Annotated in this window: 45 protein-coding genes, 2 pseudogenes and 1 riboswitch (2 of these 48 cut by a window edge); of the genes and pseudogenes, 14 read left to right on the forward strand and 33 right to left on the reverse strand. The window is 46.4% G+C overall.

The window, feature by feature from the left end:
* From purH to RGU72_RS13225, 6 genes and pseudogenes are all read left to right on the forward strand, one after another.
* Positions 1–854: the 3' portion of a bifunctional phosphoribosylaminoimidazolecarboxamide formyltransferase/IMP cyclohydrolase gene (purH, locus tag RGU72_RS13200; protein ID WP_322120169.1), read on the forward strand. The gene continues 712 nt to the left of window position 1, outside the view; 854 of the gene's 1,566 nt are visible here — the last part of the coding sequence; its start codon lies beyond the left edge, outside the window; the stop codon is at positions 852–854.
* A gap of 87 nt (positions 855–941) precedes the next feature.
* Positions 942–1,453: pseudogene (ruvC, locus tag RGU72_RS13205) on the forward strand (crossover junction endodeoxyribonuclease RuvC).
* Positions 1,454–1,555: 102 nt separating this feature from the next.
* Positions 1,556–2,137 (forward strand): Holliday junction branch migration protein RuvA, encoded by a 582-nt coding sequence (ruvA, locus tag RGU72_RS13210; protein WP_322120170.1) that lies wholly within the window; start codon positions 1,556–1,558, stop codon positions 2,135–2,137.
* Between the two features lie 6 nt (positions 2,138–2,143).
* A complete protein-coding gene (gene ruvB, locus RGU72_RS13215; RefSeq protein ID WP_322120171.1) occupies positions 2,144–3,217 on the forward strand; it encodes a Holliday junction branch migration DNA helicase RuvB in 1,074 nt (357 codons plus the stop codon).
* 602 nt (positions 3,218–3,819) lie between these two features.
* Positions 3,820–4,650, forward strand: coding sequence for a 2-keto-4-pentenoate hydratase (locus RGU72_RS13220; protein ID WP_322120172.1), 831 nt, complete (start codon positions 3,820–3,822; stop codon positions 4,648–4,650).
* Positions 4,651–4,657: 7 nt separating this feature from the next.
* Positions 4,658–5,332 (forward strand): glutathione S-transferase, encoded by a 675-nt coding sequence (locus RGU72_RS13225; protein ID WP_322120173.1) that lies wholly within the window; start codon positions 4,658–4,660, stop codon positions 5,330–5,332.
* A 117-nt stretch (positions 5,333–5,449) separates the two neighbouring features.
* Here RGU72_RS13225 and RGU72_RS13230 read toward each other — a convergent pair whose 3' ends face one another.
* Both RGU72_RS13230 and RGU72_RS13235 read right to left on the reverse strand, forming a co-directional pair.
* Complete coding sequence (locus RGU72_RS13230) at positions 5,450–6,493, reverse strand: porin (protein WP_322120174.1); 1,044 nt, start codon at positions 6,491–6,493, stop codon at positions 5,450–5,452.
* Between the two features lie 357 nt (positions 6,494–6,850).
* Positions 6,851–7,909, reverse strand: coding sequence for a porin (locus tag RGU72_RS13235; RefSeq protein ID WP_322120175.1), 1,059 nt, complete (start codon positions 7,907–7,909; stop codon positions 6,851–6,853).
* A gap of 330 nt (positions 7,910–8,239) precedes the next feature.
* Between RGU72_RS13235 and coq7 the strand changes: the two genes are divergently transcribed.
* Positions 8,240–8,866, forward strand: a complete 627-nt coding sequence (coq7, locus tag RGU72_RS13240) for a 2-polyprenyl-3-methyl-6-methoxy-1,4-benzoquinone monooxygenase (protein ID WP_322120176.1) — start codon at positions 8,240–8,242, stop codon at positions 8,864–8,866.
* An 83-nt stretch (positions 8,867–8,949) separates the two neighbouring features.
* Here coq7 and RGU72_RS13245 read toward each other — a convergent pair whose 3' ends face one another.
* The 8 genes from RGU72_RS13245 to RGU72_RS13280 form a co-directional block, all read right to left on the reverse strand.
* Positions 8,950–10,239: a putative Na+/H+ antiporter gene (locus RGU72_RS13245; protein WP_322120177.1), complete on the reverse strand. Its 1,290-nt coding sequence runs from the start codon at positions 10,237–10,239 to the stop codon at positions 8,950–8,952.
* A gap of 54 nt (positions 10,240–10,293) precedes the next feature.
* Positions 10,294–12,582: a UvrD-helicase domain-containing protein gene (locus RGU72_RS13250; RefSeq protein ID WP_322120178.1), complete on the reverse strand. Its 2,289-nt coding sequence runs from the start codon at positions 12,580–12,582 to the stop codon at positions 10,294–10,296.
* A 337-nt stretch (positions 12,583–12,919) separates the two neighbouring features.
* Positions 12,920–13,546 (reverse strand): thiamine phosphate synthase, encoded by a 627-nt coding sequence (thiE, locus tag RGU72_RS13255; RefSeq protein WP_322120179.1) that lies wholly within the window; start codon positions 13,544–13,546, stop codon positions 12,920–12,922.
* Positions 13,547–13,562: 16 nt separating this feature from the next.
* Positions 13,563–14,414, reverse strand: coding sequence for a hydroxymethylpyrimidine/phosphomethylpyrimidine kinase (locus RGU72_RS13260; protein ID WP_322120180.1), 852 nt, complete (start codon positions 14,412–14,414; stop codon positions 13,563–13,565).
* A 16-nt stretch (positions 14,415–14,430) separates the two neighbouring features.
* Complete coding sequence (locus tag RGU72_RS13265; RefSeq protein ID WP_322120181.1) at positions 14,431–15,222, reverse strand: thiazole synthase; 792 nt, start codon at positions 15,220–15,222, stop codon at positions 14,431–14,433.
* A gap of 85 nt (positions 15,223–15,307) precedes the next feature.
* Positions 15,308–15,511: a sulfur carrier protein ThiS gene (gene thiS / locus RGU72_RS13270; protein WP_322120182.1), complete on the reverse strand. Its 204-nt coding sequence runs from the start codon at positions 15,509–15,511 to the stop codon at positions 15,308–15,310.
* A gap of 9 nt (positions 15,512–15,520) precedes the next feature.
* Positions 15,521–17,434, reverse strand: a complete 1,914-nt coding sequence (gene thiC, locus RGU72_RS13275) for a phosphomethylpyrimidine synthase ThiC (RefSeq protein WP_322120183.1) — start codon at positions 17,432–17,434, stop codon at positions 15,521–15,523.
* Positions 17,435–17,524: 90 nt separating this feature from the next.
* A riboswitch (TPP riboswitch) is annotated at positions 17,525–17,628 on the reverse strand.
* Positions 17,629–17,773: 145 nt separating this feature from the next.
* Positions 17,774–19,969 carry a GGDEF domain-containing protein gene (locus tag RGU72_RS13280; protein WP_322120184.1) on the reverse strand — a complete coding sequence of 732 codons (2,196 nt, stop codon included), beginning with the start codon at positions 19,967–19,969 and terminating at the stop codon, positions 17,774–17,776.
* A 496-nt stretch (positions 19,970–20,465) separates the two neighbouring features.
* Between RGU72_RS13280 and RGU72_RS13285 the strand changes: the two genes are divergently transcribed.
* Positions 20,466–23,291, forward strand: coding sequence for a valine--tRNA ligase (locus RGU72_RS13285; RefSeq protein WP_322120185.1), 2,826 nt, complete (start codon positions 20,466–20,468; stop codon positions 23,289–23,291).
* Between the two features lie 208 nt (positions 23,292–23,499).
* A complete protein-coding gene (locus tag RGU72_RS13290) occupies positions 23,500–23,955 on the forward strand; it encodes a DUF2147 domain-containing protein (RefSeq protein WP_322120186.1) in 456 nt (151 codons plus the stop codon).
* Between the two features lie 17 nt (positions 23,956–23,972).
* Here RGU72_RS13290 and RGU72_RS13295 read toward each other — a convergent pair whose 3' ends face one another.
* The 3 genes from RGU72_RS13295 to pyrC form a co-directional block, all read right to left on the reverse strand.
* Positions 23,973–24,509 carry a hypothetical protein gene (locus RGU72_RS13295; RefSeq protein ID WP_322120187.1) on the reverse strand — a complete coding sequence of 179 codons (537 nt, stop codon included), beginning with the start codon at positions 24,507–24,509 and terminating at the stop codon, positions 23,973–23,975.
* A gap of 439 nt (positions 24,510–24,948) precedes the next feature.
* Entirely contained in the window at positions 24,949–25,767 is an 819-nt protein-coding gene (locus RGU72_RS13300) for a DUF3025 domain-containing protein (protein WP_322120188.1), read from the reverse strand.
* Between the two features lie 33 nt (positions 25,768–25,800).
* Entirely contained in the window at positions 25,801–26,916 is a 1,116-nt protein-coding gene (gene pyrC / locus RGU72_RS13305; protein WP_322120189.1) for a dihydroorotase, read from the reverse strand.
* A gap of 205 nt (positions 26,917–27,121) precedes the next feature.
* On the opposite strand from pyrC, the gene RGU72_RS13310 reads away from it, so the two are divergent.
* Positions 27,122–27,304, forward strand: coding sequence for a hypothetical protein (locus tag RGU72_RS13310; protein WP_322120190.1), 183 nt, complete (start codon positions 27,122–27,124; stop codon positions 27,302–27,304).
* Between the two features lie 47 nt (positions 27,305–27,351).
* Here the strand turns inward: RGU72_RS13310 and RGU72_RS13315 are convergent, their stop codons facing one another.
* The 9 genes and pseudogenes from RGU72_RS13315 to RGU72_RS13355 form a co-directional block, all read right to left on the reverse strand.
* The gene (locus tag RGU72_RS13315; RefSeq protein WP_322120191.1) at positions 27,352–28,077 is read right to left on the reverse strand and encodes an amino acid ABC transporter ATP-binding protein; all 726 of its coding nucleotides are present in this window, start codon (positions 28,075–28,077) and stop codon (positions 27,352–27,354) included.
* Between the two features lie 61 nt (positions 28,078–28,138).
* Positions 28,139–28,831, reverse strand: a complete 693-nt coding sequence (locus tag RGU72_RS13320) for an amino acid ABC transporter permease (protein WP_322120192.1) — start codon at positions 28,829–28,831, stop codon at positions 28,139–28,141.
* Positions 28,832–28,833: 2 nt separating this feature from the next.
* A complete protein-coding gene (locus RGU72_RS13325; RefSeq protein ID WP_322120193.1) occupies positions 28,834–29,586 on the reverse strand; it encodes an amino acid ABC transporter permease in 753 nt (250 codons plus the stop codon).
* A 208-nt stretch (positions 29,587–29,794) separates the two neighbouring features.
* Positions 29,795–30,750, reverse strand: a pseudogene (locus RGU72_RS13330) (transporter substrate-binding domain-containing protein).
* Positions 30,751–30,978: 228 nt separating this feature from the next.
* Positions 30,979–31,875, reverse strand: a complete 897-nt coding sequence (locus RGU72_RS13335; RefSeq protein ID WP_322120194.1) for an amino acid ABC transporter substrate-binding protein — start codon at positions 31,873–31,875, stop codon at positions 30,979–30,981.
* 357 nt (positions 31,876–32,232) lie between these two features.
* Positions 32,233–33,519 (reverse strand): Glu/Leu/Phe/Val dehydrogenase, encoded by a 1,287-nt coding sequence (locus tag RGU72_RS13340; protein WP_322120195.1) that lies wholly within the window; start codon positions 33,517–33,519, stop codon positions 32,233–32,235.
* Between the two features lie 381 nt (positions 33,520–33,900).
* The gene (locus RGU72_RS13345; protein ID WP_322120196.1) at positions 33,901–34,872 is read right to left on the reverse strand and encodes a LysR family transcriptional regulator; all 972 of its coding nucleotides are present in this window, start codon (positions 34,870–34,872) and stop codon (positions 33,901–33,903) included.
* 132 nt (positions 34,873–35,004) lie between these two features.
* Positions 35,005–36,135 carry a branched-chain amino acid ABC transporter substrate-binding protein gene (locus tag RGU72_RS13350; protein ID WP_322120197.1) on the reverse strand — a complete coding sequence of 377 codons (1,131 nt, stop codon included), beginning with the start codon at positions 36,133–36,135 and terminating at the stop codon, positions 35,005–35,007.
* Positions 36,136–36,710: 575 nt separating this feature from the next.
* The gene (locus RGU72_RS13355; RefSeq protein ID WP_322120198.1) at positions 36,711–38,645 is read right to left on the reverse strand and encodes an ABC transporter ATP-binding protein/permease; all 1,935 of its coding nucleotides are present in this window, start codon (positions 38,643–38,645) and stop codon (positions 36,711–36,713) included.
* 57 nt (positions 38,646–38,702) lie between these two features.
* Between RGU72_RS13355 and RGU72_RS13360 the strand changes: the two genes are divergently transcribed.
* Both RGU72_RS13360 and RGU72_RS13365 read left to right on the forward strand, forming a co-directional pair.
* Positions 38,703–39,134, forward strand: a complete 432-nt coding sequence (locus RGU72_RS13360) for an acyl-CoA thioesterase (protein WP_322120199.1) — start codon at positions 38,703–38,705, stop codon at positions 39,132–39,134.
* Between the two features lie 36 nt (positions 39,135–39,170).
* Positions 39,171–40,781: an alkaline phosphatase D family protein gene (locus tag RGU72_RS13365; RefSeq protein ID WP_322120200.1), complete on the forward strand. Its 1,611-nt coding sequence runs from the start codon at positions 39,171–39,173 to the stop codon at positions 40,779–40,781.
* 302 nt (positions 40,782–41,083) lie between these two features.
* Here the strand turns inward: RGU72_RS13365 and RGU72_RS13370 are convergent, their stop codons facing one another.
* The 8 genes from RGU72_RS13370 to RGU72_RS13405 form a co-directional block, all read right to left on the reverse strand.
* Complete coding sequence (locus tag RGU72_RS13370; RefSeq protein ID WP_322120201.1) at positions 41,084–42,253, reverse strand: deoxyguanosinetriphosphate triphosphohydrolase; 1,170 nt, start codon at positions 42,251–42,253, stop codon at positions 41,084–41,086.
* A gap of 6 nt (positions 42,254–42,259) precedes the next feature.
* Positions 42,260–43,867 carry a bifunctional shikimate kinase/3-dehydroquinate synthase AroKB gene (gene aroKB / locus RGU72_RS13375; protein WP_322121638.1) on the reverse strand — a complete coding sequence of 536 codons (1,608 nt, stop codon included), beginning with the start codon at positions 43,865–43,867 and terminating at the stop codon, positions 42,260–42,262.
* 70 nt (positions 43,868–43,937) lie between these two features.
* Positions 43,938–47,591: a hypothetical protein gene (locus RGU72_RS13380; RefSeq protein WP_322120202.1), complete on the reverse strand. Its 3,654-nt coding sequence runs from the start codon at positions 47,589–47,591 to the stop codon at positions 43,938–43,940.
* A 72-nt stretch (positions 47,592–47,663) separates the two neighbouring features.
* Positions 47,664–49,775: a type IV pilus secretin PilQ family protein gene (locus RGU72_RS13385; protein WP_322121639.1), complete on the reverse strand. Its 2,112-nt coding sequence runs from the start codon at positions 49,773–49,775 to the stop codon at positions 47,664–47,666.
* Between the two features lie 41 nt (positions 49,776–49,816).
* Positions 49,817–50,356 (reverse strand): pilus assembly protein PilP, encoded by a 540-nt coding sequence (locus RGU72_RS13390; protein ID WP_322120203.1) that lies wholly within the window; start codon positions 50,354–50,356, stop codon positions 49,817–49,819.
* Entirely contained in the window at positions 50,353–51,000 is a 648-nt protein-coding gene (locus RGU72_RS13395; RefSeq protein ID WP_322120204.1) for a type 4a pilus biogenesis protein PilO, read from the reverse strand. Before RGU72_RS13395 ends, RGU72_RS13390 begins: the two co-directional genes overlap by 4 nt.
* A gap of 18 nt (positions 51,001–51,018) precedes the next feature.
* A complete protein-coding gene (locus RGU72_RS13400; RefSeq protein WP_322120205.1) occupies positions 51,019–51,642 on the reverse strand; it encodes a PilN domain-containing protein in 624 nt (207 codons plus the stop codon).
* On the reverse strand, positions 51,642–52,703 hold the full coding sequence (locus tag RGU72_RS13405; protein WP_322120206.1) for a pilus assembly protein PilM: 1,062 nt from the start codon (positions 52,701–52,703) through the stop codon (positions 51,642–51,644). The genes RGU72_RS13400 and RGU72_RS13405 overlap by 1 nt, the downstream gene beginning before the upstream one ends.
* Before the next feature lie 345 nt (positions 52,704–53,048).
* On the opposite strand from RGU72_RS13405, the gene RGU72_RS13410 reads away from it, so the two are divergent.
* Positions 53,049–55,373, forward strand: coding sequence for a penicillin-binding protein 1A (locus RGU72_RS13410; protein ID WP_322120207.1), 2,325 nt, complete (start codon positions 53,049–53,051; stop codon positions 55,371–55,373).
* 29 nt (positions 55,374–55,402) lie between these two features.
* On the opposite strand, the gene cyaY is transcribed toward RGU72_RS13410, so the two are convergent.
* The gene (cyaY, locus tag RGU72_RS13415; protein WP_322120208.1) at positions 55,403–55,717 is read right to left on the reverse strand and encodes an iron donor protein CyaY; all 315 of its coding nucleotides are present in this window, start codon (positions 55,715–55,717) and stop codon (positions 55,403–55,405) included.
* A gap of 142 nt (positions 55,718–55,859) precedes the next feature.
* Between cyaY and lptM the strand changes: the two genes are divergently transcribed.
* The gene (gene lptM, locus RGU72_RS13420; RefSeq protein ID WP_322120209.1) at positions 55,860–56,027 is read left to right on the forward strand and encodes an LPS translocon maturation chaperone LptM; all 168 of its coding nucleotides are present in this window, start codon (positions 55,860–55,862) and stop codon (positions 56,025–56,027) included.
* A gap of 165 nt (positions 56,028–56,192) precedes the next feature.
* Here the strand turns inward: lptM and RGU72_RS13425 are convergent, their stop codons facing one another.
* Entirely contained in the window at positions 56,193–56,831 is a 639-nt protein-coding gene (locus tag RGU72_RS13425; protein WP_322120210.1) for a protein-methionine-sulfoxide reductase heme-binding subunit MsrQ, read from the reverse strand.
* Positions 56,832–56,840: 9 nt separating this feature from the next.
* Positions 56,841–57,671 carry the 3' portion of a protein-methionine-sulfoxide reductase catalytic subunit MsrP gene (gene msrP / locus RGU72_RS13430; protein WP_322120211.1) on the reverse strand. 150 nt of this gene lie beyond the right edge of the window, so 831 of the gene's 981 nt are visible here — the last part of the coding sequence; its start codon lies off the right edge, out of view; the stop codon is at positions 56,841–56,843.

Here is a 57,671-nt window from a genome sequence, read left to right on the forward strand (position 1 = left end):
GCCTGGATGGGTCACTGGCGAATTACACGCAATTGCAAGGTAAAGAACTGTCGTACAACAACATCGCTGATGCCGATGCTGCTTGGGAATGCGTCAAATCCTTCGCGGAATCCGCTTGCGTGATCGTCAAACATGCAAACCCGTGCGGCGTTGCCTTAGGTGCGACTCCATTTGAAGCCTATAGCAAAGCTCTGCAAACGGACCCGACTTCCGCGTTCGGCGGCATTATCGCCTTCAACCGTGAACTTGACGGCAAAGCTGCTGAGATCGTTGCAAAACAATTTGTTGAAGTGCTGATCGCACCGTCATTTACTGCCGAAGCCAAACAAATTTTTGCAGCAAAACAAAATGTGCGTTTGCTAGAAATTTCTTTGGGCAAGGGCATCAATACCTACGACCTTAAACGTGTTGGCGGCGGCCTGCTGGTACAGGCACCAGATTCTAAAAATGTAGGCGCTGAAGAATTACGGGTAGTCTCAAAACTGCAACCAACGCCACAACAAATGGCAGATATGATGTTTGCATGGCGCGTTGCCAAATTTGTGAAATCAAATGCGATCGTCTTCTGTGGCAATGGCATGACACTCGGCGTTGGTGCTGGCCAGATGAGCCGTATTGATTCTGCCCGCATAGCATCGATCAAAGCACAAAATGCTGGCTTGACGCTGACCGGTTCAGCAGTAGCATCCGACGCATTTTTCCCGTTCCGCGATGGCCTTGATGTAGTGGTCGATGCGGGTGCCACCTGCGTGATTCATCCAGGCGGCTCTATGCGTGATCAGGAGGTCATTGATGCGGCGGACGAACGCGGTGTTGTCATGATTTACACTGGCATACGTCATTTCCGTCATTAATACTGCATTCATGCATCCCTTCAAAAATCATCCCATGTGCGACGTCATCACTACGTATTCATGTGATCGATTTTTGGAGGTGCCTCGATGAAAATTCTCGGCATAGACCCTGGCCTGCGCACTACCGGCTTTGGCGTCATCGATAAACAAGGTAGCAAGTTAACCTACATCGCTTCCGGTACGATTAAAACGGCAGACGAATCCTTGCCAGAACGCCTCAAAACCATTATCAGCCCGATTGCGCAGCGGTAGAAAAAGTCTTCGTCAATGTCAATCCCCAGTCAACGCTGTTGCTAGGACAAGCCCGCGGAGCGGCGATCTGCGCTTTAGTGAGTGCTGACCTCACCGTTGCGGAATATACGGCGCTGCAAGTCAAGCAAGGCGTGGTCGGCCACGGCAAAGCAAAAAAAGAACAAGTACAAGATATGGTGCAACGGCTGTTAAGCTTGTCTGGCATGCCTAGCACTGATGCGGCGGATGCATTGGGTGTTGCGATTTGTCATGCGCACAGCGGCGATACTTTAGCCATGCTGGGCAAGCTCGCACCTGCGTTAGCAAAAAAAGGCTTGCGAGTACGTGCCGGGCGCCTGATAGGATAGGTTATCATTACTGTTTATTTATACAGTAATGCGCGTTGTGATTATGCGCTGCAATTCTGTGCTGCAATTTTCCTCCAAGTTAAGCTAGCTAAAAGGGCTGCCATGATAGGTCGTATCGCAGGTATTCTGCTCGAAAAAAATCCCCCTCAGTTATTGGTTGACTGCCAAGGCGTCGGTTATGACGTTGACGTCCCGATGAGTACATTTTATAACTTGCCTGCGCTAGGCGAGAAAGTCGTCTTGCTGACACACCTTGCCATTCGTGAAGATGCGCATGTTTTGTTTGGCTTTGGCAGCGCAGAAGAACGCAGCACGTTTCGCCAGTTAATCAAAATCAGTGGTGTTGGCGCACGCACGGCGCTGTCCATTTTGTCTGGCATGTCAGTCAGCGATCTGGCGCAAGCGATTACTTTACAAGAGGCAAGTCGGCTAACTCGCGTCCCGGGCATAGGCAAAAAAACTGCCGAGCGTTTATTACTGGAACTCAAAGGTAAATTGGGCGCAGATATTGGTGCCAGTGCTGGCGGCATTGCCATGCACGACCATCAGTCTGACATACTCAATGCCTTGTTAGCGCTGGGTTACTCCGACAAAGAAGCCTTGCTGGCGCTGAAGACTTTGCCGGCTGGCACTGGCGTTTCTGACGGTATCAAGCTGGCCCTGAAATCTCTGTCGAAAAGCTAATCCATCATGAGCATCCAAACCGATAACTTCAGTAGCACGAACAATCTGAGCGACACCCGCATTATCGCGGCGACACCTGCATCACCGAATGAAGAAGCGATCGAGCGAGCGCTTCGTCCCAAACAATTGGATGAGTATGTCGGGCAAGAAAAAATCCGCGGTCAGTTAGAGATTTTTATCACCGCTGCCAGACAGCGCAAAGAAGCACTCGATCATACTTTGCTGTTCGGTCCACCAGGCTTAGGCAAAACCACACTGGCACACATTATTGCGCGTGAAATGGGTGTCAATTTGCGTCAAACCTCGGGGCCGGTATTGGAGCGCGCAGGAGATTTAGCCGCTCTATTAACCAATCTGGAAGCGAATGACGTCTTGTTTATCGACGAGATTCATCGTTTGTCGCCTGTGGTGGAAGAAATTTTATACCCGGCGCTGGAAGACTATCAGATCGACATCATGATCGGTGAAGGCCCCGCAGCACGCTCGGTTAAACTGGATCTGCAGCCATTCACCTTAGTTGGTGCAACTACCCGTGCGGGCATGCTGACCAACCCCTTGCGCGACCGTTTTGGCATCGTGGCACGCCTAGAATTTTATACTGCAGAAGAATTAACCCGCATCGTGACACGCTCGGCATCTTTGCTTAACGCCCCTATCAATCCCGATGGCGCGTATGAAATCGCTAAACGTGCGCGTGGCACACCGCGTATCGCCAATCGTCTGCTGCGCAGAGTCAGAGATTATGCCGAGGTAAAAGGCAATGGCGACATCACTAAAAATATCGCCGACGCGGCTCTCAAAATGCTGGACGTTGATAGCGTCGGATTTGATGTAATGGACAGAAAATTACTGGAAGCCATTTTATTTAAATTTGGCGGCGGTCCTGTCGGTCTGGACAATGTAGCGGCAGCGATCGGCGAAGAGCGCGATACGATCGAAGACGTGTTAGAACCTTATCTAATACAACAAGGCTATTTGCAGCGCACCCCTCGCGGACGCATCGCAACGCCTTCAGCCTATGAGCACTTTGGGGTTGCAGTACCTAGAACCAATCCTAATGGTGAGCTTTGGGGAAGTTAGATACGACTAAGACTTTAGCTAGCTCAGCCGAGCAAAAGCTTGATAGTTGGCGTGTCGCAAAAAAGTTATTCCAGTCAATGAAGTGTTTTGACTCCCTTAAAAATAATGAGCTGGACTCGTCATGCCAGAGCATACAAATCAAGCAAATTCGCGCCTAAATTAATATACTCCCCATAATTTTCATAAAAATAAGCCTAATGAGCAGGATATACATGGACGATTAAATATACACCCAGTGAGTATATATTTATTGATCGAACTCATTACTAACGTGAAGCCTGATGACAAGGATAAATTTAACTACAAATTCTTACCCCTTAAGCATCTAATCTGCATACTCAGGGCAATGTAGACATTAAACCAAATTGTCGTGATAAAACTAATTGAGTGATTTGGAGCAAGCCCTGAGGTAGCTTTTTTAGCTTCGGTAATTTTTTGCAAAAAATATGCCCCCCTTTATATTGCCCTCTGGTAAAAGTGGTACGCACTGAACCGCAGTAAGCTCGGCATAACTCAGTTTTTTTGCCTCACATGTAGCTTGCAGCTTGCGAATTCAGTGCTCCTCGCCCACAATAAGGACTCCCTAAAAACTTGGCGCTATCATGCTGATGTCCTCCCAAGCCGATCGCTATGCTCAACAATTTCTGGATGCGCGTGCTCACGCCAGAACTCTCGCTCCTATCTCATCAAACTCCGCAATAAGTATTGCAGACGCCTACGATATTGCTAAGAGCTTAGATAATATTCGTACTGCTGAAGGCGAAGTTCCGGTTGGCAGAAAACTGGCGTTCACTAACAGAACATTGTGGTCAAAGTACGGACAAAAAGAATCCATTCATGCGCCAATCTGGACAACTCTGTTTGACAGCACAGTACGGTATCTTGATGACGTCCACACATCGCAAGACCTCAAAGGTGCGCTGCAACCGCGGGTAGAACCAGAAGTGGTTTTTAAGCTGGGCCGCACGCCTGCTGCCGATGCGACGATGGATGAACTGGCAGATTGCCTGGAATGGATGGCGCATGGTTTAGAAATCGTCGTCAGCCCCTACCCTGATTGGAAATTCGAAGCCGCTGACGCCATCGCTGCCTTCGGCTTGCACGGTACTTTGTTGGTCGGTGAGCCGCGTATGCTGTCGAGCGCGACGCGTCACCATTTAGGCCCGGTACTGGCCAATGCGAGCGTCTCTCTGTCTTGTGATGGCTCTTTGCGTAGCGCAGGCTTCGGTAGCAATGTTCTGGATAGTCCGCTTCATGCGATCTGGCACTTGCACCAATTACTCAAAACACAAGCTCAATTTTCGCCCCTCACCGCCGGAGAAATTATAACGACTGGCAGCTGGACTGATGCGTATCCGGTATTGCCAGGAGAAACCTGGTTTACTGCGTTCTCTGGAGTGCCGCTACCTGGCTTATCAGTCTCTTTTGTTTAAAATAAATATGATCATAGTTCATCACTTAAATAATTCCCGGTCACAACGCATTCTCTGGTTATTAGAAGAACTGGGTGTGGAGTACCAGATCATGCGATATGAGCGTGATCCCCGGACGATGTTAGCACCCGCATCCTTATTGGCGGTACATCCGCTGGGTAAATCACCCGTGATTACCGACGATGATTTGACGATTGCAGAATCCGGCGCGATTGTTGAATACTTGATCAATCGCTATTCCAACGGACGACTGATCCCTATTCGCGACTCCAAAGATTATTTGCGCTATATTTACTGGTTACATTTCGCTGAAGGCTCAGCCATGTCACCTCTCTTAATGAAATTGGTGTTTGATAGGATAGAGCAAAGTCCGATGCCATTTTTTGTGAAGCCGATTGCCCGTGGCATAGCCCAAAAAGTAAAAACTAGTTTCATACAACCACAAATCACACGCCATCTGAATTATCTGGAAACAGAGATCTCTGGCACTGGCTGGTTTGCCGGTAGTGAGTTTAGTGCTGCAGATATACAAATGAGCTTCGTATTAGAAGCATCAGCTGCACGCGGAGGCTTAAATAGTATAAGTCACCCCAAATTAATGGATTGGCTACAGCGCATACATGCAATGCCATCATATGTTCGCGCCTTAGAAAAAGGCGGCGCTTACAAATTGCTGGGCTAAGCACCTTCAGTACTTTACGCGACTTAAAAACCTCTACGAAGATTTGTTCAAAATCAAAAAAAGCACCCAAAGGTGCTTTTTTTGTGACTGACTAGGCAGACCTAAGTCTGCAAAGTATTAGAAACGATGACGAATACCAACGTTGATCAAACTATCTGTCTGACCATTTGCAGCTGCCATACCACCAGCATTTGAATTTGTGTCATTAGTTGTACGAGCATAGTTTGTATACAGGTTAGTACGCTTGGACAAAGAGTAAGTACCGCCAATTGCAAACTGTTGACCTTTACCAGCAGTAGCTGCCAAATTATTGGTAACACTAGCGTAAGTGGCGATCAGGTTAGCAGCGCCAAATGGCACGGTCGTCCCAATCATCCACTCTTTAGTATCGACTGGACCAACATAACCAGCGTCAGTTGTAGTTTTACCATATGCAGCGTGCAATTTTGCTACGCTAAAATCGTAAATACCACCAAGGAAAGTAATTTTCTTGGCTTTGCCAGTTGCATCATTATTTGTGTTGTAAGCGATCGCTGCTTGTATCGGACCGTCAGCGTATATGCCGGACAGACCGATGTTACGCAAAGCGGATGTGTCGCCAGCAACTTCACCGAACGAGTAAGCCAAAGAACCTGTGAAACCGCTCAAGTTATTTGTTGTGTAGTTAACTGTATTGTTTGTACGGAATGGTGTACCGAATAAGCCTAAAGTACCTGCTGTAGAAGTACCTTGACCAGCTTGTGCGCCGCCACCTGTGCTATTAAAACCGGCATCCCATGGATCGATAGTATCTGTAGCGATGAAGATAGGTGTGTATTGACGCCCCATATTCACAGAACCGAACTCACCTGACAAACCAACCCAAGCTTGACGACCAAAAGTTAAGCCGCCTTGTGAAGATGCACCGGTATCAGCATTAACGCCCATTTCTAATTGGAAGTTTGCTTTTAAACCGCCGCCCAAATCTTCACTACCTTTAAAGCCAAGACGGGAACCAGATTGGATACCACTGTCCAGAGCTGTGATGCTACCAGCAGCACCTCCACGATTTTCGTGTTGCAAAGCCATGTCCAGTACACCATAAATTGTGACATTAGATTGAGCTTGTGCTGAACCTGCAACTGCTGCCAAAACGGCCAGAGCTAATAATGATTTTTTCATTGATATTTCTCCAAGGGTTTTAATATTAATCAAACTACATCAAGCCAACTTTATATTATTAAATTAATCATTTAAATAATGCAAACTAGCTAATACTTCAAAAATTTTGTTGCGGCTAAAAAGAAGTTAACGTATTTGACCAAAATTAAAGGCGGACAGCAAAGCCAAATCAGCTTTTATAAGGGTGTAAAACAACAAACGTCGTTAATAAACAACGGAAAATTGCAATATTATTAACAATATTGATGAATTAATGCTCTATGGCAATTCCTAACAAACTAAAAGGAGCCTTATTTAAATAAAGCTCCTTAACAAGGTTTATTCATCAAAAACTACATGATGTTTGTTGCTAATTTATTAAAATAAGTGAGTAATACCAACGGAAAAGCCATTTTGTGTTCCATTATTAATAGTGCCCAATACTGCTGTCGCTCCTACAAACGCATTAGTTAACTTCTTATTATCAACTTCAACATAGAAATTTGTGCGCTTAGACAATGCATAAGTTGCGGCAACTACCAAATTTTTTCGAGAACCATCTACCTTAGTAGCAGCTGAAGTCGCTACGGTGTAATCAGTAACATAGTAAGCACCAGTCAACTCAATTTGAGGAGTGATAGTGTAGTTAATACCGCCCCAAAACGATTTTTGGTAGGAATCAATGTTCAAGACAGATTCTTGTGTTTCTTTTACATAACCACCAGAAACCCGAACTACGCCTTCTTTGTAGGCACCACCAACTGTGTAGTATTTATTACGTAAACCACCAACGTCGGTGGACATAAAAGTACCACCGAAATTCACTGGGCCAGTAGTGTAAGTAGCCGCAACTGATTTAACTGTATTACGACCTATATCACCAGCAACTTCACCTAAAGCGTATTCAGCACTAACTTTTACGCCACTGAAGATAGCTGTGTACTGAATATCATTATTAAAACGAGTAGCACCACCACCACTAAACGTGGCTGGGAAGAACAAAGCTACACCAGCAACAGGAGATGTAATTGCAGGGAATTTATAGCTAAATGGCTCATAAGTACCAATAGTTTTGAAAGCTAAAGAATACTGACGACCCAGATCGATGTTACCAAAGTCACCCGTTACGCCGACAAAAGCAGAACGATTAAACATCGTACCGCTGTCCAAAGTACCAGTTGCAGTGTTAAAGCCAGACTCCAGTACAAAGTGAGCGTTCATGCCGCCACCCAGATCTTCAACGCCCTTAAAACCGAGACGATTAGAGTTGTACGTACCGTTGGATCCCATGGTGACTTTGCTATTGCCAGCAGCATCAACGTTGGTGACGTCACGAATACCTGCATCAATAGAACCATAAATCGTTACGGATGATTGTGCTGAGGCAGTAGCTGCAAATGCGCTGAGAACTGCAAATGCGATGAGCGTTTTTTTCATTTAATGTGTCTCCAAAATTTATAGTTTTATAAAGTGTACTGATCTCTATCAGTTAAATTTTAGGTTGCCTTAGTCTTGCTTTGACTTTGACACCTTTCGTCTCAGAATCTGTACATATTGAAACAAATTAAGTCAAATTGGGCAAAGAGAATTTGCGAACGATCGTATTTAAGCAAATTTAATGTGGCGTCTTCACAACAACGAAGTTTTTTTTCCATATCAAAGAATCAACTTTTAGCATGAATGCAGGCATGTATGCACACAGCGCAATATACGGTGGCGGTTTACAATACGCATTAACAAACACATTGAATAAAAAGGGTTGAGCATATGTTTGATATAGACAAATTCGTCATTGGTTTTGATCGCGCTCTGCGTGTAGTTAGTGGTCAGGCACATGCTTCACGCGCGCAACCTGGCCACTATTTAAAGGAAACAGTATTAAGCGAACAAGACCGCAAGCACAGCGCAGGACTAATGCGCGTGAATCATGTAGGTGAGGTATGCGCGCAGGCTTTATATGATGCGCAAGGACGGGTTACACAGTCTAAAGATATCAAACAGGCATTCACTCATTCTGGCAAAGAGGAGGAAGATCATCTGGCCTGGACTGCGCAGAGACTGGCTGACTTAAACTCACACACCAGTTTTCTAAATCCGGTCTGGTACGCCGGTGCCTATGTCTGCGGTACGATTGCTGCGCATTGTGGCGATGCAATTAGCTTGGGGTTTGTGGTGGAGACAGAGAAGCAGGTCGAAGCGCATTTGGCAAGTCATCTGGACAAGCTTCCATCCGATGATAAAAAATCAAAAGCCATCGTGGAACAAATGCGCCTGGATGAAATTGCCCATGGCGCGGCGGCCGACGCGCTTGGGGCTTCTGCGCTGCCGCTACCCTTCCAGTTCTTAATGAAGGGTATGTCTAAGGTAATGACAACGACTGCTTACTATCTATGACGATTCGTGACTACTTGTGATGTTTAAATATCGGCGACGTTACTCATAAAATGAATAAAACGTTGCCTTAAAATTCTAAAAAATCACAACATCAAAAAACAACCCGCCGCAACCGCGGTTGGTATCAGAGCAGAGATAATCAGACCTAGTGGGCTAATTGCCTGCTCATCGAAACACTCCTTCAAAATCGCAAACCCGGCTGGATTAGGTGCGTTGGCAATCACCGTCAGACCACCACCCGTCACGGCACCGGCGACCAACGCATATTTTGCGCCATCAGATAAACCAGATACCAAAGACCCCAAATAAGTCAGTGCGGCATTATCGGTAATGGCCGTTAATCCCAAAGAACCAAAAAATAAAACGGTGGAATCCATACCCGCCAGTATCGGTTGCAACCACCATTGTTGCTTTCCGCCTAGTACCACCAAACCAGCCAAAAAGAATGCCACTAGCAAACCTTCCCGCAGCATCAGCTTGTCCTGATAGCGTTGATAAGCTTCGGTAAAGCCTAAGAAAAACAAAAACAATCCCATAAAGACCGCAGGATAATGCGCAAACACGACGGTCGCGCCTAAAAATAAATAGTGAACCAGTACAACAGCGAATGGCACAGGAGCCTCCGTACTTTGGACAATTGCATCGGCAGTTCGCGCTCCGATTACAGCGAGCTTAATCTCCATCAACTGCTTGCGAAAGGCCACCGTTACGATCAGCGCATTAATCAATACAGCAATCGCTGCTTTCCAACCAAATACGCTGGACATAAAACTGATATCCCAACCCCATTTTTCTGCCACCATTAATACTGGCGGTGCAGCGAAAGGAGTCAACACACCGCCGATAGAAATATTCACAAACAAAACACCCAGCGTCGCGTACTTTAATTTTTGAGAAATATCTTTCGTATAAAAACGCTCACGCAACATTAAGGCAGCCAAAGTCATAGCCGCAGGCTCAGTGATCAGAGAGCCCAGCAAAGGCACCAGACTCAAGCACAAAAAATAAGCGCTAACGGCGGGATTCACCGGCAGTATCGCCGCGATACGGCTGACTAAGTTCTGCACCGATTGCAAAATGGGTTTTGTCCCTGCAATGGTCAGTATCACGAAGACAAATAGCGGCTCAGTAAAATTTTGGCTTTCTAAATAACTGATGGCTGCTTTCTGATGATTCAGTACAGCAATACAGCCAACCAATACTAACGCCCAAAAACCAAAGACAACTTCTACTTCACCCAGCAAATGCCATAAACCCGCATGATTTTTACTAGTATGTGCCAGATGTAAAAAATGCTTGGTAGAGAATGTATGTAACACCGCCAATCCAAAAATCGCCGCACCTGCATAGTTAATTAATTGCGTGTTATCCATATTAAATTAAGCTTCTTTTTAAATGTAATCGGGTTGATAGAGCACAGTCGTTTTTTACACTTTATCCAATTTCGCAATACTCAAGTCCAGCAACTTCATGCCTTGCCGTCCAAAATTAATATGCGCCCTAGCATTACTGCCGCCACCTTCAATATTCACAATCACGCCCTCGCCAAACTTGGCATGCATCACTGTCTCGCCGATGCGCCAGCCGGGCTTGCTGCTGGTTTTATTAAAATTCTGTGCAATATGATTTGCCCCTGCTGATGGTTCTTCATCCCAAGCTGATTTTTTATTACCGAACCAGCTTGGCTGGATTTTTGGCGACAGCCATTTAATCGATTCTTCTGGCATCTCATCAAAAAATCGTGAGCGCATGTTGTAGCGCGTCTGTCCATGCAGCATGCGGGTCTGCGAGAAGCTAACATACAGGCGCTTGCGTGCCCGCGTGATCGCGACATACATCAGACGCCGTTCTTCTTCAACGCCAGAATCTTCCTTCGCGCTATTCTCATGCGGGAACAAACCCTCTTCTAAACCAGTGATGAAGACTGCATCAAATTCTAAACCTTTAGCAGAATGCACCGTCATCAGTTGCAAGGCATCTTGTCCGACCTGCGCCTGATTGTCGCCCGCCTCCAAAGACGCATGCGATAAAAATGCTGACAACGGCGACATCACTGTGGGTAAGGCGGCATCTGCATCAATAATCTCTACCCCATCGGCAATCGTAACCAGGCCGACCGCCGCTTGTGACGCAGGCCCTAACAAAGCCGGGGCATCCGAACGAAAACCCTCTTCGGAAATAAACAGTGTCGCCGCATTGACTAACTGCTCCAAGTTTTCGATACGGTCAGCGCCTTCTTTCTCGTTCTGATAATGCGTCATCAGACTACTCAAATCGAGGACAATTTTGACCATTTCTGGCAAAGACAAACGCTGGGTTTCAAACCGTGCACTCTCAATGAGTTTGACAAAATTACCCAGAGAAGTACCCGCTTTACCAGCGACATAAGGTACTGCCGCGTATAAAGAAATACCATATTGTTTGGCTGAATCTTGCAGCTGCTCTAAGGAGCGTGCGCCAATCCCGCGCGCCGGGAAATTGACTACACGCAAAAAGGCAGAATCATTGTGCGGATTATCCATCAGCTGCAAATACGCAATCGCATGCTTAATCTCGGCACGCTCAAAATAGCGCTGACCGCCATACACTTTGTAGGGCAAATTCGCTGTGAACAAAGCATGCTCTATCACCCGCGATTGCGCGTTGGAGCGATACAGGATCGCGATTTCGCTACGCAACGAACCTTCTCGTATCAGGTTCTTGGCTTCCTCAATAATCCACTGCGCTTCCTGAATATCGCTACTGGCTTCATAGATGCGCACAGGTTCGCCATGACCTGCGTCGGTACGCAAATTTTTACCAAGGCGCTTGCTGTTATTGGCGATCAGGGTATTTGCTGTATCCAGAATATGACCATGCGAGCGATAATTCTGCTCCAGCTTAATAATATTTTCGACTTTAAATTCTTGCTCAAACGAGGACATATTGCCGACGTTGGCACCGCGGAAGGCATAAATACTTTGATCATCGTCGCCGACCGCAAACACCGCGCCGCTGTGTTGATTGCCTTGCCCCGATATCAGCTTTAGCCATTTATATTGCAGGTCATTGGTATCCTGAAACTCGTCAACCAAGATATGTTTAAAGCGAGCTTGATAATGCTCACGCAGAGGCTGATTGCGGCTAAGCAGCTCATAAGTACGCAATAATAATTCTGCAAAATCGACGACGCCCTCACGCTGACATTGCGCATCATAGAGCTCATATAACGCCACCATTTTGCGGTTGAAATCATCATAAGCATCCACCGCTGCTGCCCGCAAACCCTGATCTTTTGCGCTATTGATAAAGTACATCAAGGTGCGCGGCGGGAACTTCTCATCGTCAACGTTGTTCGCTTTCAGCAAACGCTTGATAAACGAGAGCTGGTCCGATGAATCCAGAATCTGAAACGTCTGCGGCAAACTGGCATCACGATGATGCGCGCGCAGCAAGCGATTGCATAAGCCGTGGAAAGTACCTATCCACAAGCCGCGCGTATTGATCGGCAACATCGCCGACAAGCGCAACAACATTTCTTTGGAGGCTTTATTGGTGAACGTGACTGCCAGAATCCCTTGCGGTGATACTTGTCCGGTTTGGATTAACCAGGCAATCCGGGTGGTGAGGACGCGGGTTTTACCAGAGCCTGCGCCCGCTAAAATCAGAGCAGATTGCGAAGGTAAAGTGACAGCAGCGAGCTGTTCTGGATTCAGATTATGGAGAAGATTTTGCATCCCATGATTATACGGGAGTAACACGCTGGAGAACTTCTAAAAACCCTCCCTGCTAAAGAGCATTAAATGCCTCCAGCACGTTCCATTGTTGCGTACCATAGCCGTGCCAGCGTATTGCTATGTCGACGTATTGTTGCGTCCAAGTAATCAATCCTGCTTAGCGCTGTATCTCGATTAAATGGCTTTTGAAGCTCGCCCTGATAATCACCTAAAAGAACACCGACATATTAATCAAGATCGACAAATTATATATACTCCCCATTATTTTTATGAAAATAAGCTTATTGTCCAATTATTATATGGGCACTTTGAAAATACCCACCAGGAGTATATTTATTCAAAATAGAGCGGCGAATGCCTTTGCAGAGGCTTTGGGATCATCGGCCAGGTAAATGCTGCTGATCGCGGCGACCATGTTGGCCCCCGCCTGTACCAGCGGTCTGGCATTGTCCACCGTCATTCCTCCGATCACGACGTTGGGCAAAGTAATCTGAGTGTTAGCTTCGGAGATGATGCTCGAGGGCGTAGTCACCGGATATTGTTTCACTCGCGACGGATAAAAGCCGCCAAACGCCACGTAGCTTGCGCCTGCTTGTTGTGCCGCATGTGCCCGTTGTATATCGTCATAACAAGACGCACCCACGATTTTATCCGAGCCAACCTGCGCGCGTGCCTCTGCCACGCTGGCATCTGTGCCGCCAACATGAATCCCGTCAGCATCCAACGCAAGGCACAACTCAATATGATCGTTAATGATGAAGGGAATGGCATACCGCTGACATAGACTTTGCAGCGCGCACGCTTGCTGCATACGTAACTTAATATCCGCAAATTTGTGCCGGTATTGCAGCAACCTGGCCCCACCTTGTATGGCTTGCTCGCTGACGGCAAGCAGCCGGTCAGTATCATCCCAATCGGGCGTTACCAGATATAAACCTGCGAACTGACTCGGAAGAATTGGCATTTTTTTCTTTCTGTTTTTAGATGCGACAAGGAATCAATTGCCCCGGTGCGATCGCGTAAGCTTGTGCCAAACTGTCTTGCGTGTAGCGCTGCGCGTTCTCTAAAGCTTCGCCCATCGATGCGCCTGCTGCAAGTTGCCCTGCAATCGCGGACGCCAATGTGCAACCACTTCCGTGATAACTGGCAGGCAATCGATCCCATTGCCATTGCTGATGATGCCCGTTAGCAAACCAATGGTTATTAACTAGCCGCCCCGAACCATGACCGCCTTTGATGAATACATCGCGGCAGGCAAATTGCAACAACTGGCGCGCTTGCTGAACTATGTCACCACTTGTCGGGCACAAACGCTGTACTTCTGGCATGTTCGGCGTGATCAGAGTTGCGACTTCTAAGAGCGGTTGGATGACCTGGTCCGGCGCATCGTCTAGCAATAAAACGTCGCCATGGCCGCTAGATAGTACAGGATCTAATATCACTGGGATGTCCGGCGTACCAGGCTGACTTTGCACAATTTCGGCCACTAGCTCTGCAATACATTCTGCGTTGGCACGGTGCCCGACTACACCAATTTTGATCGCAGCAATCTTGCATTTTTGTAGCAAAACGCGAACTTGATGACGAATGATATCGGGCTCTATTACATGCACCGCAAATACACGATCGTTGTCTTGCACTGTTAACGCCGTAATAATCGTCAGAGCATGGGCACCCTGCGCTGCAATCGCTTCGCTATCAGCCTGTATTCCTGCACCGCCACTTGGGTCGTGTCCGGCAAATACCAGTACGCAGGGTCGCTGTCTTGTTTTAAAACTCGCAGCCGCATTTATAGGTTGATTTGTAGGTTGATTTGTAGGTTGATCCAACATTGATCTCGTCATCCGCTCACGCAACCCGACCGGCCATCGGCGAGGATGCTGATGCCACAAATTTTTTAGGAATGCGTCCCGCCAAAAACGCTTCACGTCCCGCCTCTACTGCCAAGCCCATCGCACGCGCCATCCGAACCGGGTCATGCGCACCGGCAATCGCCGTATTCATCAAAACACCATCACAACCCAACTCCATGGCAATAGCCGCATCTGAGGCGGTACCAACGCCAGCATCAACCAATACCGGCACAGTGGCTTGCTGAATAATCAGCGACAAATTCCAGGGATTGAGTATCCCCATACCCGATCCAATTAACGATGCTAAGGGCATGATGGCGACGCAACCGATGTCTTCTAACATCTTTGCCTGAATCGGATCATCGCTGCAATACACCATCACATCAAAGCCGCCTTTGACCAAGATTTGGGCCGCTTTCAAGGTTTCTGGCATATTAGGAAAAAGGGTCTTTTCATCTCCCAACACCTCCAGTTTGCACAGCTTATGACCGCCCAATAATTCACGCCCTAATTGCAAGGTATACACCGCATCTTCCGCGCTGTAACAACCGGCAGAATTTGGCAAGATTGTGTATTTATTTGGCGGTACAACGTCCAACAAGCTAGGCGCATTAGGATCTTGTCCGATATTCACGCGACGGATCGCCACCGTAATGATTTCAGCGCCGCTGGCTTCTGTCGCCAATCGCGTTTGCTCTAAATCTTTGTACTTGCCACTACCAACCAGCAAACGTGAGCGGTAAGTTTTACCAGCAACGATCAGACTGGGATTGTGTTCTTGTTGCATAAAAATTCCTCTCCATGAATTTCATATAATTTTTTTGGAGTGCCCGTACGCACTAACCCAAACGAAAAAAAATGAAGTGTCCATATCACCCGCCGCCGATGGCACGCACCACATCAACTTGGTCTTGCGCTTGCAAGTAGTAACTCGACCAATGCGAACGAGCGACAATCTGGCGATTCACGGCAACCGCAATCGCCTGCCCGGACAGGTTCAGCGTCTCGATCAATCCAGCCAGCGTTTGCGCCCGATCGAATTGATAGGGTTCGCCATTCAATACGATAGGAGTCATAGCCAGGACTTATTGTTTTCTGTAGATTTCTGCACCAGATTTGACGAACTCAATCGCTTTTACTTCCATCCCCTGCTTCAATGCAGCGATCTCGGTAATGCCTTGTTTGGCCGCGTAATCCCGGACTTCTTGCGTGATCTTCATCGAGCAAAAATGGGGGCCGCACATCGAACAGAAATGCGCAACTTTGGCAGAATCTTTAGGCAGAGTTTCATCATGAAATTCCCGCGCCTTGTCCGGATCGAGTCCGATATTGAATTGATCATCCCAACGAAATTCAAAGCGAGCTTTAGACAAAGCATTGTCGCGGATTTGCGCACCCGGATGTCCCTTCGCCAGATCGGCTGCATGAGCGGCAATTTTGTAAGTAATGATGCCGTCTTTGACGTCGACTTTATTCGGCAAACCCAAGTGTTCTTTTGGCGTGACATAGCACAACATCGCCGTACCATACCAGCCAATTTGTGCGGCACCGATACCAGAAGTGATGTGGTCGTAACCCGGTGCAATGTCGGTCGTGAGTGGTCCCAGCGTATAAAAAGGCGCTTCGTGACATTGCTCTAACTGCAAATCCATATTCTCTTTGATGAGATGCATAGGCACATGACCAGGGCCTTCGATCATGACTTGCACATCATGCTTCCAAGCGATAGTGGTCAGCTCACCCAGAGTTTTTAACTCGCCTAATTGCGCTTCATCATTGGCATCATAAATCGAGCCAGGACGCAGGCCGTCACCCAAACTGAATGACACGTCATAGGCTTTCATGATCTCGCAGATGTCTTCAAAATGCTCATACAAGAAGCTCTCTTTATGATGCGCCAGACACCATTTCGCCATAATCGATCCGCCGCGAGAAACGATACCGGTCATCCGTTTTGCCGTCATCGGTACGTATTGCAAACGCACTCCAGCATGAATAGTAAAGTAATCCACGCCCTGCTCCGCCTGCTCGATCAATGTGTCGCGAAAAATCTCCCAAGTCAGATCTTCTGCTTTGCCGTTGACCTTCTCCAATGCCTGATAAATCGGGACAGTACCAATAGGTACGGGCGAATTACGGATGATCCATTCTCGTGTCTCATGGATGTGTTTTCCAGTAGACAAATCCATCACGTTGTCGCCGCCCCAGCGAATTGCCAATGTCATTTTTTCGACTTCTTCACCAATACTGGAAGTCACTGCAGAGTTGCCGATATTGGCATTAATTTTGACTAAAAAATTACGCCCGATAATCATCGGCTCAACCTCTGGATGATTGATGTTGGCGGGGATAATGGCGCGACCACGGGCAATTTCGGAACGTACAAATTCTGGTGTAATCAGATCCGGAATTGACGCACCGAAAGATTGTCCCGGATGCTGGCGACCCATGACCTCAGCCAGTTTGTTACCCATAGGGCCAGAGGCTTTTAGATTGACGAGATATTCCTGACGTTGTAGATTCTCACGGATGGCAATGTACTCCATCTCGGGCGTGATGATGCCCTGTCTTGCGTAGTGCATCTGAGTGACATTTTTTCCGGCTAAAGCACGGCGTGGTTTACGCTTCAGATTAAAACGTAGCTCAGCCAGCTTAGGATCGTTGAGTCTTTCGATCCCATAATCGGAGGATGGGCCGGACAACTCTTCTGTGTCATTGCGCTCTGCAATCCATGCACCACGTACCGAGGCAAGGCCGGATCGAATGTCGATTTTGACCTCTGGGTCAGAGTAAGGTCCTGAGGTGTCATAGACATAAATTGGTGGATTTTTTTCGGAACCAAACATCGCTGGCGTATCGGACTGACTGATCTGGCGCATAGGCACACGAATATCAGGACGGCTACCTTGAATGTAAATTTTGCGGGAATTTGGTAGCGGCTGGATTGCCGCTTGATCGACTACTGCGGTAGCGGATAGAAATTGTGGCTTGGCGTTCATTTTTGCTCCCATTAACGTGCACATTGTTGGTGGCAGCGTGGGAGGCTTGAGGTGCGCACGGTGAAGATGATGAGGGTTTGAGTAGCCCCGTGCGGCACTAATTTGCTTCCCTTCGCTGGCATTATCCAGATCAGGTTCAAGGGTATTTCTCACCCGTCAGCGTGTTCTTGCTGGCAGGACCCCTAGCATTTCTCTTATTCAGTTTCGTGTGTTCAGTTACTTTTATTCTGGTACTAGTTGCGATGCTTGTTTAATACATTGTTGTATCTTGTAGCTTCGAAATCATCTCAAAAACTAGCCGCATTATAACGACTTTCTGTTAACAGATCGTTTGATTTTTTAATTCGTATTGATTTCTTTGCGCTTTACCGGCCCGATGACTTCGATTAATTCCACCATATTAGCGCTGATCGCCGCGGACAAGTCGTGATCCAGAATCGGCATTGCTTGTTCGTGCGGCACCAGCAAACGTGCCAGTCCATATGCGCGGTTGCGCCCGTGCGCTTTGCCCAGATATAAAGCCATATCCGCCATTTGCATGGCTTTTTCCCAACTACAAATTTCTTCGGGAATATCTGAAAAAGGTAAGGAAATAAATCCCGCTGTGACAGTAACCAAGATCGCATTTTCACCGACCTGAACCGAATTTTCGCCAATAGCAGACAACACGCGCTCGACTAATTTTTTCAATTGAGCAGGGTTGGATTTAGGCGAATAAATCAAAAACTCTTCACCGCCCCAACGCAACACCATATCTGAATCTCGTACTGTTTTTCTCAAACGATGGGCGACTTCCATTAATATACTGTCACCAACCGCGTGACCCCAGGTGTCATTAATTTGCTTGAAATGGTCGATATCTAATAACAGCAAGCAATCTGGATTGTCGCTATCATTTTCACGTCGTTCCCTGTCACTACTGATCTCCCGATTTTTCATGATCTCTAAAAAAGATCGCCGGTTATAGAGTCCGGTTAAAGGATCGCGCACGGCATGGAACTCTAATTGCAAATTCGCTTCGACTAATTTTGCATTCGTTTTTCTGACGCGGCGGTACAACAAGAAAATAAATATTCCAGCCATAACTGTCAACATGGCACCGAGCAAGGTGATGACTTGTTGCAGCCGACGATTTTTTATATCGGCGTCCTTTAACTGGTTATCACGACCTAATAACTCGATCTGCTTTTGTCGCTTGTCCGCGTTGAACGTCTCTTGTAAAGTGGCGACGGCTTTGGCGCTCTCAGCTTTGAATAGATCATCGCTCAGTGTCTCCTTCTTGTGCATGGTTGCGACGGCTTCTTTGTACATGCCCGCGTGCTCATACATGAGACCAAGCTCACCTAAAATACCCTCGACGTTCGTTTTAGAATCGATGCTTTCAAAGTAGGCGATCACGCTATTTATTTTTTCTGCACCCTGAGTAATCTTACCTTGCCCGCCGAGCGCAAATCCCCAGTTGACATTGGCTAGTTGCTTTAAATATTCATCGTGAATCGCATCCGCTTTTTCATAGGCGATCTTGGTAGTACGCTCAGCCTCAACAAAATTATGCATGATCAGATATTGATCAGCGATATTACCAAGTGCGCTAATTTCCAACGCCGGGATGCCCGCCTCACGCGCGATGTTGAGTGTTTTTTGAAAAGAAATCAGCGCATCTTTGTTGCGGTCTAACTGCGCATAGGCAACGCCCTGCACCATAGTCAGTGAGGCTAAACTTTTCAGATCCGTGGTTGCCGAGAAAATCGCTAGCGCTTCATCGATCGTCGTGAGCGCCTTCTCTGGATTTTTCATAGTCGTGTATAGCCGGCTGATTAAATCAAGCTGATACAACTTGGCATGCGCTTGCCGGCGTGGTTGTAGATCGGTGAGTTTGAGCGCGTCTAAGTAATAAGAAAGCGCCAATTCAAATCGGCCAGTCGATGCGTAGACCGCACCAAAAGCGCTGCTGATGCGCATTTTCAGTTCTGGGTCAGGCGACGCCTTAATCGCATCTTGCACCTCAGTAAGATTGGCAATACTTTGTTCAGGATGGCCATCGTCAATCTCGTCAAACGCCTGGTTAACTTTGGCAAAATTGATCGAGCGCTGATCACCTTCTTTGACAGCTAACGCCATTAGAGTCGCATTCACCTTTTTTGCAGAACTCGCCTTGCCAGCATCGTATAACAATCCTGTCATCAACTTGAGCGCTTTTAATTTGACTTGATAACTGGCATCGGCCGAGAGTTTTTCTTGAAAGCTTTGCAACTGCTTTAATGCATTGGCATTGTCGGTATCACCAAGAATCTGAATCTGATCAATCTGCGCCAAATCTGCAGCCTCATCAGCGCGTGCGGGCGACGCTGTCAGGCCAAGAGCCAATAACAGAACAACGGCGCGGGAACAACGCAGTATCAGTTTATTGTCAAACATACGCTCATACAGAAATACTTCTTCGTTATAAGGAACTTCTAAAAATGAGGATATAGCTTTGCTTGCGGACGGCAACTGGCTCTGACGAACCAATGTGATTTTTAAAACCAATGACATGCTAGCATTTTAATTGACGCTTTCTTCGGCATTCTGAGCGAATACCCATGCTGCGATGCAAGCAGACCACAAAGCATGATTGCGGACGGATCTGACTACGGCCGCAGGCTTGATCCAGTTAAGATATTAATATACTCAGGAGATGTATATTTAGACTGTCCATATAAAATATGGACAAATCGCTATTTTTTATAAAAATAATGGGGAGTATATGGAAATTAAGCTAAATTAAGCTGATATCAATATAAAAAATCTCGCTACGCTGGTACTGCTATGGCATTCCATCAGTGCATCCCGCACTTTATTAATCCTGATCTAAAGCTAACTGGTAGCCAGCGATTGTCTGCTTCAATCCAAGCGCATTTAGCGGGCAAAAAAAGAATATTCAAAATCGGGCCGATTTTATGCAGCATATCTTATGCAGCATATTTTAGATTTGATACGGCTGTCCCTTATAATCAAGGATTGAGCAAACCAACCAAACCTAGATCACATCATGGAATTAGCCAAGTCATTTGAGCCCGCCGATATCGAAGCATTTTGGCGCACAGAGTGGGAAAAGCGCGGATATTTCGCCGCCAGTACCGACGCCAGCAAACCGTCTTTCAGCATCCAGCTACCGCCGCCCAACGTCACCGGCACATTGCATATGGGGCATGCTTTCAACCAAACGATCATGGACGGTCTGACCCGCTATTATCGTATGCGTGGTCACAACACCGCCTGGATACCGGGCACGGACCACGCCGGCATTGCGACCCAAATCGTGGTAGAACGCCAGCTCGATGCACAAAAAATTTCACGTCATGATTTAGGTCGTGAAAAATTTTTAGAAAAAGTCTGGGAGTGGAAAGAAAAATCCGGCTCTACCATCACCGGCCAGATGCGCCGCATGGGTGCGTCAGCAGACTGGCAACGCGAATACTTCACGATGGACGCACCGCGCTCCAAAGTCGTCACTGAAGTATTTGTCAAACTGGTAGAACAGGGTTTGATCTATCGTGGTAAGCGTCTGGTCAACTGGGATCCAGTGTTGGGTACTGCTGTGTCTGATCTGGAAGTGGTATCGGAAGAAGAAGACGGCTTTATGTGGCATATCCGCTATCCGTTCGCGGATGGCAGTGGTCATTTGACGGTTGCAACGACGCGTCCAGAAACTTTGCTGGGCGACGTTGCAGTCGCGGTTGACCCTACCGATGAGCGATATATCCATTTGGTCGGCAAGATGTTAAAACTGCCGCTGACGGATAGAGAAATTCCCGTTATCGCCGACGACTATGTTGATAAAGAGTTTGGCACAGGCTGCGTCAAGATCACGCCTGCGCATGACTTTAACGATTACGCAGTCGGTCAGCGTCATAAGCTGGAATTGATCAGCGTCCTTACACTGGACGCAAAAATTAATGAGAACGGATCAGCGCCTTATCAAGGCATGGATCGATTTGTCGCGCGCAAACAAATCGTCGCCGACCTCGACGCGCAAGGCTTATTAGAATCCGTTAAGCCGCACAAACTGATGGTGCCGCGTGGCGATCGTACCAATGTCGTGATCGAGCCTATGCTAACCGACCAGTGGTTTATGGCGATGAGCAAAGCCGCACCAGAAGGCACGCATTTCCCAGGCAAATCCATCGCCGAAGTCGCGCTAGAAAAAGTCGCGAATGGCGAAATCAAATTTGTACCGGAAAACTGGAGCACGACTTACAACCAATGGCTGAACAACATCCAGGACTGGTGTATCTCACGCCAACTATGGTGGGGTCATCAAATCCCTGCGTGGTACGGTGACAATGGCGAAATCTTCGTGGCACGTAATGACGAAGAAGCCAAAGCCAAAGCAGATGCGGCTGGTTACAGCGGCGCGTTAAAGCGTGATGACGACGTATTGGACACCTGGTTCTCTTCAGCGCTGGTGCCGTTTTCTACCATGGGCTGGCCGGAAGAAACTAAAGACATAGAAATGTTCTTGCCATCCTCGGTGCTGGTGACTGGCTTTGACATTATCTTTTTCTGGGTCGCACGCATGGTCATGATGACGGCGCACTTTACTGGAAAGGTACCATTCCACACGGTCTATGTACATGGTCTGGTGCGAGATTCTAGCGGTCAGAAGATGTCCAAATCCAAGGGCAATACGCTCGATCCGATTGATCTGATCGATGGCATCAGCGTGGATGATCTGGTCGCTAAACGCACGATTGGCTTGATGAATCCTAAGCAGGCAACCGCGATTGAAAAAGCCACGCGCAAAGAATTTGCCGATGGTGTTCCGGCGTATGGCACAGACGCCCTGCGCTTTACGATGGCGAGCTATGCATCACTTGGTCGCAATATTAATTTCGACCTCGGTCGCTGCGAAGGCTATCGTAATTTTTGCAATAAATTGTGGAACGCAACCCGCTTTGTGCTGATGAATACCGAAGGTCATGATTGCGGTTTTGCCGCCACGGTGACGGACGCAGATCTGGATTATTCGCCAGCGGATAAATGGATCATCTCCACTTTGCAACACGCCGAGGCCGAAATAGAAAAAGGCTTTACGGACTATCGCTTCGACAATATTGCCTCGGCCATTTATAAGTTTGTATGGGACGAATATTGCGACTGGTATCTGGAAGTCGCCAAGGTGCAAGTACAGCAAGGCACACCGGCACAGCAACGTGCAACCCGTCGCACTTTATTGCGCGTGCTGGAAGTGATACTGCGGCTGGCGCATCCGGTGATCCCGTTTGTGACAGAAGCCTTATGGCAAACCGTCGCGCCACTGGCGGGCAAGACCTTAGATCCAGCTGGAGATTCCATCATGCGCCAGCCTTATCCTTTGGTGAACACCGCCAACATCGATACCGTTGCCGAAGAATGGATGACCGCGCTGAAGTTATTGACCGATGCCTGTCGCAATCTACGTGGTGAAATGCAATTATCTCCGGCGCTACGCGTGCCGCTGTTGTTGCAAGCAAACGATGCGAAAGAGAAAGCACGTCTGGAATCGTTCGCACCGTATCTGCAGGCGCTGGCAAAGTTGTCCGAGGTACTGGTGGTAGATGCATTGCCGGATTCTCCAGCGCCAACATCGGTCGTCGGCACCTCTAAACTGATGCTTAAAGTAGAAATCGATGTGGCAGCAGAGCGCGAACGCTTAAGCAAAGAAATCGCCAAACTCGATGCAGAAATCAGCAAGGCGCAAGCCAAGCTGGGTAACGAAAGTTTTGTCGCACGTGCCCCAGCACAAGTGGTTGAGCAAGAGAAAGAAAGAATGGCCAACTTCTCAGCCACACTAGATAAATTGCGCGAGCAGTTTGCCAAGTTGCCGGCAGCCTAAACACTAGGCGATTGTGGTGTTTTCTCTTTATTAAAGTAGATGCTCTAAAAATTAAGTACGTGGCGAAATCAACGCCACGTACAATTTCTGTCAGCAATCTAATAACAAGTTTAGGGCTAAAGCAAAATTATCCCGACTAGGCGCTGTAACGCAACTAAGGCAGTTTTGAGTCAGTCCTAACGCTAAAAACTTTAATAACGGAGACACCATGCAAACAAAAAAATTCCTCACCCTGTCCTTGTCTATCTTGATAGCCTCCATTAGTTCATTCGCGCTTGCACAAGAATCGACGCCAGTGGGTCTGTGGAAAAGTATTGATGATCAATCAGGGAAACCCAAAGCACTGATACGCATCGTCGAGAGTGGCGGCGAACTGCAAGGCAAAATAGAAAAACTTTTTCTGGAACCCGGTGCCGACGCCAATCCAAAATGCGACAAGTGTGAGGGCGTCAATAAAGATCAAGCTGTGATCGGCATGACGATTTTGTCGGGTCTGAAAAAAGACGGCGATGACTACACCGGCGGCCGTATCTTAGACCCCGCCAACGGTAAGTTGTACCGCAGCAAATTAACCGTGACAGATAACAACAAGAAACTCAATGTGCGCGGCTATATCGGCACACCTTGGTTTGGACGTTCACAGGTTTGGTTGCGGGAACAATAATTATGTAGCACTGCAACTCACTGGTCACCGCGACCTGTGAGTTGCTTTAATGTTAGCCAGATACGACGCCAGAACCTGGCTTCTAAGGCCATCAAACGCGCTACCCATAATGGTATATCAGCTTTAGCCGCAACTTCAGTCGCAACATCTTCAGCCGATAAATTAGATTTAAAGATGGTACGCCACAACATCAGTATCAGCTTGATCTCCAACACCGTCAGCACCGCCATCCCCAAATAACGCATCCAGCTTAAGCTATTCAATAAGTAATGATGCGCGTGCGGAATAATGTAACCACAAAGCCAGATCGCGCTGCAACTTAAAGCACAAGCGCGAATAATCGCAGCTTTGCCTTTGGAACGATAACAGACAAAATATAGCAAAGGCATAATCAAGGCCAGATCACCCAAAACAGCAGCCTCCATCAAGCGAGGCCGATCTACACCCTGAGTCCTCACCACTATCCAATCACCGCAAATCATCACGATTGCGGCAATAAAAAACCAATGTTGCTTTAATTTCCGCAAGAAAATTTCTTGATTGATGACATTCATATTCGCTCCTATAGAGAGAAACTCAGAAAAAGATTTTAGCAAAATACCTATTCAAGAATTGTAAACATCTGCTTAAACAAGCGCCACTGAGTTAGTTTTGGTTTTGGTTTTGGTTTTGGTTTTGGTTTTGGTTTTGGTTTTGGTTTTAAGTCAGCTTTTGATCTGAATTCCGCTTTGGCGCTGCCGTTTGTGCAAGGCAGAAAATGGAAAAAGAAGTGTCCTTGTCTGAGCCAACCGAGTTGTGGACACTTCCCATTTTTTGCCTTGCACAAACGGGAACCCAAAGGGTAGCGACGGTGCGGTCGCCTTTTTTTGGTTAGCTTTTTTGGCGAAGCAAAAAAGCTAACTAGCCACCGGTCTACCACCGGCCAGTAATCCAAAACCAACGACACGGTTTGCACGCAAAGCAATGTGCATCACTGATTGATGACCGAGTTCTTTATATTTCTGAAGGAGCTAATTGCGGTACCCTCTTAGCCCGAAACACCTGCGTATCAGCATAAAAATCCTCATCCTGCACCACCCACCATCCCGGCAAACCCAACACAGGCAAAGGCGTGTAATCGGAGGTAGATAAACTCACCCCGGCCAAACCCTGCGCAACCATCTGATCCAGAGTGTCACGCTTAGTATCAGCGTCCAAAGTAAAAAAATCGGGTTCAACCCGCACCACATACGCATGCGCCGTAATGGCTTTATACGGCTGCACCAACTTCTCCATCAGCGCATGACCAAACGCCCATACCTCGGCTTGTTGACCAAACATCGTCCGATAATGAATAAATGCCTGCTGCCACTGATGCGTCCGCAATGCTCCGATTAAAGCGTCGCCATCGACAGAATTCTCTACTACCAGTAAAGCAGAATTTTCATCAAAAATCGTGGCAGCATCGCGTGCTGCTCCACGAGATTTCCCTATGCCGTGTTGGGCAATCTGTGCAGCTTGCAAAGCATTTAATTGCTGTTTTATTTTGGGGAAAGTCAGCCATACCAAGGCATTAAAGAAATCGTGCAGGTTTTCTCGCGTTGGTACTTGTCCTGTCGTGCTGATAAAGGTCTCGTATGCGGCGCCATCCGGCAGCGCGTCTTGCGCAACAAAACGAATGGCTTGCTGCCGCTGATTGCGCACATCTTTTTTTTGCGCGCAGGTATTGATATGGCTGCGCCAGTCATCCGACATCAACAACTCTTGCGCCGCTGGTCTGACTGAGGTATACCAGGCTTGCGTCCAATCGATGCCGGAGAAAAATGTGTTCATGCTTGTGCCTATGTTGATACTCAGCCACCCTGCTTATGGCTGGGTAGCAAACATCTTCCAAGCTAAGGTTTCACCCGCATTGAGCGGCACGATACTGGTGTCGACAAATGGCAATTCGGTCGGCATGTTCCAGCTCTCACGCTTGAGAGTAATCGTGCCTGTGTTACGCGGCAACTGGTAAAAATCGGGACCATTGAAACTGGCAAAGGCTTCCAGCTGATCCAGCGCACCCGCCTGATCGAAGGCTTGGGCATACAGCTCCATCGCGTGCAAGGCGGTGTAACAACCGGCGCAACCGCAGGCATGCTCTTTTAAACCTTTTGGATGGGGTGCAGAATCCGTACCGAGGAAGAAGCGCGGGCTACCCGATGTGGCAGCTTTGAGTAAAGCAAGGCGATGCGTTTCGCGCTTCAACACAGGCAAGCAATAATAGTGCGGACGAATGCCACCTTTAAAAATCTCATTGCGGTTGTACAGCAAATGATGGGCGGTAATCGTTGCTGCAATCGGACCCTCGGCGCTGGCAACATACTGCGCTGCCTCGCTGGTGGTGATATGTTCAAAAACGACTTTCAGGTCTGGCATGTCGCGGCGTAGCGGAAGCATCACTCGGTCGATGAAAACCGCTTCACGATCAAATAAATCGATTTCTGGATCAGTCACTTCTCCATGCACTAAAAACGGCATGCCGACTTCTTGCATGACTTCCAGCGTTTTATAGCATTTGCTCAGATCGGTGACGCCGGCATCTGAATTGGTGGTGGCACCAGCCGGATACAACTTCACTGCATGGACGAACCCACTATCTTTTGCACGACGGATTTCATCTGGCGGCGTGTTGTTGGTCAGGTACAGCGTCATCAATGGTTCAAAACTCATCCCTGCTGGCAAGGCTGCCAAAATCCGCTCACGGTAACTGCCCGCCTGTTCAGTTGTGGTGACTGGTGGCTTGAGATTAGGCATCACTATCGCACGAGCAAACTGCGCCGCTGTATGCGGCAACACGCTGGCAAGCGATGCGCCATCGCGCAAATGCAAGTGCCAGTCGTCAGGCCGCGTGATAGTGAGCTGGGAGGTGAGCCCGGTAGTGAGCTCAGTAGTGAAGTCTTGTGGAGATGTTGGTACAGCTGGAGTGGTTTGAGTAGGCATGGCGGCTCGCTTATAATCGACGCCGCCATTTTACCTTTTTTACGCTATTCTACAGCGAATCAAATATACTCCATCTATGTATATTTTAATCACCCAGATAATCTCTGGGCAATTCGGTTATTTTAAAAAATAAAATGGGGAGTATATTAAACCCAGATTTTCCATTAGACCGCTACTACTTCGCAAAAAACGCAGAGGGCATGCGGTGTTCAGCGGGACAGCACGACCGCGATTTGGGTGCGAACGCTACAGCAACAATTACACCTTTGGCGAACTGCCTAGCGTTGTTGCTCCTCCTAGCAAGATGCAGCTTGCGTCGTCGTCGCGTCTAGCCAGTCAGTCCGCCAAAGGCACACTCGTCGCTGTTCCAATGGAAAATCTGGGTTAAATCTATTACTTAGAAAGCCGCATTACAAACTGGGATCAGTACCGAACTTAGTGAATAATCTTAGCCAGGAAATCACGTGCACGCTCAGAGCGGGCCGCATTAAAGAATTCATCCTTGGCGCAATCTTCTACAATCAAACCTTTGTCCATGAAGACGATGCGATTGGCGACTTTTTTGGCGAAGCCCATCTCATGCGTTACGACCATCATCGTCATACCTTCCTGCGCCAGACCCACCATAACATCCAGCACCTCGTTAATCATTTCTGGATCGAGCGCAGAAGTTGGCTCATCAAACAACATGGCGATCGGGTCCATCGACAATGCGCGGGCGATCGCTACGCGTTGTTGCTGACCACCGGACAACTGACCAGGGAATTTATCTTTTTGCGCGATCAGGCCGACGCGGTCTAAATATTTAAGACCTTTTTCTGTCGCCTCTTCTTCTGAGCGCCCCAAGACTTTGACTTGGCCAATGGTCAGATTCTGACGAATCGACAAATGCGGAAACAACTCAAAGTTCTGAAATACCATCCCGATGCGCGCGCGCAATTTGGACAAATTGGTCTTTGGATCACCAACAGAAATACCATCCACCGTGATGTCGCCTTTTTGGAAAGGCTCCAGCCCATTGACAGTTTTAATCAAGGTAGATTTACCAGAACCAGATGGACCGCAGACCACAACGACTTCACCTTTAGTGACTTCCGTAGTGCAGTCAGTCAATACTTGGAATTGACCGTACCATTTGCTGACGTTATTTAATTTAATCATGATCTTCTCCAAACGTTTTTTTAACGTTCTTTAAAATGTTTTTATCTAAATAAGTAATTGGTCAGCGAATAATCGCGACTTTTTCTTGTAATTTTTTAACCAGTGCCGACAATGCAAAGCAAAGAGCGAAGTACACAACGGCAACAAAGGAATACATTTCTACTAATCGTCCGTCACGTTGTGCAATCTTAGAAGCGGCGCCGACAAAATCAGGAATCGACAGTACATAAACTAGCGATACGTCTTGGAATAAGACGATGGTTTGTGTCAGCAAAACCGGGATCATATTGCGGAAGGCTTGTGGCAAAACAATGTTGCCCATGGTCTGCCAGTAGTTCATCCCGATGGCATAGCCAGCCCAGATTTGTCCACGTGGGATCGACTGAATACCAGAGCGCATAATTTCGCAATAGTAGGCCGCCTCAAACATCACGAAGGTAATCAAGCAAGAAGAGAACGCACCGACTTGCACAGGATCTTTGGAACCGATAATCCACGCACCAAGATAAGGCACCAGGAAATAGAACCAGAAAATCACCAGCACCAGAGGAATGGAGCGCATGATATTGACATAGGTCGTGGCGATAAATTTGATCGGCTTAATGCTGGACAGGCGCATCATCGCCAACAAAGTACCAAGAACGATACCACCAGTCATCGCCAGAAATGTCAGTTCTAGCGTGAACGACATCCCTGTTTTAAACAGATAAACCCAAGAACGCTGAATGACATCAAAATCAAAATTACTAAACATGATTAATGTCCTCCCGCATTAGCAGAGCCGGAGGTAATAAACCCTGGCACGGCGGTTTTCTTTTCCAGCAAATTAGAGAGCATGATCGCAATCACTGATACCATTAAATAGATCAGCGTAGCAGCACTAAACGCTTCAAATACCTGAAAAGAAAATTCTTGCATTGAGCGTGCACTGGCAGTCAACTCCATCAAACCGATGGTCAATGCGACAGAACTATTTTTAATAATCGCGGCTAATTCGTTGGTGAGCGCAGGCAAAATAATGCGAAACGCCATTGGCAATAATATATAGCGATAAGTTTGTGGCAGCGTTAAACCTAAGGCAGTACCAGCCATTTTTTGGCCACGAGGTAAGGCATTAATACCAGCTGATACCTGTACAGCAACCCGTGCCGAGGTAAAGAAACCCAGACTCAATACCGCAGTGACAAACGGTGCATTTGGCAACGACTTCAGCCAGTTACCCATTTCCGTCGGCACCAGTTCTGGCATGACGAAGTACCATAAAAACATTTGTACCAGTAGCGGAATATTTCTAAATAATTCCACATACCCATTGGCAAGACGCGCGGCCCATTTATTCGGTGCGGTGCGTATGGTGCCGATGACAGCGCCTAAAAAAAGCGCGATGATCCAAGCTAAGGCTGCGGTCGCTAAGGTCCACAACATACCCGAGATCAATGAATCAAAATAGGTGCCGCCGCCATCTGGCGCTGCCTCCCAAAAGATATTCCAGTTCCAGTTATAGTTCATTTCTGTCCCTTCCAAAATGGCTAACCATTTAATGTTGTTAGGACTTACGCAAAATTGTCCTGAAAGGCGACATCAACGAAAGCTGTACAAAGTGTACGGCAAGGTGGCGCAACGGAGTCTAGGCAATTTTGCGTAAGTCTTAACTAAAACATGACGGTAGGCTTGATGCCTCCCGTCATGCAATGGCTCATTTCATATTTTTATAAAATTACTTTTTCTTTTTCAATACCGCTTGCTGCGCTTCAGGAACAGCAGCATAGGCTGATGGCTCGCCAGAATCCGTTGGCTTTGCAATTACTGCCTTGAATTGATCAGACATTGGCCAGTTCAAAGAAATACCTTTAGGCGGAATTGGCTGTAAGAACCATTTGTGATAAATGCGGTTGATGTCGCCGGAGGTCAAAATATTAGCAACCGCTTTATCAACGATAGCCTTGAATGGCGCGTCATCTTTGCGCATCATGATGCCGTACGGCTCGACTGACAGCACTTCTTTGCTGATTTCATAATCGGCAGGTGCTTTGGAATTCGCTGCTAAAGACGCCAACAAAATATCATCCATGACAAAAGCGACAGCGCGACCAGTTTCTACCATCAGGAACGCTTCAGCATGATCTTTGGCTGGCAAAATGTTGATGCCCAGATTTTGATCTGCATTAAGTTGGGTCAATTGCTTGAGGTTAGACGTACCTGATGTTGACACAACAGATTTGCCACGTAAATCTGCCAAGGTTTTGATACCAGATGATTTTTTAGACAAAATACGATTTGCAGTAACGAAAGTCGTCGGTGCAAAGGCAACTTGCTTTTGACGTTCTACATTGTTAGTAGTGGAACCGCACTCCAGATCGACCGTGCCGTTTGCCATCAAAGGAATCCGTGTGGCAGAAGTTACTGGATTGAGTTTTACATTGAGTGCCGTCAAACCTAATTGTTTTTGAATTGCTGTGACCACTTTGAGGCACAGATCAACCGAATAACCTTGATATGACTGTTTGTCATCGAGGTAAGAAAAAGGAATGGAAGAGTCACGCACACCGAGGGTAATCGTGCCTGTTTCTTTAATTTTTTCAGTGTTCCAGTTTCTTGCGCTTGTGCTACGCCCACAGATCCTACGATTACACCAGCAGTTACCAGAACAGAAAATAATGTCGATAATTTCATACAGTCTCCAAAAGTTACATCGAAAATATTGCACAACGAGTTTACCAAAACCACCTATACATAAAACGTTTTTCTACTCTAAAACGGTACGTAATATTACTTATCAGTTGCATGTAAAAGACAGGTCGCTGAACGAATTTTTTGATCTATTTCAGCAACACATCTTTTCTCATTTTTTATAACTTCACACTAATTTATAAGCTTAAATTATCAGCTCAATCTGGATGTCTAATCCGGCACTTTGTCGGATGGGAAACGAATGGTATCGCGCAATAACAGACCCATTGGCATGTTCAAATTTATCGACTTAGGTGGCACCGGTTGTTGAAACCACTTTGAATACAGTTTTGTAATTTCGCCGTCAGACATCAGATTACTAATTTGGCGGTCAACAAAAGCCTTAAATGCAGGATCATCTTTACGCAACATAATGCCATACGGCTCAGTGGAAAGTCCGTCGCCAACAATCACAAACATACTGGGATCTTTGGCATTCGCTCTTAAGCCATACAACAAGACGTCGTCCATAGGGAACGCTGCCACTTGTCCCGATTCAAGCATCGCAAAAGAGTTGTTATGGTCATTCGCCTCAAGCAACTTCAATCCTAGCGAACGAACTTTATCACGGTCGTTTAACAATTTAACTGAAGTAGTACCTTTGGTAGTCACAACCATTTTGTCTTTAAGATCAGTCCAGTTAGTTATTCCAGAATCTGCCCTGACCAACATACGGGAGGTAGCAAAAAAATGAGGAATGGAGAAGGCTACTTGCTTGCGACGCTCAGTATTATTGGTAGTAGAACCACATTCCAGATCAGCTTTACCTTCCACGATACTTGGAATACGTGTGCTACCTGTGACCAGCAAATAATTGACTTTTAATTGAGGAAGCTTAAGTTCTTTTTTTAGTGCATCGACAATCTTCAAACAGATATCAATCGAGTAGCCTATCGGTTTTTTATTTTCAGATAAATACGAAAAAGGCAAAGACGCCTCACGGTTTGCAATCGTAATTGTCTGCGACTCTTTAATATTAGAAAGTGTATCGGCAACACTTGAAAACGTAACGCCCCAACTTAAGAGACTAAAAACAATTATTTTGCTCATACTACAGTTGACTTTCATCTTGGCTCCCTTGGTGAGACAGAAATTACTTCTATGTAAAGCTCAGGATATGAGGATGTACTGACCTAACTGCGAAGATACTTTTAAACAGATAAAAAAAGCAAACCTCGCAAAACATTATTCCTGTCGCGATGCGGAACCAGTGAGAATTATCCACACAGCAAAAACAACAGCAAAATACGTGCCACAAACACGAGACGATCTAAAAAAATTAACTGCGCCATATATGAAAATACACCCATCAACGAATAAACGATTGATGGATGTTACTTTTCCACTATCGCTATTTTTTTAGCTGATAGTGGATTGATACTAACGAATTAATACGGACGACTTAATTCAAACAATTTACTAATGTTATGGATATAAACCACGTACTTCGCGTGCTTGCAAAACTCGAGAACAACCAATAATAAACGCTGCTGTGCGCAGAGAGACATCTTTTTCTTCAGTAATTTGCCATACTGCGTTAAAGGCTTCTTTCATGATCCTTGTCAGGCGTTGATTAATCTCATCTTCTTGCCAGAAATAGCTAGAGAAATCCTGTACCCATTCAAAATAACTTACCGTCACACCACCGGCATTAGCAATTACGTCAGGCACGACCAATACGCCTTTATCACGCAAAATATCATCGGCGACGGGCGTAGTTGGGCCATTTGCACCCTCCAGAATAATTTTGGCGCGAATCTTGTTGGCATTGGCTTCCGTGATTTGCTGTTCTAAGGCAGCCGGGATCAGGATGTCGCAATCAACGCCCCAGAAATCTTCATTCGGCAAAACTGCTTCTGCACCTTCAAAGCCCGCAACGCTGCCGACGGCTGCCACATGATCGAGCAATTTATGCACATCCAAGCCAAACGAGTGGAATACGGTGCCGCCGTGATCTTGTACAGCAACGATTTTTGCGCCAGCTTCTGCAAATAAACGACCGGCGATACCGCCAACGTTACCAAAACCTTGGACTGCGATTTTCGCACCGGCGATATTTAGATTACGTTTTGCCGCAGCTTCGCAACCGACTACGAATACACCACGTCCGGTTGCTTCACGGCGACCTAAACTACCACCGAGTGAAATTGGCTTGCCCGTTACTACACCGGTAGCTGTGCGACCTTCATTCATGGAATAGGTGTCCATCATCCACGCCATCGTTTGTTCGTTGGTATTGACGTCTGGCGCAGGAATATCTTTATCCGGTCCGATGATGATGCCGATCTCTGAGGTGTAACGACGCGTCATACGCATCAGTTCGCCACGCGAGAGTGTTTTTGGATCGACACGGATACCACCTTTAGCACCGCCGTATGGTACGTTGACAGCAGAATTCTTAATCGTCATCCAAGCAGACAACGCCATCACTTCTGACAGGGTCACATCTTGGTGAAAACGCACGCCACCTTTACCTGGGCCGCGGGACGTGTTGTGTTGTACGCGATAGCCCTCAAAGTGAGAAATACTACCGTCATCGCGTTCGATAGGCACATCGACGATGAGAATACGCTTAGGACGCTTGAGGGTTTCTACCCAACGCGATAAGTGTCCGAGATAAGGGGTGACGCGATCAATTTGCTCTAAATAAACGGACCAAGGACCTGTCTCATGAGGGGTAAGATAAGATGGTATTTGGTGTTGGCTGGACATGGTATGTCTCCTGACTTGTTTGACTGACTTGTTTAATTAAATGAGTTAACGATATTCGACGTTCAATACTAACGACCAGAACTTGTTGATCTCTAAAACACGAACTTAATGTGACAAATTGCGACCCATTGCGACCCATCATTTGTACTTTAAAACGTTTTTTAAAAGCGGCATTCCGATAACGTGATGCAGTGTAGGACAACTGATCTCGCTGTCGCCAATGCTTTGTTTGCATGTATGTATGCAGCAAATGCATAGATATATTTAAGCCAGTTTTTTTACCAAATAGTAGTGCTAAAACCTGACAAAAATCTTGCCAGACACATCGCAGGTCCGGCAATTATTTTTCATATTGACGCATTACAGTTCTTTTGATTCAGCTTATTTTTTGACTATTTTCTTAGCGAATTTCAGCTCCGCTCCGCTATGAGCGCCGTGCAATTGCGCCAGATAATCCCAAAGCCGTCCAACGATTAATTTACCGGGGCGCTGGGTAGAAGGTTTCTCGCGGTAGAGACGGATTTCCATCTCCACTTCCCACGCATTAGACCCACCATCAGCACGCGCTAATTGTTTTTGCTTTAGCTCACGACTGACTGCGGACTCGGGCAAAAAAGCCACACCTCGTCCTTCCAAAGCCATCATTTTTAAACCTTCGGCCATATCAGTTTCGTAGCATTTTTCAAAATGTAAAGGAATACGGGCGTCGTTTAAAATTAAGTCCACCATGCGTCCCAAATAAGCATTATTGGCGTACGCCAAAAAGGGTAAAGGCGAACGTTCTGTGCCGGGCAAGCTAAATTCTGGCAGACCAGCTTTAGTGCAACGAGCATAGGCGCGCAGTGCTTCAGAACCCATGCTAATCATCTCGTACTGACCAGAGTCCAGCAATAAAGGTTGGCGCGGATGGTGATAACACAGCAGCAAATCACAGCCACCCTCCACTAGACTCATCACGGCATCATGCACATTCAGTGCAAGCAAGCGACTATTGATTTCACCAAAAGCAGATTCCAGTCCGGTCAGCCATTTTGGTACATAGGTCAGGGATAAAGTGTGAGGTACAGCAAAATCAACTGTGGTCTGCGTAGTAGTACGCTTACCTCGCAATAGCGCGCGCGCATTGTTGATCTGCCCCAGCATAGCGATGGCTTGCTCATAAAAAATCTCACCCGCATGGGTTAATCTGGTGGGGTAAGAAGTGCGATCAATCAGATCGCTGCCCAGCCAGGCCTCCAGCGATTGTATGCGACGTGAAAAAGCCGGTTGCGTGACGTGTCGCAACTCGGCGGAGCGGCTGAAACTATTGGTTTCAGCCAAAGAGACGAAGTCTTCCAGCCATTTGGTTTCCATAGCAGTATCTTATGCTGATTGACGATCATCTGGCAAAAAAACGCCACACGATGAGATTCAACTCAATGATGTGGCATCCTTATTTGTGCAACTTATTTCCTGCTATTTTAATGGTGTAGCTGATCAAGCTTATTAAAAGATGCTGCTCACTTCAGTGAGCTTGCCACCGACAGATTCATAAATGACGACCGTACCGTCTTTAATATCGCCCTTTGCATCAAACTCGATAGTGCCTTGGATTTTGCCGTCAAAAGAATCTTTCTTGAGCTCGGGGACAAATACCGCAGGATCAATCGAACCTGCTTTTTGCATAGCTTGTGCAAATACGTGGATACCATCATAAGAAATCGGCGACATGGCACCTGGCTCGCCATACTTGGCACGATATTTTTGAATGAAAGCAGCCCCGCCGGACAACCAAGACGGCGGCACACCCGCTACCGTGCAGAAGAAATTACGATCTGCGTTGCCAGCAGCAGCTTTGATTGTGGAACCTTCACATAAACCATCACCTACCAAAAATTTGGCGTTAGAGCCGTTGGTACGCAGTTCTTTCAACAAACCAAGACCCACCGGTTCGTCACCGCCATAAATAATTACCTCTGGATTCAGATCGGTAATTTTTTTCATTAAGCTACTGTAGTTGACTGTGGTTGGTGTAACAGACTCTTTGCCAGAATTGATTTTTTTTGCATCGAGCATCTTCAGCACCTCGGCCACCAAGCCGACGCCAAAGAGAGAACCATCGTCGACCACGAATACGGTTTTGGCTTTTAGCTTCTCGGTCGCAATACGCCCCAATGTCGCGCCTTGCTCGATATCATCTGCACCAATACGGAACACTGTAGACAATCCCATGCGGGTGAACTGGGGATTAGTCGATGCCGACATTTGTGGAATACCCGCCTTGGCATAAATCGGCGCGGCCGGAATCGTGACGCCCGAATTAAAATGTCCATACACTGCGACCACACCCGCATCAACTAGCCTTTGGGCCGCAGCTTTGCCTTCGTCGGCGGAAGCTTTATCGTCCTCAATCACCAGACTGAAGTGCGCTCGTTTGCCTTTAATAAAAACACCATCCTCGTTTAGCTCTTCCACCGCGATTTGCGCGCCATGGGCAATGTCCTGGCCGTTGTGCGCCAAGGAGCCTGTCATAGGTGCCACGACACCGATCTTGACTTCTACCTGGCGACTGCAGGCGCTTACGAGTAAGGCCAGCAGTAATGCGGGAAACATCAGCTTTTGTGTTGGTACTTTCATTATTTCTCCTGAGCCTGGGATAATTCCACCCCATAGTAGGGGGATTATTTACAAATTAAATCTTGAATTTGAGACGATTTAAAAACTTTTAGAACGGACCAGATAAGCTGTTGCGCTGCGCAATTTTGCCTCTGTGCCAGAATACCTTTAAGCCATGACCATTGTTTATTGCATCTGCCGACGCGAGCTGAGTCAGTTCTAAGCTACCTGTAGCAAACTCTGTGCCGACAATGCTTTGCGACAACTAGTTGATATCGGAACGGCAATAGCTTAGCTTAATATGACCTGAAGATGCAGTGATTTTAATATACTCCCTATTATTTTTATTAAAAACATCTTATAAAGCAGCAAAGTCATGGACAACTAAAATATACCCACTACGAGTATTATTTTTAAGCCAAGATTAAGTTAATCTAAGCAACATTAGCAATTTCATTTCTCAGCTCTCAGTTCGCAGGTACAGTTAAAAGTCTATCTAAAAAGTGCTGCTTTAAAGAGTGTTACTGTGCGCTTATCCAGATTTCCGTAGTGAGTTGCTTGCTTGGCTTAGCGACATCTTAAAAATAGGCGCCGGATCATGCTGGCGTGGTCTCGTTGCGGGTATTGAGACCCCTATTCAGCTGCTCGTTATTCAATCCATCACTTAGCTGATCATCAAGTTCGTCATCCTCGGACTCGTCCGGGCGATTTTGTTGTCTTTCCCACATTTGAGAATAAGCGCCGGCTTGCGCCAATAATTGCTGGTGAGTGCCGCGCTCGATGATGCGACCTTTGTCCATGACCAAAATTTGCTCTGCGTCGATGATGGTAGAGAGGCGATGTGCAATGACTAAACTGGTGCGTGTCTTGGCAATTTCTTTGAGCTGCATTTGTATCATTTGCTCCGATTTAGAATCTAATGCCGAGGTTGCTTCATCAAAAATCATGATGGAAGGATTTTTGAGTAGCGTGCGGGCGATGGCTACGCGTTGTTTTTCACCGCCAGATAATTTCAATCCACGCTCTCCGACTGGAGTGGCATAGCCGTCCGGCAGGCTTTCAATAAAATCATGAATATATGCGGCGCGTGCAACGGCAATCACCTCTTCACGACTAGCGCCTGGTTTACCATAGGCGATGTTGTATTCAACACTGTCATTAAATAAAACGGTATCTTGCGGCACGATGCCAATAGCGTTACGCAAAGAACTTTGGGTGATGCTGCGAATTTCTTGTCCATCGATGTGAATGCTGCCGCTCTGGATATCGTAAAAGCGGAACAACAAACGAGACAGCGTTGATTTGCCAGAGCCGCTATGACCCACTACCGCCGTAGTGGTGCCTGCGACAATTGTAAAATCGATATCAAACAAGATCTGGCGATTAGTCTCATAACTAAAATTGACCTGAGAAAATTGGATCGCACCGCCCTTGCCATGATCAATGTGGAGTGCCTTGGCATCATCCTGATCTGCCACTTCACGGTGTTGATCGAGTAGCGAAAATAGCTTTTCCATGTCGGCCAGACTTTGCTTGATTTCTCTGTATAAAACACCTAAAAAATTTAACGGTATATACAACTGAATCATAAAAGTATTCACCAGCACTAAGTCACCAAGACTCATTTTCCCGTCGATCACGCCTTGGGTTGCACGCCACAAAATCAGCGTTACGGCGCTGGCAATTATCAGCGATTGACCGGTGTTCAGTAAGGACAGGGTAGTCTGTGATTTGACGGCAGCAACTTCATAACTTTGCAAGCCCTCATCGTAGCGACGGGCTTCGTAATTCTCGTTACCGAAGTATTTAACGGTCTCATAATTGAGTAAAGAATCAATCGCTTTGGTGCTGGCTTTGGAATCAAGTTCATTCATGGTCCGACGGAAATGCGTGCGCCATTCAGTGACCAAAATCGTGAACGTAATGTAGCTGGCCAAGGCGTTGGCAGTAATCAGTGAGAACCAGATATCGTAATGGGTCGACAGGTAAATCAAGACCAGACTGATTTCTAACAAAGTCGGAAAAATGCTAAACAAAGCATACGACACCAGAGAAGAAATGCCGCGTGTGCCACGCTCTATATCTCGCGTCATACCGCCGGTTTGGCGATTCAAATGGAAGCGTAAAGACAAGGCATGCAGGTGCCTGAAAACTTTTAACGCGATCGTGCGCACGGCGCGCTGTGTGACTTTTGCAAAGACAAACTCACGTAACTCCGTAAATAAAGTTGTGGATAAACGCAATGCACCATACCCAACCAATAAACCTAGAGGCAAGACCAACATCGCCGCAGGATGTGCTGGTGTAATCGTCAGCCGATCAATCAGTTGTTTCAAAATTAATGGCACACCGACATTGGCAAGTTTGGCACCGACCAAAAAAATTAATGCCAATAAAACACGCCATTTATACGCCCACAGATAAGGCAATAATGTTTTAACAGTCGTCCAATCGCTGCGAGTGACTTTGGGCACATCCGCACTTGAACGATTAGCAGAAGATATTGGGGGAGAAGAATTGTTACGGCGCATTTTTTGCTTACGGATTGGTTTATTATCTGGACAATTGTATCGTTGAAAGGAAATAGCATGTCTGAATCAAATAAAACTACTCTCCCGCCTGGTATGCCGCAATTACGCGTCATGCCAATGCCTGCCGATGCCAATGTGCACGGTGACGTATTTGGTGGCTGGATAATGGCGCAGGTCGATATCGCTGGTGCCATCCCTGCCGCACGTCGCGCAAATGGCCGCGTGGCTACGATTGCGGTAAATTCTTTTCTATTTAAGCAACCGGTATTTGTCGGTGATCTGCTGTCAATTTATGCTGAAGTCGTTAAGGTGGGCAAGACCTCCATCACGATATCGGTTGAAGTATTTGCTGAACGCAATCGTCTGCAAGCTACGACGGTTAAGGTGACTGAGGCTCTTCTGACCTACGTAGCTACCGGTGAAGATAGAAAACCTCGCACGATTCCTCCGTTAGAATACATCGACGCACTGAGCCAATCTGCGCGCTAAATTAAATACAAATCTAACCATAAATCGGACAGCAAATTGAACGCGACATTAGATCTGAAACGTCGCAGATTCTTACATCAGACTGCAAGACTGAGCGCGTTTGCTGCGCTGTCGTCCAGCACATTAAGCAGTTTTGCTGCGGATAAAATTAGCGGATACCCGTTCAACCTTGGCGTTGCATCTGGCTCACCGCGCTCAGATAGCGTGGTGCTATGGACACGCCTGTTGCCAGATCCGCTCAATGCAGTCGCCTTGGCCCCTATCGCCTATAAAGTACGCTGGGAAATATCTGAAGATGAGAGCTTTCATCATGTCATTGGCAGAGGTGAGCACACCGCTTTGCCAGAGTTAGCGCATAGTGTACATGTTGATATTGTCGGCCTGCAGCCAGAACGTAATTATTGGTACCGGTTTATGCTGGGGGATGCGGTTAGCCCAGTCGGCCGCACCCGGACGGCACCGATTGCCGAGGCGATGCCATCGAGTTTGCGACTAGCAGTAGCGTCATGCCAGCATTGGGAATTTGGTGAGTACGCCGGGCATAAACATATCGCGGCAGCCTACCCTGACCTTGTGATTTTTTTAGGCGATTACATTTATGAATGGGGTCCTTACGATTTAACTCATCCACTTAAACCACGTCGGCGGGATATTGAGAGTATGACGCTGAGCGGTTATCGCAATAGGTATGCGCAGTACAAAACTGATCCCCATTTACAAGCTGCTCATCAGGTCGCACCGTGGATTGTGACTTGGGACGACCATGAGGTTAGTAACGATTATGGCAATGACAGAGACGAGCGTTTGTCGCCCGATTTTTTACTGCGACGCGCGGCTGCCTATCAAGCTTTTTATGAACACATGCCGGTCCGCCTGCCGAATTTAAACAGTCTGTTAAGTGAGGCTGGTCGCTTTGCTGCGATGCGCATTTATGAGCGCTACGATTGGGGAAAATTGGCACGCTTTCATGTACTGGATGATCGCCAATATCGCTCGCATCATGCTTGCCCCAAACCTGGCATGGGCGGCTCTAACGTCGTAAGCAATGCGGAATGTAAAGAATTGCTGGACCCGAATCGCAGCTTACTCGGGGCAGATCAAGAGAAATGGCTGGCGCAAGGTTTTGCTACTTCTGCCGTAAAATGGAACGTTCTGACACAACAAACTTTAATGGCGCAATCAAGCCAGATACCGGTAACAAAAGAAGGTGACGGCAAGTTCTGGACCGATGGTTGGGACGGCTATCCTGTCGCACGCCAGCGGCTATTTAGCGATTTGCAACGGTATCAAATAGCAAATCCTGTCGTGATTTCTGGCGACGTGCATACGTTTTATGCAGCCAATCTAAAGCGTGATTTTTACAGCAAAGCATCGGCTAGCAACCCTATTTTAGCGACCGAATTTTGTGGTACATCGATCACCTCCAGCTCACGCCCGCAAGAACGGACAGATCAGCTGGTAGCACAAAATCCGCATATCAAATTTGGACGCAGCGATAAGCGTGGTTATATGCTGCTTGAGTTAACACCCAAGCAAATGACCACACATTTTATGGCACTGGACGATGTTAGCCGGGTCGATTCTGGGATCACCAAGCTTGCTAGTTTTGTAGTGGAAGACGGACGAACTGGCGTGGTAGCTAGCTAGTAATAGCGAGGGACTTATGCGCGATGAATTTAACTGTGAAGAACGCTTGATTAGAAACTAGAATCAAGGTAAAAATTAAAGCCAAAATAACATACTCCCCGATTTTTTCTTTAAAATCCCTTGATTTTCCAGATAATCTTTGGACGATTAAAATATACAGGGAAGAGTATCTGCGTACGAAGTTGTATCATATTACGCAAAAATTCAATGTTGAGAAGCTGCACACCGTATTGAATTGAGCCATAGTCCAAGGTGCAACTATGCAAAAGAAAGTGCAGCCAGTGCTTGCATTGCAGAGAACATTAAACTTCGTCTACAGAGAACAAACGGCGGTGCTCCAGCATGGCATAACGATCGGTCATCCCAGCGATGTAATCAGCGATCTTGCGTGCCTGCCGCAGGTCGTCTTGCGGCTCGCCATTTTGCTGCGGATTTTTTTCAGCGAGTTTAATCTGGTAATCTGGTGGCAACAAAATCGGCTCATCCATCATGGCATTAAATAAATCTGTCACGACTCTGCGCGCCTTGCTTGCCATGCGGTTCACCATGTAATGGCGATATAGATTGTGATGCAAAAACTGCTTGAGCACCGTTGCCTGTTTTTGCATGGTATCGGAAAAAGAAATCAAGGGATCGGCATCACGCACGTCATCTACGGACTGCGGCGCACAATCCCGAATACGCTGCTCGGACGTAGTAATCAAATCGACGATCAAAGCATTAATCATCCGTCGTATGGTTTCTGAGATCGCACGACGTCCGCTAATGCCAGGATAAGTAACAGCAACTTCGGCACGAAATCTGCCATAAAAATCCAACTCTATCAGTTGCGATTCCAATAGCAAACCGGAGCGTAAACCATCGTCGATGTCATGATTGTTATAGGCTATTTCATCTGCTAAGTTAGTTAGTTGCGCCTCAAGATTCGCTTGTTTTTTTTCTAAAAACCGCTGTCCGACATCCCCTAATTTGCTGGCATTATTGAGTGAGCAATGCTTGAGGATGCCCTCACGAGTTTCGAATGTCAGGTTTAATCCGTCAAAAGCGCCATAGCGCTCTTCCAAGGTATCGACCACCCGCAGACTTTGCAGATTGTGCTCAAATCCGCCGAACTCTTTCATGCAGGCGTTGAGCGCATCCTGCCCGGCATGACCAAAGGGCGTATGACCCAGGTCGTGAGCAAGCGAAATCGCTTCGACCAAATCTTCGTTTAAACGTAAATTGCGCGCAATGGAGCGGGCAATTTGCGCCACTTCCAGACTGTGTGTCAGGCGAGTTCGGAACAAATCACCTTCGTGATTAACGAACACTTGAGTTTTATATTCTAGACGCCGGAATGCGGTGCAATGGATGATGCGATCACGGTCTCGCTGGTATTCAGAGCGTGAACTGGATGCAGCTTCGGTATGACGCCGCCCGCGGGAAGTCGCAGATTGTGCGGCGTAAGGGGCGAGTTGAGCGTCGGAGAACATCGTTAATTATTGAATACAGTGACGCAAGGTTTCTGATAACTTCTCTTTTGGTACTGTCGTAATCAAAGGCGACCCTAGTGGTTTAAGCAGAATAAATTTGATCTTACCGCCTTCATTTTTTTTATCTACTTCCATCAACTCTAACCAGCGCTCTTCGCCTAAATCAGGTGCAACAGTCGGCAAGCCTGCGGCTTCAATCAAATTAATAATCCTGACTTTGCTGACGTAATCGATCAATCCAAGCCGGCAAGATAAATCGGCTGCCATCACCATGCCACAACCAACGGCTTCACCATGCAACCAAGTACCAAAACCTAAGCCTGATTCAATCGCATGTCCAAAAGTGTGGCCGAAATTGAGAATGGCACGCAAACCGCCTTCGCGCTCGTCCTGCCGCACGACGTCTGCTTTGATCTCACATGAGCGCGAAATCGCGTAAGCAAGCGCGACCGGATCTTTAGCCCGCAGCTTTTCGATATTCGATTCTATCCAGGTAAAAAATTCTGCATCGATAATCGCGCCATGTTTGATCACTTCCGCCAAACCTGCCGACAATTCTTTATCCGGCAAGGTAGTTAAAGTAGATGTATCAGTAATTACGGCTTGTGGCTGATAAAAAGCGCCAATCATGTTTTTGCCAAGTGGATGATTAATCCCCGTCTTACCGCCGACAGAAGAATCGACCTGAGACAATAAGGTCGTCGGGATTTGAATAAACGGCACACCGCGCATATATGAGGATGCTGCAAACCCGGTCAGGTCACCGATCACACCACCGCCCAGAGCAATCATCGTTGTCTTGCGATCACACTTAGCCTCTAGCAAGGCGTCGTACACCAGCATTAAGCTGGCCCAGGTTTTGTGCTCTTCGCCATCCGGCAAAATAATACTGATAAATTGCTTACCCAAGTCACGTAAATGTTGCTCAATTTTTGCTAAATAAAGAGGCGCGACCACCGTGTTAGTCACGATCGCGACGCGATCACCGGGTATATGCTGAGACAAAATTGACCGGTCAGACAAAACCGATTGCCCGATCAATATGGGATAACTGCGTTCAGCCAAATTGACATTCAGCGTTTGGAATAGTTGTTGATGCTGCATAGAGAAGCTGGATTGATTTGATGAGGCGGCACTCTGCTCAAGCTGAGTCAGAATCGATTGCACCAAGAACTGTACATTAGGACGCCCGGTTTCTACCACCAGATGGGCGATCTCTTTGTATAAAGGCTCACGCTGAGCCTCAAGTTCTTCGAGTTTTTTACGAGGATCGAGCGTTCTCAACAAAGGTCGATTTTTGTCATGCCGGGTACGCTGCAAAATACTATTGATACCGGCGCGTAGGTAAATGACCGTCCCACGCTCTTGCAAATACTTACGGCTGGCAGGATCCAGTACAGCACCACCACCGGTAGCTAAGACAATGCCATCTTGCGCAGTCAGATCCCGAATAACATCCGCTTCACGTTGCCTAAAACTAATCTCACCTTCTATCTCAAAAATAACCGGAATCGAGACGCCGGTGCGCGCCTCGATTTCATGGTCAGAATCAATGAATACTTTGTTGAGCTTTTTTGCAAGGACTCGGCCAACTGTAGTTTTGCCCGAGCCCATTAGTCCTACTAGAAATATATTTTTTGACACATTACAACTTCATAAAAATAGGATACCTGCAATACATTAATTAACAACCGGCTCCACCGTTTTTATCTTTGATTGTCATATTGCTTGTTGCAGATTGACCTAGGCTATCTTTTACGACAATGGAAATTACCGTATCGGAGGACACACAACGAGTTCCCTGCGAGCCTATCGCTACACCTACCGTTGTTCCATCAAACGTTAACACATTTGATGCCTGAGGTAAGGTACCAGATACACTTGAGAGTATTGTGTTAGTTGTAAATACTTGGAATGGCCCGTTACCACCTTTAATAGCTAAATTGACGGTACTGTTATTTGTTTCACTAATCGACCAATCACTAGGACTAAGGAACATATTACTAATTGCTACGTTGACTGTAATGTTAATAGTCTGTGTTAATCCAGTGGCGTCTGCAACTACGATACTGACAGATCCTGGCTTAGCTAAGAACGCGGTAAACGTCCCGCCACTAGCAGAAACTGAATTATTGGGAATAGTTGCTATTGCCGAATTATTAGAGATAACACTATAAGGTGCTGAGCCGCCATCTATTCTAAAAGCTAATGTATCACCTGCGTAAGCAATTACTGTCGATGGAGAAACTGTTAGCGTAGTACTGGTTGTTGCAATTACCGTGACAACAATAGTGACTGTCGCACCAACGTTGTCAGTAACCACAATATTTGCTGTACCTGGTGCAACACCATTAATCACCAAAGAAGATCCCGCCAGAGTAACAGTCGCAACAGCCACATTACTACTACCAGCAGTGTAAGGCGCTGTGCCACCACCAATTGTGTAATTAGGCGACGCTCCCTGACCGATCGTTATGATACTTGGAGCGGATGTGAATAATGTAACTGGAACTCCTTTACCTACAGAAACGTTAATACTAATCGTCAAACCGCTAGAATCTCTGATAGAAACTTTTCCAGTTCCAGCTAGTAACCCATTAATTACTAAAGTAGATCCATTAACACTTGGCACAACAACAGATGTATTACTACTGCTAGCGAAGTAAGGAGCCAAACCGCCACTAATTGCATAAGTAGATGAACTATTAATTGCAACCACAATATCAGATGCGGCTGTAGTGACCAATGGTTGCGTAGTGCTGGTAACGGATACATTAATGGTGGCGACAGAGCCGTTTGCGTCTGTTACGACAACTTTGGATGTACCAGCAATCAATCCATTGATGGTCAATGCGCTGCCACTTACACTAGCACTAACCACAGACGGTGCGCTGCTACTCACTAAGTAAGGACCTAAACCACCACCAATAGTAAAGTTTGAAGTCCCATTAGCAGATATAACAATATCAGAAGCTGCAGTAGTGAATAAAGGCACCGTAGCTCCAGAACTTCCAACAGTCACCGTAATTGTTACAGTTGCACCAGCAGTATCACTCACAACAATTTTTGCAGTTCCTGAACTAAATCCGTTAATGGTTAAATTAGTTCCGCTTATTGCAGCGTTTGCAACGGCTACATTACTGCTGCTAACTAAATAAGGAGCGGTACCGCCACCAATAGTGAACGACGACGAACTGTTTGTTGCTAAAGAAATTGTGGACACTGCAGAAGTAAACAACGGTATTGAAGGGACTGAACTACCTACAGTTACCGCAATACTCACCGGAGTACCAGTAGCATCGGTTACTAAAACAGTTGCAGTACCCGCCAACAATCCTTTAAGGTTCAAGGTAGTTCCAGTCAGACTTGCACTTAAAACTGAACTATTACTGCTACTTGCAAGATAAGGAGGAGTACCGCCACCGACTGTAAAGGTCGACGTTGCACTGATTCCCACCACAATTGTAGAGGGCGCCGTTGTAAAAAGTGGAGTAATAGGACCGATATTCCCTACGGTTACTGTTATAGAAACAGAGGCTCCTACATTATCTGATACAACAATTTTTGCGGTACCTGCCAAAAGCCCGTTGATTGTTAAAGTTGTTCCATTCACGCTAGCGGTTGCAACTGATGCACTACTGCTACTTGCCAAATATGGACCAGTGCCACCACCAATTGTAAAAGCAGTAACCGCATTACTCGCAAGTGTTATAGCCGAAGGCGCGGTAGTAAATAGTGGCGGTACGACACCAACGTTACCAACAGTTACGGTTATTGTTACAGCATTACCAGCAGCATCGCTGACAACAATCTTGGCACTTCCTGCCGTCAGTCCATTCACAGTTAAAGTCGTACCACTAGCAGTAGCCGTTGCAATCGCTGAATTACTACTGCTCGCAAAATACGGTGCGGATCCGCCGCCAATCGTAAAAGTAGTGACTGCGTTGGTTGGTAGGTTTATGGCAGAAGGTGCGGTAGTAAAGAGTGCAGCTACTACTCCGCCATTGCCAACAGTAACACCTATTTTTACTTGCGTACCAACCGCATCACTGACTACAACGGTAGCACTGCCTGCGAGCAATCCGTTAATTGTCAAGGTATTGCCAGTAAGGTTTACCGCTGCAACTGCGGTATTACTGCTGCTAGCAAAATACGACGCTACGCCGCCACCCACGGTAAATGTAGATACGCTGTTAGTGGACACAACAATAGTAGACGCCGCGGTGGTAAAGAGTGGAGTTACCGTACTTGTTGTGCCAACAGTTACTGTTATTGCTACCGCAGTACCTGCAGCATCACTAACAACAATTTTGGCAACTCCTGCTGTAAGTCCGCTTATCGATAAAGTCGTACCGCTAACACTTGCAGTTGCAATCGCTGAATTACTACTGCTTGCGAGATATGGCGCGGAACCGCCACCAATAGTGAAAGTAATGACTGCGTTAGTTGATAGGTTTACCGCGGAAGGTGCAGTGGTAAAAAGTGCTGCTACCACCCCACCATTACCAACAGTGATCACTATTTTTACCTGGGTACCGGCTGTATCACTAACTACGACGGTAGCACTACCAGCAGCCAATCCATTAATTGTTAAGTTATTACCACTAATATTAATAGTTGCAACGGCCGTATTGCTACTACTAGCGAAATACGGGGCCGTACCACCACCGATAGTAAATGTGGACACACTGTTCGTTGGGATAACAATCGCGGACGCAGCGGTTGTAAATAATGGTGTCACGGTACTAGTAGTCCCAACAGTTACGGTAATAGTAACCGCTGCACCAAGTGAGTCAACGACCGAAATAGTTGCAGTACCAGCCGACACTCCGATAATTACAAATTGGCTATTATTACGATTATTTACCGCAATTGCTGCTACACCTGTATTACTACTAGTTACTGCATAAACTAGGCTACCACCGCCAATTGAATATGAAGATGAAGTAGCACCTACTCCTACAGCCACAGCTGCTGGTGCCGTTGTAAACAGAGCTAATCCAGATCCGACGGTTACGTCAAACGAGACCGAAGCTCCTTTTGCGTCTTTCACTACAACCGTCGCTTTCCCTCCGCCAACGTTTCCTGTCACATTCAACGCAGTGCCGTTAACAGAAACACTCACCGCACCGGACGTTGTGGTTGCGGTGTAAGTGGGCACACCACCACCGATTGTGTATGTTTGGCTCTGTCCAGGGGAAATCAGAACAGTTGTTCCCGCGGACACAAATAATGCTGCGCCGCCACTAGTGTTACCAGCAGATCCCCCACCGCCTCCGCATGCGGATAAGATGGCCAATGACAGGAATATAAAAATTGTGCGAATTAACTTCGTCATGTAACACCCTTGTTTTTAATGACTTTAAACGAAAATCTGTGTGGAAAAGCTTACCGCAATGTTAGTTACTAGCTATTTGGTACTGGTACGTTCAGCAAGTACCTTTGGTGTAATAAAGACCAACAACTCGGTTTTATTATTAGTACGTCCTGTGGTTTTGAAGAGGTTTCCGAGTAACGGAATGTCACCCAAAAAAGGTATTTTAGTAATCGCATCACGCTCTTCTTGGGTGAAAATGCCTCCCAAAACAACGGTGCCGCCATTTTCTACCAGTACCATAGTCTTAACTTGTTTAGTGTTAATTACGATACCGTTTCTGGTTTCTGTTCCTGGACTATCTTTGTGGACATCAACGTTTAAAATAATATTCCCATCCGGAGTAATCTGAGGAGTGACATCCAGACTTAGCGTAGCCTTTCTGAAAAAAATCGAGGTCGCACCACTACTGGTTGCCACTTGATATGGGATTTCGGTACCTTGTTCGATATGAGCAGGTAATTGGTCTGCAGTAACAATGCGTGGGCTGGATATAATTTTGCCGTTACCATCTGCCTCTAAAGCAGATAATTCTAAGTTTAAGAAACGATTTGCGGCTGAAGAAAATAAGCTAATAGCTAAACTACCCGGATTCAAACCATTAATCCCTGCCGCTGGCAAACTAACGAATTGTGAATTAGGAACGAAACTTTGGTCGGTGACTTTAGCCTGACCTGTTTGCTCGCCAACACCCAAATAGTTACCAGTCAGTGCAACTCTTTGATTGCCGCTTAACTGGTAGCCTGCATCACCTCCGTTTAAACCTCGTAAATCGGTAAAGCCTAATTTGGCACCTAAATTCTTACTAAACGTGTCATCAGCTTCAACTATGCGTGCCTCAATTAGAACTTGCCTGGAGGCAATATCTGTTTTTTGGATTAATTTGCGAACTTCCTCAATTTTACTAGCAGTATCAGTCACAAATAATTGGTTCGTGCGAGGCTCTATAACCGCACTTCCTCGTTTTGATAAAAGTCGGTTGGTACTAGAACCGTCCACGCCAAAGACTAATTTAAAGGCTTCTGCTTTTTGATAATTGAGTTGAAAAGATTCCGTTTTCAATGGCTCTAATTCTGCAATTTGAGCTTTTTGCTCCAATTCCAACTTTTCCTTAGTGAGTAGTTCGTCTTTTGGTGCAATCCACATCACTGAACCATTTTTACGCATATCCAGACCTTTAGATTGCATGATAATATCCAAAGCCTGATCCCAAGGAACATCTTTCAATCTCAAAGTTGCGCTACCGTTTACAGTGTCGCTCGCAATAATATTTAAACCACTAAATTCGGCAATAATTTGTAATAACGCTCGAACTTCAATGTTTTGAAAATTGAACGATAGCCGCTCACCACGATAACCTTGCGTTCCTTGAGTTAGTTTATTTGGATCCTCTTTAATTGGCTTGACCTCGACTACCAATTGCGTATCACTTTGATAAGCACTCTGCTCCCAAAGACCTTTCGGCTCAATAGTGATACGGACGTTCTCTCCCTCAGTTGCAGCGGTGACTGTTTGAACAGGGGAACCAAAATCACCAACGTCTAGGCGTCTACGCAATATCTCAGGCAATCCTACTTTATACAAATCTACAACAATTTTCTGCCCCTGCTGACGCGTGTCTACTGCGACTTGATTACTTGGCAAATCAATTACGATTCTTCCCTCACCGTTACTACCCCGACGAAAATCAATATCTCGAATATTTTGTCTAGCCACAACTGAAGGAGCGGATGTAACAGGAAGCCCACTAGAATTTACTGCTGTCGCAATTCCACCAGAGCCATCTATTGTTACTATAACAATATTTCCTTCAACTGTAGTTGCGTAGTTAAGCGGCTTATTCATGTTAAAAACCAACCGCGAACGCCCCCCCACTTCAACAATATTAATATTACGAAGCTCACCCAGGTTTACATCAACTATAGACTTGCCAGTTGTATTAGTTGTATCCGCAAAATCGAGCGCAATACGCGCTGGGTTTGTGACAGAAAATCCCAAAGGAGATTTGATCAATGGATTCTTTAGCCCAATTTTGACGATAGTATTAATTCCTTGCCGATTAGCAGAAACGGATTCAATGCTATTTGATTGAGCGAAAACTACCTGACTAATTGACAGTAGGCTTATTAGAAACAATTTGACAAGCATACGACTCCTTTTACTTGCATTTATAACGTCCACTAAGGCGTTCATTTTTTTGCCTCCTGCAACTCTAGCTTGGCTTGGCGTTCTGTCCACTCACCTGCAGCATCTTGAACAATTTCCTTAATTTCAATCTCCGTTTCAGTCACTTTAGTGATCATGCCAAAATCCTGACCGATATAATTACCAATCTTTGCCTGGAAAACAGTTTTATCAACTTGAATTAAGGCGTATCGCAAGTTAGGTTTTTCTATGAACCCGACCATTTTTAGAGTGTCTAGAGGGTATGATTCCAATGCCTCTCTGCGCCTTTCCATGTCTGGTTTTAATCCGCTACTAGATTCTGCTTTTAATCTGGCTAATACCACCAGTAGTTTTGCAGGGTTAAATGGATCAATGTTGCTTTTTCCAGTATAAGAGAATGGTACGTAAACCTTGGGAGGAGCAATCTTAGAAACGCCACTACGAGTTTCTTTCTTAATCTGCTCCATCCAATCTTGTGTTTCGGCAATCCCTCCGTTCCCACATCCAGTTAAAGTAAATACTGGCAACAAAAGGAGAATAAATTTTGAAGACACGTTCATCATTTCTTCGCACCTTTTTTCAAAGCTGCTTGGTTGGAGACTTCCTCCGGGTCCAAATAACGAAAAGTTTTTGCAACGACATCCAACACTAGGACGTTATCTTTGCCAGTAGAAATTGCTAGATTGTTTAAAGTAATAATCCTAGGCAACTTAGCTATATCACTCACAAACTCTCCCATCTCATGATAATTCCCGAGCAGCTTTATATCGATTGGGAGTTCCGCGTAATAATCTTTAACGGTTGGCTGACCTGGCTTGAACACATCAATTTGCAAACCTTTACCAATTGCGGCCTGATTTATATCAGATACCAAGGCATCCATTTCAGCCTTACTTGGCAATTGCTTTTCCATAGCAGCAACATATTGCAACACTAATTTTCTCTGTTCTTTAAGCGCTTCTAAGCTGATAGATTGCTGTATTTTTTGCTTATATGCATCTTTAAGTTTTTGCTCTTCTTGCTGCCCTTTGTCTAAGTCTTCGAGCTGACCATCCCAGTAGCCAAACCAACCAACAAATATTAAAAAAATAACTAGCCCTAGTGCTAATAGTACTCGAGGTATAAATGGCCACAATCCAGGATGAAGACCATTTAAGTCACGGAATTGTGAATTAGCCAACTCGCTTAATTCATTAAAATTTGCCATATTAATTCTATTCGCTTGTTATCGAGGCTTCTTAGTGTCTGGATTCGAGACTTCTGCACCTGAAGCTGCAACGGAATCGATCTCTCGAGCTCTTTTAATTCCAACAGTAATGGTGAAATCAAACACTCTTTTTGCATCTCGTCCCTGCCCTAACGCTGCCGATTTAATTTCTATCAAATCCGGCTTGTCCATCCAAGGCGAATTATTACCAAGGCTCCGAAGAAATTCAGATACGCGCTGATTCGATTGAGCATAACCATTTAACAAAATACGCTGTCCCTCTTGCTTTAAAGCTTTCAAATAGACACCCTCGGGCGTCAATTTCACCAACTCATCAAACATGAATACGGGTTGGTTCCTATCGCTTTGCAGATCTTCAACTGCTTGCTGGCGTGCCTTTAAACCATCAATTTCTTGTTTTAGGCTAGCAACTTCTTTAATTTTTTCATCCAACTTGCCATTTTCCGTTTTGATGAAATTATTTTTATCAGTCTGCTGTGAAATTCTCATGGAAAAAAAAGCACCTACCGACATTACAATTAAGGCCGCAACAATGCCGGCCAACAACAATAAAGTATAAAAATCATGTTTTAACTGTTTACGTTTTGCTTCACGATGAGGTAAAAGATTAATTTTTATCATCAGCCGAATCTCCGCATAGCAAGACCGCATGCGACCAAATAAGATGGGGCATCACTACGCAACGCCTTCTCGTTGACATTAGAAGACATTTCCATGCCTTTGAACGGACTAATAACCGTTGTGGAAATTTTTGTTCGCTCGGCGATCATATCGACCAAGCCAGGAATCACAGCGCAGCCACCGGCTAGAAATATTTGATCAACTCTTGTGTAAGGAGTCGATGTGAAGAAAAATTGAATAGAGCGAGTAACTTCTAAAGCGGCACTTTCTAAGAAGGGCTCCAACAGCTCCATCTCATAACTATCTGGCAAATCTGATTGCTTCTTCTTGATCTCTGCCTCTTCAAAAGCCAATCCATAATTTCTGACGATATCCTGAGTTAGCTGATTCCCGCCAAATTGCTGATCGCGCTCGTAAATAACCTCGCCATTCAACAAAATGGAAATATAGGTTACTTTGGCACCAATTTGAAACAACGCATAAATTTGGTCTTGTCCAGCGTTCGGCTGCTGCCCGATTAATCGTGCAATTGCTGCTCTCGCAGCATAGGACTCAATGTCCATTACCTTTGCCTGCAAACCCGCTGCTTCAGCTACAGCAACTCTATCCTCAATTTTTTCCTTACGCGACGCTGCCAACATGACTTCTATGTCATCTTCGGGGTTGCTTGAGGATGAACCAATCACACAAAAATCGAGACTGACTTCATCCATTGCAAAAGGGATATATTGATTTGCTTCGGTTTCGACCTGCAACTCCAAGGCCTGCTCACTGAGATTTCCCGAGAGCATAATTTTTTTGGTGATTACCGCTGATGCAGGCATTGCCAACGCAACATTCTTGACACTAGCACCACTTTTTTTAATTACTCGGCGAATGGCTTCTGACACCTGTTCAATGTTTTCGATATTACCAGCCACCACGGCACCCTTAGGCAACAGCTCTGAGCCATAACGTTCTAGTTTGAACGCTTTATTACTTCCCTCAGAAATCTCCACTAGCTTGACGTCAGACGTGCTGATGTCTAAGCCGATTAAAGGCGGATTTTTTCTACCGAGCAATGATGCTAGATCTAAAGCCAAGGATATCCCCTAAAAAATTACTATTTACATTGCTCTTAGCACAAGGCTATTGCTACATTTTAAGGCAGATGTCGCACGCACTAAACGCAAATTTTCTTTTAAAAACCGCTATTTAGAAGACAATCATCCAAGCTTACATGAAATCCTAGCAATAAGCCCTTCATTGTGTAAAGCATTTTCCGCATAGCATCACTGTTATACGTTGCCAAATTCCCACTACTGACAAGAAACTCGCTTCCTTTCCCAACTTATGGGTACTGAGCGCCAGAGTAATGGAGGCTGAGGATATAATACTTGCTACGATTTCTATTGAAGATTCATTCCATGTCTGAGACACCAGTGCCTGCCAGCAGTACACCAAATACACAAGAACAGAGTTCCAACAAACCGCGTCATTGGGCGTTGCGTATTTTGCTGGGGACTGGTGGAATTTTAATTGGACTGGTTCTAGCCGGAGTGCTTATTCTTGGCTTTGCGCTAACGATGGCTTACCCCAATTTGCCAGAACTGGATTCGATTACCAGCTACCGGCCGAAGATGCCATTGCGGGTATTTTCGGCGGACAACATGTTAATCGCTGAGTTTGGAGAAGAACGGCGCAATGTCGTGCATTTCAATGAAATCCCCGAAATCATGAAAAAAGCCGTGCTGGCGATCGAAGATGATCGGTTCTATGAGCACGGTGGCGTCGATTATCTGGGCATTACCCGTGCGGCTTTACATAATTTGACTGGCGGCGCTAAACAAGGTGCTTCTACGATTACACAACAAGTGGCGCGTAACTTCTTTTTATCCAGTGAGCAAACCTTTAAACGTAAGATTTATGAAATTTTACTCGCATGGAAAATTGAGCAAAACCTCACCAAAGATCAAATCTTAGAGGTGTATATGAACCAGATTTATCTGGGACAACGTGCCTACGGTTTTTCATCAGCGGCACAGATTTACTTCGGTAAAAGTCTTAAAGAACTCACCATTGCAGAAGCCGCGATGCTGGCAGGTTTGCCAAAAGCGCCCTCCGCCTACAATCCGGTTGCCAACCCAAAACGCGCCACCGTTCGCCAGCAATATATTTTGCAAAGGATGAAGCAACTTGGCTACATTACAGAGGCACAGTTCGAGCAAGCAAAAACCGAGGTCTTCCACACCAAAACAGATAGCAGCGAATTTGGCATTCATGCCGAATATGTCGCAGAAATGGCGCGTCAGTTGGTCTACGAGCAATTTAAGGACGAAACTTATACCCGCGGTCTAAATGTCTACACCACCATTACGAAGTCAGATCAGGATGCCGCTTATCTGGCCTTGCGCCGTGGTGTGATGGATTATGAAAAACGCCATGGCTATCGCGGTCCAGAGGCGATCATTGAGATCCCGACAAATAAAGATGCCGCTGACGATGCGATCGAAAAAGAATTAGCGGAACATGCGGTCAGCGACGACCTGGTGGTAGCGATGGTGCTTGAAGCTAGCCCTAAGCTGGTCAAAGCGGTGTTGGTATCGGGTGAGGAAATCCAGATCACAGGCCCGGGACTGAGCTTTGCTGCCAGCGGCCTGAGCGCAACAGCGCCAGCCAACAAACGCGTCCAGCGCGGTGCTGTTATCCGCGTTGTGCAAGAGGGTACCAACTGGACAATTACGCAGATACCTGAAGTACAGTCGGCTTTTGTCGCGGCCAGCACCACTGATGGCGCGATCCATGCTCTGGTTGGCGGCTTTGATTACAACATCAACAAGTTTAACCACGTCACCCAAGCCTGGCGCCAGCCTGGCTCTAGCTTTAAGCCTTTCATTTATTCATCGTCACTGGAGAAAGGACTCTCCCCGGCTACGATCATCAATGATTCCCCGATCAGTTTTGACGCCGGGCAAACGGGTGGACAAGCATGGGAACCCAAGAACTACGACGGCAAATACGAAGGTCCTATGACCATGCGTAAAGGCTTGACGAAATCGAAAAATATGATTTCTATCCGCATTTTACATAAAGTCGGTGCCAAGTACGGTCAGGAATACACAACACGTTTTGGCTTTCTGCCAGAGAAAAATCCGCCCTACCTGACTCTTGCTTTAGGCGCTGGCGCAGTCACACCTTTGCAAATGGCCGGTGCCTATGCGGTGTTTGCTAACGGTGGCTACAAAATCAATCCTTATCTGATCTCCAAAATCACCGACAGTACCGGCAAAGTATTGTCACAGGCCAATCCTGACAAGGCAGGCGATGAAAACAATCGCGTGATTGATGAACGCAATGCATTTTTGATGGATAGCATGTTGAAGGATGTAGTTCGCTACGGCACCGCGACTAAAGCTTTATCTCTCAAGCGTCCTGACATTGCAGGTAAAACCGGTACGACGAATGACTCATTCGACGCGTGGTTCGCTGGCTATCAGGCAAAATTGGTGGGGATTGCATGGATCGGTTTTGATCAGCCCAAGAACTTGGGTAATCGGGAGACCGGTGGCGGTCTGGCGCTACCGATCTGGATTGGCTATATGCAAAGAGCCTTAAAAGATATCCCGATTGAAGAGCGCGCTGTACCAAACGGGATTATTGCTGCGAATGGGGACTATTACTATGTCGAAAATCCACCTGGCGCTGGCATTCAAAGTTTAGAAACAGAACCACCACCGATGATAGAAGAATAGCCGTCTATAAAAGCGCATCACCCAATCGGTTACTGCGCGCTTTGTGCCTGAGCTAATGCCGCTAACGTTGCGAAAAACTCAGCGCCATCGCGTGTATTGCGCCAAAGTTGGCCGTCGTATTTATAGTGGTAGCCACCCGCTTTGGCAGCGAGCCACATTTCTTGCATAGGCGCCTGACTGTTAATGATGATCTTACTGCCGTTATTGACGAATTCAACTTCCAACACGTTGCCGCTGCGACTGCACTCAACATCCATTTCATCATTCTCAAAGGCTTGCTCAAACACCTGCTCGACTTGTTTGATGCAAGTGTCGGCCAAGGTCAAAAATTCCGTTTCGGTCATGCTACACTCCAGCGAATTCATAAACCGCCATTTTATACGCTAATGCAACTTCCAATTGAAACGGAAACAAAGCAGGCTGATGGCGGATTTTTGCAAACGCCTCATTAGTTTTAAATTAGTTTTAATTTGGATAGGAATCACGATGTTTAAGACACGCATTTTATTATTGGCAAGTGTAGGTTTAGTCGTTTTGCTTACAGCTTGCGGACAAAAAGGCCCTTTATTCATGCCGAACAAGTCTGCGCAATTGATACCAACAACTCAGACAGTGCCCGGTGTTCTGACAGTAAATAAATCAGCAGCAAGCTAAGCTTGGCTGCAAAGCCCTGAAGAGGTCAAAAGATGTCAAATATTGACTTAATATACTGGAATAGAGTATTTTTAATCGTCCAATGATCCTATGGACAATAAGCATGTTTTTGGCTGATACTCCCCTTTTTCCCTATAAAAAAACGCGCTCACAGCGCGTTTTTGTTTATCTGACTGCGGTAGGAGTAAGTGCCGTCCTGCTCTGCCAGCGCCAAACCACTCGCATCAACAATAAGAGCGCAACGATCGTGCCAAAAATGATGGGTTGAAAAAAATCATGCTTGCCGGCCTTCATCCAGAAATAATGCAATATTCCTAGCGGCACAATCACATACACCAGGCGATGCAACCATTGCCAGCGCTTGCTGCCCAGGCGTTTGATCATGCTATTAGTGCTGGTCAGGGCCAAAGGCAATAACAAAACAAATGCGATAAAGCCGACTGTGATAAACGGACGCTTAATTACATCAGCCCACATTTCAGTCAGATCAAAAAAGTGATCGAACCACAAGAACGTGGTGAAATGCAGTAAGGCATAAAAGAAGGCGAACAAACCCGTCATGCGCCGCAAGCGAATTAACCAATTCCATTTTGTCAATTTGCGTAGCGGCGTGACAGACAAGGTAATACAAAGCAGGTACAGCGTCCAGTCACCAGTATTGCGAGTAATAAACTCCACCGGATTCGCACCCAGCTTATCGAGAAAGGTGAATGCGACCAAACGGACAAATGGCAGCAAACCGATCACAAATAATACCGCTTTGATCAGACTTAACTGTTTTGGTGAGGGCTGAAATGAAGGCAATTTCATACCTCAGTAAAACTTCTTCAAGTCCATGCCAGCGTACAAAGAAGCCACTTCGCTGTAGCCGTTAAACATCAGCGTTTTGCGCTTTCTGGACAGAATCCCGTCCTCACCGATACGACGCTCAGACGCCTGCGACCAGCGCGGGTGATCGACCTCTGGATTCACGTTGGAATAGAAACCATACTCGCTAGGTGCCGCAATATTCCAAGCAGTTTTTGGCTGCTCTTTGGTGAAGCGAATTTTGACGATGGATTTGGCCGATTTAAAACCATATTTCCAAGGCAACACCATCCGCACTGGCGCACCGTTCTGGTTTGGCAATACTTCGCCATACATACCCAGACTTAGCAGAGCTAGCGGATGCATCGCCTCATCCATACGCAGACCTTCCACATACGGCCACTCCAATACCGGGCGACGTAGTCCAGGCATTTGTTTTTTATCATCCAACGTCGTGAATTCCACAAACTTGGCATTACCCGTCGGCTCCACCTTTTTGATCAGATTCGACAAAGAATAACCAGTCCAAGGGATCACCATAGACCAACCTTCAACACAGCGCATACGATAGATGCGCTCTTCCAGTGGAGCCAGTTTAAGCAAAGAGTCCAAGTCCAGTGTCATTGGTTTTTTCACTTCGCCCTCAATCGTCACAGTCCAGGGGCGTGGCTTGAGCGAACCAGCGTTCATCGCCGGCTCTGATTTATCGGTGCCGAACTCGTAAAAATTGTTATAGGTCGTCGCGTCTTTATAGCTGGTCTTTTTTTCCACCAGCGCATAAGCGGGATTGAGGGTTGCGGCCAGCTTTTGTGCTGTAGCCGATTGCGCAAATGCTTC

The sequence above is a fragment of the Undibacterium sp. 5I1 genome (assembly GCF_034314085.1).
GTDB lineage: Bacteria > Pseudomonadota > Gammaproteobacteria > Burkholderiales > Burkholderiaceae_D > Undibacterium.

Excerpts from the sequence above, each read along its gene's own strand:
- ruvA (WP_322120170.1), top strand. The coding sequence starts at position 1,556 with ATGATAGGTCGTATCGCAGGTATTCTGCTCGAAAAAAATCCCCCTCAG.
- ruvB (WP_322120171.1), top strand. The coding sequence starts at position 2,144 with ATGAGCATCCAAACCGATAACTTCAGTAGCACGAACAATCTGAGCGAC.
- RGU72_RS13220 (WP_322120172.1), top strand. The coding sequence starts at position 3,820 with ATGCTGATGTCCTCCCAAGCCGATCGCTATGCTCAACAATTTCTGGAT.
- RGU72_RS13225 (WP_322120173.1), top strand. The coding sequence starts at position 4,658 with ATGATCATAGTTCATCACTTAAATAATTCCCGGTCACAACGCATTCTC.
- RGU72_RS13230 (WP_322120174.1), bottom strand. The coding sequence starts at position 6,493 with ATGAAAAAATCATTATTAGCTCTGGCCGTTTTGGCAGCAGTTGCAGGT.
- RGU72_RS13235 (WP_322120175.1), bottom strand. The coding sequence starts at position 7,909 with ATGAAAAAAACGCTCATCGCATTTGCAGTTCTCAGCGCATTTGCAGCT.
- coq7 (WP_322120176.1), top strand. The coding sequence starts at position 8,240 with ATGTTTGATATAGACAAATTCGTCATTGGTTTTGATCGCGCTCTGCGT.
- RGU72_RS13245 (WP_322120177.1), bottom strand. The coding sequence starts at position 10,239 with ATGGATAACACGCAATTAATTAACTATGCAGGTGCGGCGATTTTTGGA.
- RGU72_RS13250 (WP_322120178.1), bottom strand. The coding sequence starts at position 12,582 with ATGCAAAATCTTCTCCATAATCTGAATCCAGAACAGCTCGCTGCTGTC.
- thiE (WP_322120179.1), bottom strand. The coding sequence starts at position 13,546 with ATGCCAATTCTTCCGAGTCAGTTCGCAGGTTTATATCTGGTAACGCCC.
- RGU72_RS13260 (WP_322120180.1), bottom strand. The coding sequence starts at position 14,414 with ATGTTGGATCAACCTACAAATCAACCTACAAATCAACCTATAAATGCG.
- RGU72_RS13265 (WP_322120181.1), bottom strand. The coding sequence starts at position 15,222 with ATGCAACAAGAACACAATCCCAGTCTGATCGTTGCTGGTAAAACTTAC.
- thiS (WP_322120182.1), bottom strand. The coding sequence starts at position 15,511 with ATGACTCCTATCGTATTGAATGGCGAACCCTATCAATTCGATCGGGCG.
- thiC (WP_322120183.1), bottom strand. The coding sequence starts at position 17,434 with ATGAACGCCAAGCCACAATTTCTATCCGCTACCGCAGTAGTCGATCAA.
- RGU72_RS13280 (WP_322120184.1), bottom strand. The coding sequence starts at position 19,969 with ATGTCATTGGTTTTAAAAATCACATTGGTTCGTCAGAGCCAGTTGCCG.
- RGU72_RS13285 (WP_322120185.1), top strand. The coding sequence starts at position 20,466 with ATGGAATTAGCCAAGTCATTTGAGCCCGCCGATATCGAAGCATTTTGG.
- RGU72_RS13290 (WP_322120186.1), top strand. The coding sequence starts at position 23,500 with ATGCAAACAAAAAAATTCCTCACCCTGTCCTTGTCTATCTTGATAGCC.
- RGU72_RS13295 (WP_322120187.1), bottom strand. The coding sequence starts at position 24,509 with ATGAATGTCATCAATCAAGAAATTTTCTTGCGGAAATTAAAGCAACAT.
- RGU72_RS13300 (WP_322120188.1), bottom strand. The coding sequence starts at position 25,767 with ATGAACACATTTTTCTCCGGCATCGATTGGACGCAAGCCTGGTATACC.
- pyrC (WP_322120189.1), bottom strand. The coding sequence starts at position 26,916 with ATGCCTACTCAAACCACTCCAGCTGTACCAACATCTCCACAAGACTTC.
- RGU72_RS13315 (WP_322120191.1), bottom strand. The coding sequence starts at position 28,077 with ATGATTAAATTAAATAACGTCAGCAAATGGTACGGTCAATTCCAAGTA.
- RGU72_RS13320 (WP_322120192.1), bottom strand. The coding sequence starts at position 28,831 with ATGTTTAGTAATTTTGATTTTGATGTCATTCAGCGTTCTTGGGTTTAT.
- RGU72_RS13325 (WP_322120193.1), bottom strand. The coding sequence starts at position 29,586 with ATGAACTATAACTGGAACTGGAATATCTTTTGGGAGGCAGCGCCAGAT.
- RGU72_RS13335 (WP_322120194.1), bottom strand. The coding sequence starts at position 31,875 with ATGAAAGTCAACTGTAGTATGAGCAAAATAATTGTTTTTAGTCTCTTA.
- RGU72_RS13340 (WP_322120195.1), bottom strand. The coding sequence starts at position 33,519 with ATGTCCAGCCAACACCAAATACCATCTTATCTTACCCCTCATGAGACA.
- RGU72_RS13345 (WP_322120196.1), bottom strand. The coding sequence starts at position 34,872 with ATGGAAACCAAATGGCTGGAAGACTTCGTCTCTTTGGCTGAAACCAAT.
- RGU72_RS13350 (WP_322120197.1), bottom strand. The coding sequence starts at position 36,135 with ATGAAAGTACCAACACAAAAGCTGATGTTTCCCGCATTACTGCTGGCC.
- RGU72_RS13355 (WP_322120198.1), bottom strand. The coding sequence starts at position 38,645 with ATGCGCCGTAACAATTCTTCTCCCCCAATATCTTCTGCTAATCGTTCA.
- RGU72_RS13360 (WP_322120199.1), top strand. The coding sequence starts at position 38,703 with ATGTCTGAATCAAATAAAACTACTCTCCCGCCTGGTATGCCGCAATTA.
- RGU72_RS13370 (WP_322120201.1), bottom strand. The coding sequence starts at position 42,253 with ATGTTCTCCGACGCTCAACTCGCCCCTTACGCCGCACAATCTGCGACT.
- aroKB (WP_322121638.1), bottom strand. The coding sequence starts at position 43,867 with ATGGGCTCGGGCAAAACTACAGTTGGCCGAGTCCTTGCAAAAAAGCTC.
- RGU72_RS13380 (WP_322120202.1), bottom strand. The coding sequence starts at position 47,591 with ATGACGAAGTTAATTCGCACAATTTTTATATTCCTGTCATTGGCCATC.
- RGU72_RS13385 (WP_322121639.1), bottom strand. The coding sequence starts at position 49,775 with ATGCTTGTCAAATTGTTTCTAATAAGCCTACTGTCAATTAGTCAGGTA.
- RGU72_RS13390 (WP_322120203.1), bottom strand. The coding sequence starts at position 50,356 with ATGATGAACGTGTCTTCAAAATTTATTCTCCTTTTGTTGCCAGTATTT.
- RGU72_RS13395 (WP_322120204.1), bottom strand. The coding sequence starts at position 51,000 with ATGGCAAATTTTAATGAATTAAGCGAGTTGGCTAATTCACAATTCCGT.
- RGU72_RS13400 (WP_322120205.1), bottom strand. The coding sequence starts at position 51,642 with ATGATAAAAATTAATCTTTTACCTCATCGTGAAGCAAAACGTAAACAG.
- RGU72_RS13410 (WP_322120207.1), top strand. The coding sequence starts at position 53,049 with ATGTCTGAGACACCAGTGCCTGCCAGCAGTACACCAAATACACAAGAA.
- cyaY (WP_322120208.1), bottom strand. The coding sequence starts at position 55,717 with ATGACCGAAACGGAATTTTTGACCTTGGCCGACACTTGCATCAAACAA.
- lptM (WP_322120209.1), top strand. The coding sequence starts at position 55,860 with ATGTTTAAGACACGCATTTTATTATTGGCAAGTGTAGGTTTAGTCGTT.